The organism is Antrihabitans spumae, assembly GCF_043944905.1.
GTDB classification, from domain to species: domain Bacteria; phylum Actinomycetota; class Actinomycetes; order Mycobacteriales; family Mycobacteriaceae; genus Antrihabitans; species Antrihabitans spumae.
Map to the genome: position 1 here is coordinate 1 of NZ_JBIMSN010000034.1, position 56,850 is coordinate 56,850.

Annotated in this window: 54 protein-coding genes and 2 pseudogenes (1 of these 56 only partly in view); 31 read left to right on the plus strand and 25 right to left on the minus strand. The window is 64.1% G+C overall.

Annotated elements, in window-relative coordinates; all coding sequences use genetic code 11:
* Positions 1-62 precede the first annotated feature (62 nt).
* Positions 63-746: a TetR family transcriptional regulator gene (locus ACHIRB_RS08750; RefSeq protein WP_395116246.1), complete on the minus strand. Its 684-nt coding sequence runs from the start codon at positions 744-746 to the stop codon at positions 63-65.
* Between the two features lie 249 nt (positions 747-995).
* On the opposite strand from ACHIRB_RS08750, the gene ACHIRB_RS08755 reads away from it, so the two are divergent.
* The 3 genes from ACHIRB_RS08755 to ACHIRB_RS08765 are packed head-to-tail and all read left to right on the plus strand — an operon-like array spanning position 996 to position 3,981.
* Positions 996-1,961, plus strand: a complete 966-nt coding sequence (locus ACHIRB_RS08755; protein WP_395116244.1) for an alpha/beta fold hydrolase — start codon at positions 996-998, stop codon at positions 1,959-1,961.
* Positions 1,958-2,875, plus strand: coding sequence for a metal-dependent hydrolase (locus ACHIRB_RS08760; RefSeq protein ID WP_395116242.1), 918 nt, complete (start codon positions 1,958-1,960; stop codon positions 2,873-2,875). The genes ACHIRB_RS08755 and ACHIRB_RS08760 overlap by 4 nt, the downstream gene beginning before the upstream one ends.
* Positions 2,872-3,981, plus strand: a complete 1,110-nt coding sequence (locus ACHIRB_RS08765) for a PDR/VanB family oxidoreductase (RefSeq protein ID WP_395124568.1) — start codon at positions 2,872-2,874, stop codon at positions 3,979-3,981. The genes ACHIRB_RS08760 and ACHIRB_RS08765 overlap by 4 nt, the downstream gene beginning before the upstream one ends.
* Here ACHIRB_RS08765 and ACHIRB_RS08770 read toward each other — a convergent pair whose 3' ends face one another.
* Positions 3,982-4,647, minus strand: a complete 666-nt coding sequence (locus ACHIRB_RS08770) for a TetR/AcrR family transcriptional regulator (RefSeq protein ID WP_395116238.1) — start codon at positions 4,645-4,647, stop codon at positions 3,982-3,984.
* Positions 4,648-4,735: 88 nt separating this feature from the next.
* Between ACHIRB_RS08770 and ACHIRB_RS08775 the strand changes: the two genes are divergently transcribed.
* Complete coding sequence (locus ACHIRB_RS08775) at positions 4,736-5,152, plus strand: nuclear transport factor 2 family protein (RefSeq protein WP_395124569.1); 417 nt, start codon at positions 4,736-4,738, stop codon at positions 5,150-5,152.
* On the plus strand, positions 5,149-6,033 hold the full coding sequence (locus tag ACHIRB_RS08780) for an SDR family oxidoreductase (RefSeq protein WP_395124570.1): 885 nt from the start codon (positions 5,149-5,151) through the stop codon (positions 6,031-6,033). Before ACHIRB_RS08775 ends, ACHIRB_RS08780 begins: the two co-directional genes overlap by 4 nt.
* Before the next feature lie 5 nt (positions 6,034-6,038).
* Here the strand turns inward: ACHIRB_RS08780 and ACHIRB_RS08785 are convergent, their stop codons facing one another.
* The 6 genes and pseudogenes from ACHIRB_RS08785 to ACHIRB_RS08810 form a co-directional block, all read right to left on the minus strand.
* Entirely contained in the window at positions 6,039-7,487 is a 1,449-nt protein-coding gene (locus ACHIRB_RS08785; protein ID WP_395124626.1) for a lipase family protein, read from the minus strand.
* Positions 7,488-7,517: 30 nt separating this feature from the next.
* Positions 7,518-8,309 (minus strand): annotated as a pseudogene (locus ACHIRB_RS08790) (DUF1295 domain-containing protein); the annotation flags it as partial.
* The gene (locus tag ACHIRB_RS08795; protein WP_395116232.1) at positions 8,306-9,610 is read right to left on the minus strand and encodes a class I SAM-dependent methyltransferase; all 1,305 of its coding nucleotides are present in this window, start codon (positions 9,608-9,610) and stop codon (positions 8,306-8,308) included. The gene ACHIRB_RS08795 and the pseudogene ACHIRB_RS08790, both read right to left, overlap by 4 nt.
* Positions 9,607-10,884, minus strand: coding sequence for a class I SAM-dependent methyltransferase (locus ACHIRB_RS08800; RefSeq protein WP_395124627.1), 1,278 nt, complete (start codon positions 10,882-10,884; stop codon positions 9,607-9,609). Before ACHIRB_RS08800 ends, ACHIRB_RS08795 begins: the two co-directional genes overlap by 4 nt.
* A 68-nt stretch (positions 10,885-10,952) precedes the next feature.
* The gene (locus ACHIRB_RS08805; protein ID WP_395116230.1) at positions 10,953-11,714 is read right to left on the minus strand and encodes a DUF1365 domain-containing protein; all 762 of its coding nucleotides are present in this window, start codon (positions 11,712-11,714) and stop codon (positions 10,953-10,955) included.
* Positions 11,711-13,060: an NAD(P)/FAD-dependent oxidoreductase gene (locus tag ACHIRB_RS08810; RefSeq protein WP_395124571.1), complete on the minus strand. Its 1,350-nt coding sequence runs from the start codon at positions 13,058-13,060 to the stop codon at positions 11,711-11,713. Before ACHIRB_RS08810 ends, ACHIRB_RS08805 begins: the two co-directional genes overlap by 4 nt.
* 200 nt (positions 13,061-13,260) lie before the next feature.
* On the opposite strand from ACHIRB_RS08810, the gene ACHIRB_RS08815 reads away from it, so the two are divergent.
* Both ACHIRB_RS08815 and ACHIRB_RS08820 read left to right on the plus strand, forming a co-directional pair.
* Positions 13,261-13,815 carry a lipocalin family protein gene (locus ACHIRB_RS08815; protein WP_395116274.1) on the plus strand — a complete coding sequence of 185 codons (555 nt, stop codon included), beginning with the start codon at positions 13,261-13,263 and terminating at the stop codon, positions 13,813-13,815.
* Positions 13,816-13,843: 28 nt separating this feature from the next.
* A complete protein-coding gene (locus ACHIRB_RS08820) occupies positions 13,844-15,205 on the plus strand; it encodes a TIGR01777 family oxidoreductase (protein ID WP_395116226.1) in 1,362 nt (453 codons plus the stop codon).
* Here ACHIRB_RS08820 and ACHIRB_RS08825 read toward each other — a convergent pair.
* Positions 15,175-15,792, minus strand: coding sequence for a sigma-70 family RNA polymerase sigma factor (locus ACHIRB_RS08825; RefSeq protein ID WP_395116224.1), 618 nt, complete (start codon positions 15,790-15,792; stop codon positions 15,175-15,177). The genes ACHIRB_RS08820 and ACHIRB_RS08825 overlap by 31 nt on opposite strands.
* Positions 15,793-15,948: 156 nt before the next feature.
* Here ACHIRB_RS08825 and ACHIRB_RS08830 point away from each other — a divergent pair, with 156 nt between their 5' ends.
* Positions 15,949-16,806, plus strand: a complete 858-nt coding sequence (locus ACHIRB_RS08830; RefSeq protein ID WP_199704051.1) for a MerR family transcriptional regulator — start codon at positions 15,949-15,951, stop codon at positions 16,804-16,806.
* 24 nt (positions 16,807-16,830) lie between these two features.
* Here ACHIRB_RS08830 and ACHIRB_RS08835 read toward each other — a convergent pair whose 3' ends face one another.
* Positions 16,831-18,186: a cryptochrome/photolyase family protein gene (locus ACHIRB_RS08835; protein WP_395124573.1), complete on the minus strand. Its 1,356-nt coding sequence runs from the start codon at positions 18,184-18,186 to the stop codon at positions 16,831-16,833.
* A gap of 74 nt (positions 18,187-18,260) precedes the next feature.
* On the opposite strand from ACHIRB_RS08835, the gene ACHIRB_RS08840 reads away from it, so the two are divergent.
* Positions 18,261-18,584, plus strand: coding sequence for an FHA domain-containing protein (locus ACHIRB_RS08840; protein ID WP_395124574.1), 324 nt, complete (start codon positions 18,261-18,263; stop codon positions 18,582-18,584).
* 61 nt (positions 18,585-18,645) lie between these two features.
* Complete coding sequence (locus ACHIRB_RS08845; protein WP_395124575.1) at positions 18,646-19,056, plus strand: hypothetical protein; 411 nt, start codon at positions 18,646-18,648, stop codon at positions 19,054-19,056.
* 17 nt (positions 19,057-19,073) lie between these two features.
* On the opposite strand, the gene ACHIRB_RS08850 is transcribed toward ACHIRB_RS08845, so the two are convergent.
* A complete protein-coding gene (locus tag ACHIRB_RS08850) occupies positions 19,074-19,607 on the minus strand; it encodes a DM13 domain-containing protein (protein ID WP_395114464.1) in 534 nt (177 codons plus the stop codon).
* Between the two features lie 44 nt (positions 19,608-19,651).
* On the minus strand, positions 19,652-19,795 hold the full coding sequence (locus ACHIRB_RS08855) for a hypothetical protein (protein ID WP_199704046.1): 144 nt from the start codon (positions 19,793-19,795) through the stop codon (positions 19,652-19,654).
* A gap of 139 nt (positions 19,796-19,934) precedes the next feature.
* On the opposite strand from ACHIRB_RS08855, the gene ACHIRB_RS08860 reads away from it, so the two are divergent.
* From ACHIRB_RS08860 to ACHIRB_RS08885, 6 genes are all read left to right on the plus strand, one after another.
* Positions 19,935-20,234 carry a hypothetical protein gene (locus ACHIRB_RS08860; protein WP_395114463.1) on the plus strand — a complete coding sequence of 100 codons (300 nt, stop codon included), beginning with the start codon at positions 19,935-19,937 and terminating at the stop codon, positions 20,232-20,234.
* Positions 20,235-20,381: 147 nt separating this feature from the next.
* Complete coding sequence (locus ACHIRB_RS08865) at positions 20,382-20,597, plus strand: hypothetical protein (RefSeq protein ID WP_395114461.1); 216 nt, start codon at positions 20,382-20,384, stop codon at positions 20,595-20,597.
* An 88-nt stretch (positions 20,598-20,685) separates the two neighbouring features.
* Positions 20,686-21,180 (plus strand): hypothetical protein, encoded by a 495-nt coding sequence (locus ACHIRB_RS08870; protein WP_395124576.1) that lies wholly within the window; start codon positions 20,686-20,688, stop codon positions 21,178-21,180.
* 42 nt (positions 21,181-21,222) lie between these two features.
* On the plus strand, positions 21,223-21,843 hold the full coding sequence (locus ACHIRB_RS08875) for a TetR/AcrR family transcriptional regulator (RefSeq protein ID WP_395124577.1): 621 nt from the start codon (positions 21,223-21,225) through the stop codon (positions 21,841-21,843).
* A gap of 384 nt (positions 21,844-22,227) precedes the next feature.
* Positions 22,228-23,337 (plus strand): DUF4185 domain-containing protein, encoded by a 1,110-nt coding sequence (locus tag ACHIRB_RS08880; RefSeq protein ID WP_395124578.1) that lies wholly within the window; start codon positions 22,228-22,230, stop codon positions 23,335-23,337.
* On the plus strand, positions 23,338-23,934 hold the full coding sequence (locus tag ACHIRB_RS08885) for a class I SAM-dependent methyltransferase (RefSeq protein ID WP_395124579.1): 597 nt from the start codon (positions 23,338-23,340) through the stop codon (positions 23,932-23,934).
* 5 nt (positions 23,935-23,939) lie between these two features.
* Here ACHIRB_RS08885 and ACHIRB_RS08890 read toward each other — a convergent pair whose 3' ends face one another.
* Positions 23,940-24,563, minus strand: coding sequence for an alpha/beta hydrolase family protein (locus ACHIRB_RS08890; RefSeq protein ID WP_395124580.1), 624 nt, complete (start codon positions 24,561-24,563; stop codon positions 23,940-23,942).
* A 271-nt stretch (positions 24,564-24,834) separates the two neighbouring features.
* Between ACHIRB_RS08890 and ACHIRB_RS08895 the strand changes: the two genes are divergently transcribed.
* The gene (locus ACHIRB_RS08895; RefSeq protein ID WP_199704039.1) at positions 24,835-26,673 is read left to right on the plus strand and encodes an acyl-CoA dehydrogenase; all 1,839 of its coding nucleotides are present in this window, start codon (positions 24,835-24,837) and stop codon (positions 26,671-26,673) included.
* A gap of 39 nt (positions 26,674-26,712) precedes the next feature.
* Here ACHIRB_RS08895 and ACHIRB_RS08900 read toward each other — a convergent pair whose 3' ends face one another.
* Positions 26,713-27,903: an MFS transporter gene (locus tag ACHIRB_RS08900; RefSeq protein ID WP_395114457.1), complete on the minus strand. Its 1,191-nt coding sequence runs from the start codon at positions 27,901-27,903 to the stop codon at positions 26,713-26,715.
* Between the two features lie 127 nt (positions 27,904-28,030).
* On the opposite strand from ACHIRB_RS08900, the gene ACHIRB_RS08905 reads away from it, so the two are divergent.
* Genes ACHIRB_RS08905 through ACHIRB_RS08915 form a run of 3 tightly spaced genes read left to right on the plus strand, consistent with a single transcriptional unit; the run spans position 28,031 to position 30,901 of the window.
* Positions 28,031-28,783 (plus strand): hypothetical protein, encoded by a 753-nt coding sequence (locus ACHIRB_RS08905; protein WP_395114454.1) that lies wholly within the window; start codon positions 28,031-28,033, stop codon positions 28,781-28,783.
* Entirely contained in the window at positions 28,780-29,847 is a 1,068-nt protein-coding gene (locus ACHIRB_RS08910) for a class I SAM-dependent methyltransferase (protein WP_395114452.1), read from the plus strand. Before ACHIRB_RS08905 ends, ACHIRB_RS08910 begins: the two co-directional genes overlap by 4 nt.
* Before the next feature lie 10 nt (positions 29,848-29,857).
* On the plus strand, positions 29,858-30,901 hold the full coding sequence (locus ACHIRB_RS08915) for an alpha/beta fold hydrolase (protein WP_395124581.1): 1,044 nt from the start codon (positions 29,858-29,860) through the stop codon (positions 30,899-30,901).
* 51 nt (positions 30,902-30,952) lie between these two features.
* Here ACHIRB_RS08915 and ACHIRB_RS08920 read toward each other — a convergent pair whose 3' ends face one another.
* Entirely contained in the window at positions 30,953-31,504 is a 552-nt protein-coding gene (locus ACHIRB_RS08920; protein WP_395124582.1) for a CGNR zinc finger domain-containing protein, read from the minus strand.
* 83 nt (positions 31,505-31,587) lie between these two features.
* On the opposite strand from ACHIRB_RS08920, the gene ACHIRB_RS08925 reads away from it, so the two are divergent.
* Positions 31,588-32,607 (plus strand): EamA family transporter, encoded by a 1,020-nt coding sequence (locus ACHIRB_RS08925; protein ID WP_395114449.1) that lies wholly within the window; start codon positions 31,588-31,590, stop codon positions 32,605-32,607.
* On the opposite strand, the gene ACHIRB_RS08930 is transcribed toward ACHIRB_RS08925, so the two are convergent.
* The 5 genes from ACHIRB_RS08930 to ACHIRB_RS08950 all read right to left on the minus strand — a co-directional run bounded on the left by ACHIRB_RS08930 (position 32,541) and on the right by ACHIRB_RS08950 (position 39,688).
* Positions 32,541-33,704, minus strand: a complete 1,164-nt coding sequence (locus tag ACHIRB_RS08930; RefSeq protein ID WP_395124583.1) for an LLM class flavin-dependent oxidoreductase — start codon at positions 33,702-33,704, stop codon at positions 32,541-32,543. The genes ACHIRB_RS08925 and ACHIRB_RS08930 overlap by 67 nt on opposite strands.
* Positions 33,705-33,749: 45 nt before the next feature.
* A complete protein-coding gene (locus ACHIRB_RS08935) occupies positions 33,750-34,970 on the minus strand; it encodes an SfnB family sulfur acquisition oxidoreductase (protein ID WP_395124584.1) in 1,221 nt (406 codons plus the stop codon).
* Positions 34,967-36,088 (minus strand): dimethylsulfone monooxygenase SfnG, encoded by a 1,122-nt coding sequence (gene sfnG / locus ACHIRB_RS08940; RefSeq protein ID WP_395124585.1) that lies wholly within the window; start codon positions 36,086-36,088, stop codon positions 34,967-34,969. Before sfnG ends, ACHIRB_RS08935 begins: the two co-directional genes overlap by 4 nt.
* 151 nt (positions 36,089-36,239) lie before the next feature.
* The gene (locus ACHIRB_RS08945) at positions 36,240-38,156 is read right to left on the minus strand and encodes a VanW family protein (protein WP_395124586.1); all 1,917 of its coding nucleotides are present in this window, start codon (positions 38,154-38,156) and stop codon (positions 36,240-36,242) included.
* A 245-nt stretch (positions 38,157-38,401) separates the two neighbouring features.
* Complete coding sequence (locus ACHIRB_RS08950; protein WP_395124587.1) at positions 38,402-39,688, minus strand: acetyl-CoA C-acetyltransferase; 1,287 nt, start codon at positions 39,686-39,688, stop codon at positions 38,402-38,404.
* 129 nt (positions 39,689-39,817) lie between these two features.
* Here ACHIRB_RS08950 and ACHIRB_RS08955 point away from each other — a divergent pair, with 129 nt between their 5' ends.
* On the plus strand, positions 39,818-41,170 hold the full coding sequence (locus tag ACHIRB_RS08955; protein ID WP_395124588.1) for a 3-oxoacyl-ACP reductase: 1,353 nt from the start codon (positions 39,818-39,820) through the stop codon (positions 41,168-41,170).
* A 2-nt stretch (positions 41,171-41,172) separates the two neighbouring features.
* Entirely contained in the window at positions 41,173-42,039 is an 867-nt protein-coding gene (locus ACHIRB_RS08960; protein WP_395124589.1) for a MaoC/PaaZ C-terminal domain-containing protein, read from the plus strand.
* Between the two features lie 69 nt (positions 42,040-42,108).
* Here the strand turns inward: ACHIRB_RS08960 and ACHIRB_RS08965 are convergent, their stop codons facing one another.
* Together ACHIRB_RS08965 and ACHIRB_RS08970 are read right to left on the minus strand one after the other, a co-directional pair.
* Positions 42,109-42,711, minus strand: coding sequence for a TetR/AcrR family transcriptional regulator (locus ACHIRB_RS08965; RefSeq protein WP_395124590.1), 603 nt, complete (start codon positions 42,709-42,711; stop codon positions 42,109-42,111).
* A gap of 82 nt (positions 42,712-42,793) precedes the next feature.
* The gene (locus ACHIRB_RS08970) at positions 42,794-43,978 is read right to left on the minus strand and encodes a glycoside hydrolase family 3 N-terminal domain-containing protein (RefSeq protein ID WP_395124591.1); all 1,185 of its coding nucleotides are present in this window, start codon (positions 43,976-43,978) and stop codon (positions 42,794-42,796) included.
* A gap of 112 nt (positions 43,979-44,090) precedes the next feature.
* Between ACHIRB_RS08970 and ACHIRB_RS08975 the strand changes: the two genes are divergently transcribed.
* From ACHIRB_RS08975 to ACHIRB_RS08995, 5 genes are read left to right on the plus strand one after another with little or no spacing between them, the layout of a single operon-like run.
* Positions 44,091-44,576 (plus strand): universal stress protein, encoded by a 486-nt coding sequence (locus ACHIRB_RS08975; protein ID WP_395114433.1) that lies wholly within the window; start codon positions 44,091-44,093, stop codon positions 44,574-44,576.
* A complete protein-coding gene (locus ACHIRB_RS08980) occupies positions 44,573-46,099 on the plus strand; it encodes an alkaline phosphatase family protein (RefSeq protein WP_395124592.1) in 1,527 nt (508 codons plus the stop codon). Before ACHIRB_RS08975 ends, ACHIRB_RS08980 begins: the two co-directional genes overlap by 4 nt.
* A gap of 18 nt (positions 46,100-46,117) precedes the next feature.
* A complete protein-coding gene (locus tag ACHIRB_RS08985) occupies positions 46,118-47,284 on the plus strand; it encodes an isochorismate synthase (protein WP_395124593.1) in 1,167 nt (388 codons plus the stop codon).
* Positions 47,281-47,451 carry a DUF2613 domain-containing protein gene (locus ACHIRB_RS08990; protein ID WP_395114428.1) on the plus strand — a complete coding sequence of 57 codons (171 nt, stop codon included), beginning with the start codon at positions 47,281-47,283 and terminating at the stop codon, positions 47,449-47,451. Before ACHIRB_RS08985 ends, ACHIRB_RS08990 begins: the two co-directional genes overlap by 4 nt.
* The gene (locus ACHIRB_RS08995) at positions 47,448-51,740 is read left to right on the plus strand and encodes an alpha-(1->3)-arabinofuranosyltransferase (protein ID WP_395124628.1); all 4,293 of its coding nucleotides are present in this window, start codon (positions 47,448-47,450) and stop codon (positions 51,738-51,740) included. Before ACHIRB_RS08990 ends, ACHIRB_RS08995 begins: the two co-directional genes overlap by 4 nt.
* On the opposite strand, the pseudogene ACHIRB_RS09000 reads toward ACHIRB_RS08995, so the two are convergent.
* Both ACHIRB_RS09000 and ACHIRB_RS09005 read right to left on the minus strand, forming a co-directional pair.
* A pseudogene (locus tag ACHIRB_RS09000) lies at positions 51,632-52,789 on the minus strand (acyltransferase family protein); the annotation flags it as partial. The gene ACHIRB_RS08995 and the pseudogene ACHIRB_RS09000 overlap by 109 nt on opposite strands.
* On the minus strand, positions 52,789-53,949 hold the full coding sequence (locus ACHIRB_RS09005; RefSeq protein ID WP_395124594.1) for a zinc-binding dehydrogenase: 1,161 nt from the start codon (positions 53,947-53,949) through the stop codon (positions 52,789-52,791). The pseudogene ACHIRB_RS09000 and the gene ACHIRB_RS09005, both read right to left, overlap by 1 nt.
* 307 nt (positions 53,950-54,256) lie before the next feature.
* On the opposite strand from ACHIRB_RS09005, the gene pgfA reads away from it, so the two are divergent.
* The 3 genes from pgfA (at position 54,257) to ACHIRB_RS09020 (ending at position 56,465) form a co-directional block, all read left to right on the plus strand.
* Positions 54,257-55,420 (plus strand): cell envelope lipid trafficking protein PgfA, encoded by a 1,164-nt coding sequence (pgfA, locus tag ACHIRB_RS09010; RefSeq protein ID WP_395124595.1) that lies wholly within the window; start codon positions 54,257-54,259, stop codon positions 55,418-55,420.
* Between the two features lie 244 nt (positions 55,421-55,664).
* Positions 55,665-55,877 carry a hypothetical protein gene (locus tag ACHIRB_RS09015; RefSeq protein WP_395114482.1) on the plus strand — a complete coding sequence of 71 codons (213 nt, stop codon included), beginning with the start codon at positions 55,665-55,667 and terminating at the stop codon, positions 55,875-55,877.
* Positions 55,878-55,931: 54 nt separating this feature from the next.
* On the plus strand, positions 55,932-56,465 hold the full coding sequence (locus ACHIRB_RS09020) for a PRC-barrel domain-containing protein (RefSeq protein ID WP_395114481.1): 534 nt from the start codon (positions 55,932-55,934) through the stop codon (positions 56,463-56,465).
* On the opposite strand, the gene ACHIRB_RS09025 is transcribed toward ACHIRB_RS09020, so the two are convergent.
* Positions 56,436-56,850, minus strand: partial view of a polysaccharide biosynthesis protein gene (locus tag ACHIRB_RS09025; protein WP_395114480.1) — the 3' end only. The gene runs 752 nt beyond the window's last position; only the last 415 of its 1,167 coding nucleotides appear in the window; its start codon lies beyond the right edge, outside the window; its stop codon occupies positions 56,436-56,438. The genes ACHIRB_RS09020 and ACHIRB_RS09025 overlap by 30 nt on opposite strands.

The window sequence follows — 56,850 nt, forward strand, 5'->3', positions numbered from 1 at the left end:
CCCCATTTTCACCCCAGCAGCGCGTCCGGAGGGCACCTTTAACTCACGAGCGGCGTAGCCGCCTATCCTTCACGGATCTTGGCGAGGCTGACGAAGATCGGCTGATCTGCATCGATGACGACGCCGAGTCGCTTCAGATGCGAGTCGATGATTCCCCAGATCAAGGGCGTCACCACAACGACGAAATTGTCCTTGTCCAGCGGATCCCCGGCCGGTGTCGACTCCAACCAATAGTCGGCCGACGCGAGCATCGCCCCAACCGCGGCGTAAATCGCCAATTCCATTCCGGACGTCTCGACCTCGACGGACTTCAATACCGCTTCGGCGATGCTGACCATCTTGCGTGCGACATCCCGCCCGATGTCGAGCGGAAACCCGGTGCCCTCGCCGCCGTACTGCGACCGACCACGGGCGAGAAATCGAAAGACCCCAGGATGTTCGGCGACCACGTCGGTGAATGCGCGAATCGTTTCCCCGAGCGTCGTCTCCGGAGAGCTCAGTACAAAGTTGAAGTCGGGCCGAATCCGCCGAAATATGTCGTCAGCCATCCGCTGCGCGACGGCGCGGTAGAGGTCGTCCTTGTCCGCGAAGTAGCGATACAACCGCGGTTTGCTCGTATTCGCCTCGCGCGCAATGTCGTCCATGCTCGGATCCGGACCTTGCGCGTCGATCAGACGATATGCCGCGTCGACGAACTCGTCTCGAACGCTCGTTTGGCCGTCCTCGGCCGACCTCGACTCGGTCACTACAGTTCGCCTCCGCGTCTTCTCATTTGAGGTCGATACTTTGCGACCGATACTGCCACGCTCTGCACGGGTGAGTGTTACCGCGGCATAAAGCCTGACGCGAGGCGCGCGTTGCCTCCGTCCCACTTGACACAGCGCCAAGAAGGCGCGATTCTCAGGTTGGTTGTACCGCAAGTAACGCTTATTGTTTCCGAAGGTACGGCGTCCTGCCTCACCGCCGAGGTTGGAATCGATCCCGACAGGATGACAATGAAGTTGATCCGTCTCGCTCCCGATGCGCGCGACCGCACCGCACCCCGCCGATCGACCGTCCGCAGCGGTCCGATCGAGCTGGCTGTCTTCGAGTACGGACCTCGCGACCCGAGCACCGAAACAGTCGTCCTGATTCCTGGCTGGCCCGACACCCATCACCTGTGGAACGCCGTCGCGCCACTGCTCGCCGACCGTTTTCACGTCGTTGCCTACGACGTCCGCGGCCACGGTGAATCGACCGACCCAGCCGACGTAGCCGACTTCGCGCTTGCCGAACTCGCCAAGGATCTGTTCGCTGTCATCGACGCGGTCAGCCCGGCTCGTCCCGTCCATGTAGTCGCCCACGACTGGGGTTCGGTGACCGCATGGGACGCAGTGTGCGAACCCGACGCCGAGAGCAGGATCGCTTCCTTCACCTCGATCTCCGGACCGAACCTCGATCACCTTGGCAAATGGGTCCGCGATCGGCTGTCCAATCCGACGCTGCGCAATCTGTGGGGCCCGATCAGCCAGTTGCTCTCGTCCGCCTACACGGGGTTCTTCAAGTTGCCCGTCGTTCCCGACGCTTTCTTCCGAGTTGCAGGCACCGAGCGCGTATGGACCCAGGCCCTGCGAATCATGGAAGCCATGCCGAACGAGCATCTCGAATTCTCCGAGACGCTGCGCGCGGACATGATCAGCGGTCTGCGGTACTACCGCGCCAACATCGTCGAGCGCCTGCTGCACCCGCGCGACCGCCACACCGAGGTTCCCGTCCAGCTGATCGTCAACACAAGAGACGTCGCAGTCCGTCCCGCAGGTTACGACGACACCGGCAAGTGGGTCGCTGACCTCCGCCGCGTCGACGTGGCAGCCGGGCACTGGTTGCCCTACTCCCGACCCGAGCTGGTCGCGGAGCTAGCAACGACGTTCATCGACTCGCTCACCGCATCCGGTACAGACGCCACGAAGGAGTCCCTGTGAAACTGCTCGGTCGCGATACCGTCGCCACACCAGACAAGTCCATCACCGACCCCGGCAAGGTCGACCTGCATGCCCGCAACGTCACGTTCGACTGGGCGGACACCCCGTTGCACTGGATGCCGGACGAGCCGACCGCATCGCATCTGATCAGCGCACTCACCCTGCTGCTCCCCGAGGGCGAGCGGATGTTCTGCGCAACGTTCACCGAGGCGTTGCCGCTGATCAAGGACCAGAAGCTGCGTGAGGATGTGCTCGGCTTCATCGGCCAGGAGTCGATGCACGCCGAAACGCACGACAAGGTGATCTGGGAGTTCCTCGCCGCGCACGACATCGACGCCCGCAGCTTCGTCGACCACGTCGAGTACCTGTTCCGCAGAATCATCGGGCCTCGTCCCGGCATCCGTCCTGCAGCGCAGCAGCAGTACCTCGTCGAGCGGCTTGCCGTCATATCCGGCCTCGAGCACATGTTCGCCTTCCTCGGCGACTGGATCATCAATGCCGACCTGGAGAAGTTCGGCGGCGAACCCCGCATGCTCGACCTCTACCGGTGGCACGGCGCCGAGGAAGTCGAGCATCGCCACGTTGCCCATGACGTCGCCGAATACTTCGAGGTCGGCTACTTCCGTCGCAACACGACAATGGTCCTCGGTGTGGCAAGCCTGCTCATCTTCGTGGTCAGGGGCACGAAATACCTGACCAACGAAGATCCGTCGATGGACAACCCCGGCTACGCAAAGACGCTGGCGCGTGTGTTCGGTGCGATGTACCGCGGCGCGCTTCCCACGCTTCCGATGATCGGCAAGAGCCTTCTCCTCTGCCTCAAGCCCGGCTACTCACCCGAGTCGGTCGGCAACACGGCACAGGCCCTTGCCTACCTGGCCAAATCGCCCGCCGCACGGGCTGCGGCGTCTTGACCGGTTATCGACCGGCACCCAAGGTCGTGCCGCCCAATCTGTACGGGCGGCGCGACCGTGACCTGACGATCCGGTTCTACGACAAGTTCATCGGCGGCTACGTAGGCTGGTCGATGTTGATCCATCGGCGCGCGGTCAAATCTCGCGTCGACGACAACACGACGACCATGGTGATCCTCGAAAAGCGAGTCGAGGCGCAGGACGAGAACGTCATAAGCCTGATTCTCGCTGCACCGGACGATCGCGAACTGCTGCCATGGCACCCCGGCGCACATCTCGATCTGCGGCTGCCCTCGGGTCGACAACGGCAGTACTCGCTGTGCGGTGATCCCGCGGATCGGCGGCGCTATCGATTTGCTGTGCGTCGCATACCCGACGGCAACGGCGGCTCGATAGAGATACACGACGAACTGCAGGTCGGATCCGAGATCAAGGTTCGTGGACCCCACAACGGATTCGGTTTCGTCGCACCCGGTTACGGGTCACCGGCCAAGCATCTGCATTTCGTCGCAGGCGGTATCGGGATCACGCCGATTCTGCCGATGGCTCGACTGGCACAACGACTGCAACTCGACTGGACGATGACCTACACGGGTCGCAGTCGTGATTCGCTGCCGTTTCTCGACGAGTTCGCCGAATTCGGGGACCGGGTAACCATCCGGACCGACGACGAGCACGGTCTGCCTGACCCCAAAGAGCTGCTGAACGACGTCCGACCGAACACCGCGATCTACACCTGCGGTCCGGTCCCGATGATCGGCGGGATGCTCGACGTCCTACGCAACAACCCTGAGGTCGAGTTCCACTACGAACGCTTCTCGGCGCCACCGGTCGTCGACGGCACCGCTTTCGAAGTGGAGTTGGCGCGAACCGGCGAAACCTTAGAGGTGCCCGCCGATCGAACCGTACTCGAGGTGGTCCGACAGAAGCGGCCCAACATCGCGTACTCGTGCCAGCAGGGGTTCTGCCGTACGTGCATCGTTCGGGTGTTGAAGGGCACGGTCGATCACCGCGACACCGCGCTCATCGACGAGGACCGCGATCGCGGCGACATGCTTGTCTGTGTTTCCCGTGCGGCAGGCGATCGACTCGTGCTCGATCTCTGATCAGTGCGTGTTGGCGTTCTGCACTTGTGTGACAAGCCCCTGTGCAACAACCGAATTCACGATCGCCGGATCCGCGCCCAACCCCGTCATCAGATTGATCAGTGCCGGGACCAGGATGCGCTCGGCGGCCTCGCGCCCTGACCCGAAGTAGCCCGCGGTGTGCAGCATCAGGACGCCGTGCAGCGTGCTCCACAGCTGCGCGGCTACGTTCGTCGCGTCGTCGGCGACGATCTGGCCTGCAGCAATCGCTCGTCCGGTCGCCTCGATGATCTCGTCGAAGGTGTACTTGCCCGCGCTGAGTTCGTCGGGCGTGTTCGGTCGGTAGCCGCCGAGCGAGGCGCTGCCGAACATCACCGCGTAGAGATGCGGATTCGCCAGTGCATTGGTTACGTATGCGCGCGACAGCCCCGCGAGGTCGGCGACTGGGTTGTCGGTCCGCTCGACATCGTCGAAGAGGTCGGACAACCGGGCGAAACCCTCGTCGACAACGGCATCGACGAGGTCGCCTATCGAGCCGAAATGTGTGTAGACGGCCATGGTCGTCGCACCTGCCTCGGCGGCGGTCCGCCGCGTGGTCAGCGCGCTCGGACCCTCCACTGCCAGCAGTTTTGCCGCAGCTTCGAGTAGCCGAGAACGCATCTCGGGGTCGGCTCGGCGCTTGCTCATATCGGTCGCTCTCGTGTTGTAGACGCTGCAATAACGCAATGGTATAACAGTTGTTATACGTTTGCCGTCGAACCGACAGGACCACCCTATGCACCCGTTCCGCGCCGCAGTCGAAGCCAAGCAGTGGGACGCGCTTCCGCAACTCCTCGCCGAGGACGTCGTCTTCCGCAGCCCCATCGCGCACAAGCCGTACCACGGCCGGGACACGGTCGGAGCGATTCTCAGCGCTGTCTCCAATGTCTTCGAGGACCTCACCTACGCCAAGGAAATCGGCGGCGAGGGCGACGCTGATCACGCGCTTGTCTTCAACGCGAAGGTCGGCGTACTGGACATCCAGGGCTGCGACTTCCTGCACACCCGCGAAGACGGACAGATCGACGAATTCACCGTTATGCTCCGGCCGCTCAAGGCCGTCACCCTCTTCGCCGAGAAGATGTCCATACAGTTCGCCGCGGCGATGGAACAGATGGCGCAGGCACACGCAGCTGCAGAGGCAGCAAAGTGACCGATGTGCTTGCCGGCAAAACGGCCTTCATCAGCGGCGGTAGTCGTGGCATCGGTCTGGAGATTGCACGCACGCTCGCACGTGCGGGCGCGAACATCGCCATGATCGCCAAGACCGACACCCCGAACCCCAAGCTGCCCGGCACAATTCACGACGCCGCAGACGAGCTGCGAGCGTTGGGCGCCGACGTCCTTCCGATCGTCGGCGACATTCGCGACGACGATCGCGTAGCCGAAGCCGTTGCCCAGACCGTGCAGAAATTCGGTGGCCTCGACCTGTGCATCAACAATGCGAGCGCGCTCAATCTGGCTGATATCGGTTCGCTGCCCATGAAGCGGTTCGACCTGATCCAGTCGGTGAATGTACGTGGGACCTTCGTCGTCACGCAGGCGTGCCTGCCGCACCTTCGCAAATCCGAGCACGCACGTGTGCTGACGCTGTCGCCGCCGCTGAACCTCGACCCCACCTGGTTCGCGCCGTCGGCGTACACCGTCTCCAAGTACGGCATGAGCATCGTCACGCTCGGCGTCGCGCAGACCGAACGTGCGAACGGCGTTGCGGCGAACTGCCTTTGGCCGCTGACCGCCATCGCGACCGCTGCGGTCCAGAACCTGCTCGGCGGCGACGAAGGAGTCGCGCATTCGCGCACACCGCAGATCGTCGCCGACGCGGCAGCCATCATGTTGGGCCGCGACGTCGATTACACAGGCAACACCGCGATCGTCGAAGACGTCCTCGCCGAAGAAGGCATCACCGACCTGTCTGCATACAGCCACAAGCCGGGGCAGACCTCGTTCGCACCGGACTTCTTCATCGATCCGAAGCGCCTGTCCGACGACGACAGCTCAGCCGAAGCCCTGAAGATGCTGTACGACCTGTAGCGGTATCAGCGCCCGCTGCCGATCGGCAGACCGATGATCATCGAAAGTGCGGTTGCAACGAACGGCGGCAACTCCGCTGCGACACCAGGCTCGAGAAGTGTGCTCGGCACCGTCCGGATGTCGCAACCGGACGGTGTCGGCGCACCGGGAGCCAGCCGCTCCTTCAGCCACTTGAACGCTGCCGGTCCGCCGGTGGCAACCACGGTGCCGTGGGTGGTGAAGATCTGCGGCGCAGGGTTGGGTGGCAACTCTTCACGGCGATAGGTCACCGCGGCACCTCGTGCGCAGTAGCCGTTGACCAGCTTGTCCGTCCCGACGATCGGCGCGACTTCTTCGGTGACGCCGTTGTAGACATATACCGGCGCTGTCGGGGTCCGATCGGTGACACCGCGGGCATCGATCTCTCGACGCAACACCGGGTTGGCGAGGACGACGTCGATCGGGGCAGTCAGGAAGTTCTCGTAACGAATCCAGATGTTGCTCAACACATTCTGCGAAGCGCAGTGATTGCGAGTCTCGTCGATGACTGCCTTGCCCTGCGGGGTCAGATATTTCGCAAGTTCGGTTTCGAACTCCGGAGAATCCTTGCCGATCGCCGACAGTGCGAGCGGAATGAGTCCGCCGAGCAGCGCTCCGTTCACCGACCTGAGCGACGCTTCGAGATCGCGCTCCGGCGCACCGAAGGCCGCGCCCTTGATGTTCAGCTCGGGAGCGTAGGTCGGCTGCTCTTCGACTGCCAAACTGCTGGCGATCGCACCACCGGAGTAGCCCCAGAGTGCGGTCGGCGTCGCGGCGCCCGATAACCCGAGCGGACCGAAATTCTCCGCTGCCCGAATCCCGTCCAGCACGGCGAACCCGGGCTGCCGCGGCGTGAGGAAGCGGTTGTCGATGCCACCGTGGTCCGGCATGGCGACGGCCCAGCCCTCGGCCAAACCACCTGCGGCAAAGGCAATCTCCGCGGCAGGGACGGGCAGGGTGATCGGACCGGCCGGGCTGCTGAAATCGATCGGCAGACCGTTGACAAGGCCGTACGACGGGTTGCAAATTCGCAGCGTCGAGTCGGTCGCGCCCTGATAGGACAGCAGTGGCCGCGGCTTGGCAGGACCTTCGGGGATCATCACGGTGGTGACTGCGGCATCGGGCGCGCCGTTCGCATCGGCCGTTCGGTACAGCAGCTGCCAGGCTTGCACCCTGATCGGGAACAACTGGAACGCTTTGACCGGGACAGGCCTGCTTCTGATGATGTCGCCTGCCGCAAACGACGCGAGGTCGGACGGCCGATCGTAGAACGCATCTGCGGGCGGCGCAGGTTCTGCCGCCGCGCGTGGAACCTGGGCCACCGACAGCATCGTCGCTGCCGCTACGAAGGCGACGACAATTGCGATAACACGCGCCGCCCAACGCCGCTGATCGTCGATGACTAGAGCTGCACCCCACTGTGACATGGACAACATCCAATCACACGTGAACTTCTGCTCGGCCCCTTTCGGTGGCAGCGGAAAGAAGTAGCTGGTTCGTTCCTGATACTCCGGATATCCCGGGCGTTTCGACATCGATTTCTCCAAAAGCCGCGCACCCGTCGCAAAGATCAGGAAATACGTCATAACGATGGGCGACAGAATCGTCAGCACACCCGGCCACGCGCTGGCCGCGATCAGCCACACGCCCCACCACACGCAGGCGTCGCCGAAGTAGTTGGGGTGCCGGGTCCAGGACCAGAGGCCACGATCCATGATCGTGCCCTTGTTCGCCGGATCGGCTTTGAAGCGATTGAGCTGCTCGTCGCCGATGGCCTCGAACAGCAAGCCGACGAACCACACGACCAGACCCGCGACGAAGACGAACCGCCAAGGTCCCGTCGTCGGACCCGCGGCCGCCGATACCTGCAACGGCAACGACACGAACCACTGCGCAGCAGCCTGGGTGAGGAAGATCTTGCGAACGATTGTGCCGGGTCCGCCGCCTGGTCGGTCCAACAGGTCGCGATAGCGCGGATCCTCGCCTTTGCCAACGGATTTGCGATGGACGTGCCAGGCCAGCCGGAGTCCCCAGATCGCGGCTAGGACCAACAACAACCAGCGCCGGGACGAATCACCGTCGCCGAGTATCGCCGCAACGGCCGCGACGACGACGAAACCGATGCCCCAGGTGACGTCGACGACGTTGTAACGCCCGATCTTTCGGCCGATCGCGAAGGTGACCGCCTGAAGGACCGCCAATGCCAGCAGTGAGACCAGAGCGATCAGCCCGAAACAGGCAGGCGAGAAGTTGTTCACACCGCACCGACGCCGATGTTGTCGCGGCGGACCGCCGGCCACGAAAGCTCGTCATCGGCAGCCGGTTTCACGGACAGAATTTGATCGACGCCCATCCGACCCTGCCGGAAGCTCAGGCCGCCGCCGACCAGATAAAGTCGCCACACTCGCGCCATTTCCACGCCGACCATGTCGACGACCTCGTCGAAATGCGATTCGAACGTCTTCAGCCATTCCTCGACCGTCCACACGTAGTGCTCGCGTAGGGCATGGACGTCGCGGACCTCGAGGCCGGCTCGTTCGATGTAGCCGACCGTCTCGCCGACAGGACGCATAGTCATGTCGGGAGCGATGAACGATTCGATGAAAGGTCCGCCGCCCGGATGGGGTCCGCTGCGCGACATCTGCTGCACGAGTACACGCGCACCCGGCGCGGCGTTGTCGTACAACACTTTTGCGTAGACGGCGTAATTCTTCTCCCCGACGTGCTCGCCCATTTCCAACGACGCGACGGCATCGAACTGCTCGCCGGTGATCTCGCGGTAGTCCTGTAACCGAATCTCGACCCGATCACCGAGTCCGCGTTCAGCAATTCGTTTGTCGATGAACGCCTTCTGCTCACGGGAGATGGTGATTCCGACAACCTTGGCGTCGTAGTGCTGCGCGGCATGCAGACTCAGCGAGCCCCAGCCACAGCCGACGTCGAGCATCGTCATCCCAGGCCGACCCAAACCGATCTTGTTGCATACAAGATCGAGCTTGTCGAGCTGCGCCTCCGCTATCCCGTACGCCGGATCTTGCGGCGCCCCAGGCGCATTACGGGTGAAGTACGCACACGAGTACGCCATCGCCGGATCGAGTATCAAGGCATAGAAGTCGTTGGACAGGTCGTAGTGATGACTGATGGCTGCGCGGTCGCGAAGCGCACTGTGCAGTCGACCTTTGACGTGGGCTTGCGTCGCGGGCGGGGCCGGCCTTGCGCCGAACGATCCGAGCTTCACGGCGACCCGCAGCAGCCTCGCATACGTAGCTAGCGACGGCCGGATGCCGGTGAGGTCGCGTTCGGCAACGACGTTCCATACATGTCGCAGTGCCGCATCCAGATCACCGTCGACGTCGAGCGCTCCGGTGACATACGCCTGCGATGCACCCAATTCTCCTGGGCTCCATAGCATTGCGCGCAGCGCCTCGGGTCCACGCAACACCACGTGCGGTGCGTCGAGCGGGCCGGCCGTACTACCGTCCCAGCCGGTCAGCCGTACCGGAAGTTCACCACGGACGATCGGCCGTAACGCTCGTTCGAGTTCGGCGGCAACAGTCATCGGACAACCTCGTCACGATGCAGGACGATCTGCTGCACGTCGAGATACCCCGACCTGAAACCGGCTTCGGAATACGCGAGATAGAACTTCCACATTCGCCGGAAGGTTTCGTCGAAGCCGAGCGCCTCGGCGTCCGCGGTCGCCGAACCGAATCGCTCCTGCCACAGTCGCAACGTCTCCGCGTAGTGCGCGCCCATACGTAATCGCTCGGCGACTCGCAGCGAGGTGTGTTCCGACGCAACCGTTTCGATCGCCTCGACCGACGGGAGGAAGCCGCCGGGGAAAATGTACTTCTGCACCCACGTGTACGTCTTCTTGGTTGCAAGCATCCGGTCGTGCGGCATGGTGATGGCCTGCAGCGCGACACGGCCACCGGGAGCGAGCAACTCGTCGAGCGCCCCGAAGTACGTCTGCCAATGCTGGTGCCCCACAGCCTCGATCATCTCGACCGAGACGATCGCATCGTAGGAGCCTTCGATCTCGCGATAGTCCATCAGGTCGATGTGCACCGAATCGCCGTGTCCCGCAGAGTCGACGCGCTTGCGTGCCAACTCCTGCTGCTCGCGCGACAACGTGACCGACCTGACGATCGCACCCCGTGCGGCAGCCCTGATGCACAACTCGCCCCAGCCGGTGCCGATTTCCAGTAGGCGCGTACCCCGCTGCACACCAACTGCATCGAGGAGACGGTCGATCTTGTTGTGCTGCGCCTGCTCCAACTGTTCCCACGTCGCCGGTGGGCACGGCTGGTCGACTCGCAACAGCTCGACGCCGCGCTCCACGCCGTCCGCGACGGGTTCGCTGAACAGCGCCGCCGAGTAGGTCATCGTAGGATCGAGAAACAGTCCGAACAGCTCGTTGGACAGGTCGTAGTGGCGCGAAATGTTCGATCGGGCATTCTCTTCCGAGCCGTGCTCGGTCGCGGGTGGGTTCGCGACGAACAGTCCACGCAGCCGTTGCAACGGGCGCGGAACGAGCCTGGCCATTTTCGTCGCAAACGCGGTGAGTACCGCCGCAGGATCGGGTGAGGTCCAGTCACCGACCATGTAGGCCTCGCCGAAGCCGATCAAACCGCGCGTGCCCATTCGCTCGGCGAAGGCGTCGGGGCGCCGAATGATCATGCGTGGCAATATGTCCGAGCCGCCCTGTGCGCCGACCACGGTGCCGTCCGGATACTCGACACGGACCGGAAGCTTCTTTGCGGCCCTGCGGAACAATCGGTCCGCCCCACGGGTGTAGAGCCGACCGCGCAGGCCGGGCGGTCTGCGAACCAGATCGCCCCACGGCGGGGTACCTGCCGACGGTGTATTGCGGGAGGTTCCGTCGTCGACACTCTGACTACTCACTGCCCTACCTCCTGCGACTCCTTGGCACCGCGCGAGACGGCAACACGCGGAACAACGGGTAAACCGCGGGCCCACAACCAAATTCCTTGCTTCCGAATCCTGGCCGACACGACGAGCGGCGCCAGCGGTGTTCGCAATTGCGCACGGACCACAGTCCGCGTCGTGGCTGGTAGACGCCGACCGCGCATCGTGGCGACGAACGGTGCTCGACCGTCACGCCGCAGCGTGATGCGAACCGCGAGTTCAGCTTCCGGCTCGGGCACCGACATATCGTAGCGACCGTCGACCTCGTTGAATGGCGAGACATAAAACTGCTTGTCGGTCTGCGCCCGACCTGCCCCGTCGAGTTCGAGCAGATACGGGTGCCGCTCCCCATAGGTGTTGTGCACCTCGGCGATCACCCAGCGCAACACGCCGTCGTCGTCGCGACACCAGAACACACTCAGCGGATTGAACACATGGCCGAGTACGCGGGCGTTGAGTAGGGCCGTGATCCGGCCGCCACGGAAGGCGACGCCTTCGCTCGCGAGGAACGCCTCCACTCGGCCGCGGAGCGTGTCAGGCCCGAGGTAGTCGTCGCCGACAGGCGCTTCGAAATGATCGACGGCGCGGAACTTCGCGAACGGACGCAACCAGAGCGGCAGCCGTGGCAACTCGTCGAGGTCGACGAACCAACTGTAACTACGGTATTCGAAAGAATGGCGGATCGGATCGAGGCGCGCGTGCCGAATCTGCGTCTCGAACAGCGCGGGCTTCATGACCGCACCACACGAAGAGACCTGGCGGGTGCCACGTCGGCACCGTCCTCCCATGACCCACCTAGGCGCTCGGCCGCGCGCAGTCCGGAAAGCGCGCCGTCCTCGTGAAACCCCCAGCCGTGGTACGCACCGGCGAAGGCCAGCGCATCCGAGGCGATCTCAGGCAGCCGCTGTTGTGCTACAACAGATTCCGGTGTGTAGATCGGGTGTCCGTACGTCATCTCGGAGATCACCGTCGCCGGATCGACGATACCTTCGCCACCGAGTGTGACGAGAAACCTTCGGCTGCTGCCGGTTTCGATTCTCATCAGCCTGGTCAGGTCGTAGGTGACGACAACACCGTCTGTCGGCTGGGCCGGAATCAGATAGTTCCAGGAAGCGCGAGCGCGAGGCGCGTCCGGTAGCACCGCTGTATCTGTATGCAGTAGTGCGCGATTCACCGAATACGGCATGGCTCCGAGCACACTCGATTGCAGCTCCGTCGGCTCGGCAAGCATTGCCAGGGCGTCGCGCGGATGTACCGCGACCACAACGGCATCGAAACTACGCACGGCTCCGGACCGGTCGGTGAGGTGCACGCCGTCAGGGCGCGAGTCGATCCGCTCGATGGCAACGCCGGTGCGGACCTCGTCGAGCCCAGCGGCGACCTTCTCGACGTAGTGCACCGAACCACCCGTCACAGTCCGCCAGGTCGGCGAGCCGAACACGGTCAGCATGCCGTGATGAGACAGAAAGCGGAACAGGTATCTCGCCGGGTAGTCGGCGGCGATCGCCGGATCGCACGACCACACCGCGGCAACCAGCGGCTTCACGAAATGCTCTAGGAAATAGTCGCTGAACCTGTGCGCCAGCAAGAAGTCTGCGAGCGTTTCGTCGGGATCGGTGTCGGCAGCGCCGTCGAGCAGCGCACGTGCGGCTCGGTGGAAGCGGGTGACCTCCCACAGCATCCGAAGATAACGACCGTTCGTTGCCAGCCGCGCCCGTGGGAACAATCCGCCGAGGCCTCTTGCGCCCGCATATTCGAGTCCGTCGATATCGGATCGCACGGACATCGACATGTCCGATTCCTGTGTCGCCACGTCCAGTTCGGCGAACAGCCGAAGCAGCGTCGGATACGTGCGATCGTTGTGGACGATGAAGCCGGTATCGATGTTCACATGAGTACCGTCGCCGAGTGGCGCTCGCTGGGTGTGTGCGTGTCCGCCGAGACGGTCGTCCGCTTCGAAAAGCGTCACGCGATCGCGTTTCGCGAGTACGTGCGCAGCAGTCAATCCTGCGACCCCGCTGCCGACGACGGCAACGTTGCGCCGCAGGCCGCTACCGGTCGCAGTCGATCCATTATGCATATCAACCTTTCGGAGCCGAACCACGTCGAGGACTGGTCCTCGAAAATCGTGTGGTCCGGAACACACCTATCCCGCGCCCGATCTGTTCCGAAGACATCCGATCGGTTTGGCACACTACTCTGGAGGTACCGGTGACGGCGTTCGGAAGACGACTTGTGTTCGGTCCCATCGCAATTGCTGCCCTCGTCCTCGGTTCAGGCATGTTCGGATCCGGTGTTGCGACCGCAGAGCCGGCACCGATCTGGCAGCCGCTCGCACCGATCGCCTCCCTCGATGTCAACCGTTACATGGGCACGTGGAATCAGATTGCGGCCGTTCCGCAACCGTTCAACCTGGAGTGCGCCCGCGACACCCAGGCCACGTACACCCTTCTCGACCCCGCGAACGTCAAAGTGGAGAACAGATGTACTACATGGACCGGCGGGGCGAGCGGCATAACCGGTAACGCGCGAGTGAACGATCCGGTAACCAATGCCCAACTGCACGTGAGCTTTCCGAATGTGCCGACACAGGGATCACCCGATGGCCCTACCAACTACATCGTCACCTACATCGCCGACGATTATTCGTGGGCGCTCGTCGGGGACCCCTTCCGCATCTCGGGGTTCGTGCTGTCCCGCGAACCCGTCGTGACGGACAGCGAATGGCGCAACATCCGGTTCGTCGTCGAGTCACGTGGGTACAACTCGTGTGTACTGCTGACGTCGCCGACGACAGCCGCGAACAACGACATCCGCCCGCTGTGCACGGTGTGACCGCGCAGGTAGCTACAGGAGATCTCTGATGGGTATCGAATTCGAGAGCACCATCGACTTCCCGCAATCCGTTGTTTTCGAATGGTTCTCGCGTCCGGGAGCGATGCCTCGCCTGATTCCCCCGTGGCAGCCCATGCGTGCGGTCACCGAGGCCACCTCCCTCGCCGACGGTCGCGCGGTGCTCGGCTTTCCCGGCGGTCTCCGTTGGATCGCCCAGCACGAGGCAGCAAGTTACGACCCTCCGAACCGCTTCGTCGACGTGCTGAGTTCGGATGGCATCGCGACCCTGCCGCCACGGGTGATCGGCAAGTGGCGCCACACCCACGAGTTCGCGCACGCAGGCCACGGTTCGACGCGCGTCATCGACCGCGTCGATACGCCGGTGCCGGCCTTTGCGCTGCGTTCGACCTTCGAATACCGGCATCGTCAACTCGTCGACGACCTCACCGCACACCAGCGTGCGACCGATCAAGGTGCGGTGCCGCTCACCGTCGCAATCACCGGGTCGTCCGGTCTGGTCGGTTCGGCTTTGGCCGCCTTTCTCACCACGGGTGGCCATCGCGTCGTTCGCCTGGTCAGGCGCTCGCCGACAGGTCCGGACGAACGTTTGTGGGACCCCGCAAATCCAGCGGCGGACCTCTTCGCCGACGTCGATGCGGTAGTTCATCTCGCTGGGGAGTCGATTGCCGGGCGATTCACAGAAGCGCACAAACGGACGCTTCGCGAGAGCCGCATCGACCCGACTCGCAAACTTGCCGCCGTTGCAGCGAAGTCGTCGAGCAAGCCGGTCTTCGTGACGGCGTCGGCGATCGGGTTCTACGGTCCCGACCGCGGTGACGAAGAACTGACCGAAGACAGCGAACGCGGTGACGGCTTCCTCGCCGATCTCGTCGAGGATTGGGAAAACGCAACGGCGCCCGCATCGGACGCCGGCCTGCGGGTAGTGCAGGTCCGTACCGGAATCGTGCAGACCCCTGCCGGCGGCACCTTGGCCCTGCTGCGGCCGCTGTTCGCGGCCGGCCTCGGCGGTCGTCTCGGGTCGGGTTCGCAGTGGTTGTCCTGGATCGGTCTCGACGACCTGCTCGACGTCTACTACCGCGCACTGTTCGACGAGCGGCTGCGTGGGGCGGTCAATGCCGTTGCGCCGCAGCCAGTTCGAAACACCGAGTACACGAAGGTGCTCGCGGGTGTACTACGCCGTCCTGCGGTACTCCCCGTGCCCGGTTTCGGCCCACGCCTGTTGCTCGGCAGACAGGGTGCCGAAGAACTTGCCGAGGCCGACCAGCGGGTGCTGCCGAGGAAGCTTGCGCAACTCGGCCACGAATTCCGGTACGCGGGGCTGGAAGAGACCCTGCGCCATCAGCTCGGCAAGAGCCGTTCGAGCGTCTGAGAGGTTTCGTTCTCGGATTCGATCAGCCGTTTGAGTTTGAGTAGGGCATCCCTTTTTCTCGCCTTGATCGCAGGCAGACCGACACCGAGTAGACGCGCGGTTTCGTGCTGGGTGAAGCCGTCGTAGTACGTGGCAACAAGCGCTTGGCGTTGCAGGGCGGTAAGTTCGTCGAGCCGATTTTCGAAGGCGTCGCTCGACATCCGTGAGATGACGGTGCACACCACCGGATCGTCGTAGTCGCGGCGATGATCCAGTCGCGCTGCAAGACTTTCCCGGTCGGTCCTCGATTGTTCTGAGCGAACACGGTCGATCGCCCGGCGATGGGCGAGGGTGAGCAGCCACGCAAGCGGTGAGCCACGCAGCGGATCGAACGTGTCTGCCTTGTTCCAGACTTCGAGAAAAACCTCTTGGGTGATCTCCTCGGCGTGGCTGCCGTCGCGCAGCACCCTGACAGCCATTCCGTACACGCGGCCTGCCGTCGCACGATAGAGGTCTGCGAAGTTTCCGCAATCGCCGACAGCGATTCGTCGGAGCCATTCGGACAGACGCTGCGTTTCGTCGGCGCCGGTTGCCGCAACAGTTGCCATCTATGTCGTCTCCGAAATGGGTCGTCTCCGAAATGTGAAGTTTGGTGCGCACGGTGCGTCGCTACGTCCGATTCTGGCACTATTTTCGACATTGTGCATCGCTCGTGCATCGTTTTGGTATCTCATCTTGGTATCGCCTTCCGCCGAGCGGTGATCATGAGTCAAGATGGAGGTATCGAAACGAAACCGACAGCAACGGAGTCACCCGCGTACACGGTGCGCGCAGTGGCGGAGCGGATCGGCGTGCCAACGCCGACCCTGCGAAGTTGGAGTCAGCGATACGGAGTCGGTCCGCAGGGTCATCAGAGCGGGCGGCACCGCTACTACACCGAGGCCGACATCGCGATACTCGAGCAGATGGTTGCCCTCATGCGAGCGGGTGCCAGTCCGGGTAGTGCCGCGCGCGCAGCAACCGGCGGGCAAGCCCCCGCGCCTGATCTCGGCGACACCGGCGCGCTCATCGAGGCCGCTTTCCGTCTCGACACAGTTCGTCTGCTTCGGATGCTCGAGGAGCACGTTCGCCACTACGGCATCGTCGCTACCTGGGACCACCTGTGCAGGCCCGCGTTCGGCATCATTTCCGAACGGCAGTACAACGAGGGCGGCTGCATCGACGTCGAGCACCTGCTGTCTTGGACGATCGTGTCGACACTGCATCGAATGCCACAGCCGACGAAGCCCGATTCGGTTGTTCTGGTGTGCGCCGACGTGGAGTCGCACACGATGCCGCTCGAAGTACTTCGCGCGGCACTGTCAGAAGCAAACGTCAGCGCTCGCATGCTCGGATCGCTCCCCTCGTCGGCGCTTGCCGACGCACTCACTCGAACCGAGCTGCCGACAACGGTCGTAGTGTGGTCGATGAGCAGCACTCCCGAAGCGATCGAGATGGTGAACATCGGCCTGCGCAACGCTGCGAAAGTGTGGGTTGCCGGGCCAGGTTGGGACGATGTGGACCTGCGGTCCGACGTTTCCGTGCTCGGCAGTCTCGGCGAAGCCGTCGCGTTCATCCGCTAGGCCGCTCGAGTTCCACGTTGACGATCAGCGAGCCTTGATCTGCTCGTAGCGCGCCAGTGCCTCGAGCCTTTCCTCTTTGTGGTCCACGATCGGCTCCGGGTAACCGTTCGGACGCCCCGCCTTCAGCGTGTGCACCGCTTTGCCGTCGACCTCGCGCAGCTCGGGTATCCAGCGCCGCACGTATTCGCCGTCGGGGTCGAACTTCTCGCCCTGCGTAGTCGGATTGAAAACCCGGAAATAGGGTGCCGCATCCGTACCCGTTCCTGCAGTCCACTGCCAGCCGTGCTGATTCGATGCCAGATCCCCGTCGACAAGAAGGTCCATGAAGTGCTGCGCACCACGCCACCAGGGCAGGTGTAAATCCTTCGTCAAAAACGACGCCGTGATCATGCGAACACGGTTGTGCATCCACCCCTGCGCGCGCAGCTGCCGCATGCCCGCATCGACGATCGGAAATCCGGTTCGACCTTCGCGCCAGGCTTCGAACGCCTCGTCCGCCGCTGCACCGGTGTTGTAATCGATCCTGTCGAACTTCTTGTCGAGATTGTGTCGTGCCGACCGCGGATTGTGATGCAGCACGTCGGCGTAGAAATCCCGCCACGCGAGTTCACTTCGCAGCGTCGCCGAGCTCGCATCCTCACCCCGAACGTCGGCAAGCAGCGTGCGCGGATGCACGCAGCCGTACTTCAGGTACACCGACATCCGGCTCGTCGAATCGAGATCCGCGCGATTGCGCTCGCCGTCGTAGCGGGTCAGGTCGTTCGCCACAAACGACTGCCACTGCTCCAACGCGGCGGCCTCACCTGCTGCCGGCAACTCGGTGGTCCCCAGATCTTCGTCGTCCGGCACCTGGATTCGACCCTCGATGTCGTCCGGAGCGAGCCACTTCAGCGTCGACGCGTCGGTCTTCGCAGGCGCACGCCAGCCGTGGTCGTACCACGCCCGCCGAAAAGGTGTGAACACCTTGTAGGGCGTCCCGTCGTCCTTGCGGACTCTGCCAGGAGCTACCGCGTACGGCGATCCGGTCTCGACCAGGTCGACGTCACCGAGGCCTTTGCGGACCGCAGCATCGCGTCGGGCACCGTACGGTCCGAAGTCGGCACTGACATGGACGCTGTTCGCACCGACCGCCGACGCAACCTTCGGCACCAAGTCCGCCGGATCGCCCTCGACAACGACCAACGAGCCGTTCAACGCGTCGTCGAGCTCGCGCAGGCAGCGATAGAGAAAGGTCCGTCTGACAGCCCCCGCCGACCGCAGCAATCGATCGTCGAGGACGAACAACGCGACCGCACGCGCCGACATATCCGCCGCGCTCAGGAGCGTTGGCAGGTCGGTCAGCCGCAGATCTCGCCGGAACCAGACGATCGATGTCTCCATACGTCCGAGAGTAGGTGCCCATCCCTTAAGCCCGCTTTAAGTCGGGGGCAAGTCCGGTCGAGGAATCTCGTCCCATGCACATCGCCACCTACCCGGCATACGCGCCGGGTCACATCGCCGCACTTCTTCCCGACGACGGCAGTGGCCGCGCGTTCCAGCTGCTGGTTGGCACGAACGTGGTTGGCCGCGGCCTCGATACCGCCTTTCGCCTCGCCGATCCGGGGGTCTCTCGACTGCACTTCGACATTCGCTGGGATGGCCACAACGCGGTGCTCGTCGACCTCGGATCCTCCAACGGAACCACAGTCAACGGCATCCGCATCGACACCAGCTGGCAGCTGGTGCACGGCGATCAGATCAGGGTCGGCAGCACACTCGTCTACTTCAACGTGGGCTGACGCACGGGGGTCCTGATGCACCGACCGGTGCGCACCTCCATGGACATGATTCGATGACCTGATGACGCTCTCACCGCAGACGTCCGGACGCCTCGCCGCCGCCGTCCTGGTCGGCATCGCCGGCTTCCAGGCTGCTCTTGCCGCTGGGGCGCCGCTCGGGGCGGCGGCCTACGGAGGTGCTCACCCTGGAACTGTGCCCAACCGACTCCGGGCGGTCAGCGCCGCGGCAGTCCCGATTTACCTCGGCCTGGCAGCGGTTGCGGTCGGCGCGGTCGGAACGCCCCGCGTCCGCGACGTGGTGACGCGGGTCGGCGCGGTGGGGCTTGCCCTCGGCGTTCCGATCAACCTGGCCTCGCCTTCGCTGCCGGAGCGCACGATTTGGCCGCCGGTCGCCGCCGCCGGTGCAGTCCTCCTTTGGCGCGCTGCGCCGCGGGCGAGCCTCGAAGGCAAGGCCGCGCCGGCCTCCAGCTGACATCGCGAGCGAGGTGATCAGCCGAGGGTGGCAGCACCGAAGGAGACATCGAAGCGGTCACACCAGATACTGACGCTGGTGAGGCCGTCGATATCGACGCCGGCGGGTACGACGTAGTTGGAACTGCCGATATTGCCTTTGAGCTCGCCGAGATCTTCGTAGCGGCCGTCATCGAACACACGCCAGCCCGCGGTGCCGTCGACGACGGGGGCGTCGGTGAGGAACACCTTCAGCAGTGGGCCGTTGCTCGTATCGAGGTTTTCGATCCGTAGCACGCGGGTGCCGTCGGACAGCTCGAGCAACTCGACCGAACCGGTCGTCGTGTGTTCGTGACTGATGAACGATCCCGCTGCGAGCACCACGGGCTCTGCGCTCGGTCGGCCGTCGGTCTGCGAAACGGTCGGCAAGGCCTCGTCGACGGTCTGATCGACGACGAGTTTCCACGGTTCCAGCCAAAACGCGGCTACCGCGATCGCGACGGCCACAACTCCAAGCACAGAGAGGATGATGGGCCGCTTCAGAAATGGGCGGCGTGCGGTTCGAGTGTTCATAGGAAGTCCAGTGTGTGAGTGCGCCGAATTCGTTACAGCCGTCCCTACATTCGATCCGTCGGGAACAGCGCGATGAAGGCGAACGCGAATCCGAGCATCCCGATCGCAATGAGTGCAAGCACCAACGAGAAGTCGGTGACCCCCTCGGTCCGTGTGGTGGTCGGGCTTTTGTCGTCGAAGTTCGTCATGAGACAAAGAATCGGCCGACCCCCTTAGCGACCCCTTATCGTCGGCTTAACCCACCTCTCGCAGCGGTTCGCGCAGGTAGCGGTCGCCATTACCTCTCGGGTAATCGCCGTGCTACCGCATCGGTTCTAGCGTCGCCTCATGAGAAATCGACAGCCGAAGAAGACGACCACACATCCGCATCGAATGCTGCGTGCGGTGCTCCGAGCCGACCGGTCCGGCTCCGCGTGGGCGATCGGCCTCGCACTCGCCATTGCTCCGGCGATGATCCTGTTCGATCCGCTACGCGACATGGTGTGGTTGGTTCGCATCGGAGTCATCGGACTCGCGCTGTGGCTTGCTGCGCTCGGGGTGCTGATGGCGTGGGGACTGACACGCTCGGTGGTACGCGGTGAGGAGCTTCCGAACGACTGGTGGATGTCGATGATCGATCCCCGCTGACCTCTGATTTGAACCGGTCCGGGCCAGGTCGGACCCATTCGGGGTGCCGCATCGGCTGCTATCGTTGCAGGACGTTTCGTTGGGGGGTCGTCGCGCGGGTTTGCGACTCCAACTCTGGAGTACGACGCAAACAGGGAGGAAGATGCGATGATCAACGGTATGAGTGACGTGTCCGAGGCCGGGGCCGACGACGGCCTGCGCGCCAAAGAAATGGTCGTCGGGTCGGTAACCCACGACGCCATCGAACGTTGGATCACCGAGCGCGAGAACGCCGGCCGAACGATCGATCTGTACGAGCGCGACGCCGTCAAAGACCTCGCTCGATTCATTCGCAATCAGCTTCTTGCCGAGGGCCTCGCCTGATCCCTTCACCGGGACAGGTTCACCGCTGCAACTATCTGGGTACGCCTGTAAGAAGCCCCGGACAGGGCGCTTCGAGGAGGCAAAACGTATGGATACCTGGGTCATTGTTGCAATAGTTGCGGTTGTACTCATCGCACTGATCGTCGCGGTTGCGGTAGTCGCGGCACGGAAACGTCCCGCTCGGCGACGCGCGGAAGCCGAAGAGATCAGGCAGCGCGCGTTCGAGGAAAGCTCTGCGATCGAGCAGCAGCGCGCCGAGGCTGCCGAGAAGCATGCCGGTGCAGTCCGGATGCGTGCCGAAGCCGAGCAGCGTGCGGCGGAGGCAGCACGGCTGGAGCGCGAAGCTCGCGAGCAGTCAGCAGCGACAGCCGACGCGCGTCAGAAGGTCGACAAGCAGTGGCAGCGCGCCGACAAGCTCGACCCGCGTACCGACCGCGATTCGGTCGCGCAGGGTCCGATCAACGCGCAGGGTCCGATCAACGCGCAGGGTCCGATCGATCAGCCGGTTGCACATCCGAACGACCAGCCAGGCGTCCGCCCGAACGACCAGTCGGGCATGGGCAGGACCAACCGCAACAACTGATCGAGGGAGAATCCGCTGGGGTCGGCCAACTAAGCTGAGGCCATGACCACCAGCGGTTTTCTGTCGCAGATCCTCGGTGCGTCGTCCGACGACGGCGATCCCGCGATCCTCGATGGCGCATTGGCAGCTTTTCTCGACTTCGGCATAAAGCGAACGAGCATGGGCGAAATCGCAAAGCGGTCGGGGGTAAGCCCGGCGACGTTGTATCGCCGGTACGCCAGTAAGACAGCGGTCGTCGAGGCCGTCGGTCTACGCGAGGCGCAACGGTTCGTCACCGCTGTGGACAGTCGCGTAGACCGAAGCGCACCCGTCGAGGTTCAGGTGGCCGCCGGATTTTCGTCGTTCGTGGCAATACTGTCCGGCAATCTGCTGCTGCGACGGTTGTTGATCACCGAGCCCGACGTGCTGCTGCCCTATCTGACGACCAACGGCGGACCGCTGCTCGCGCTCGGTCGCGCCTACCTGGCGGACTACATCGGCGAATTGCAGGGCAATGCCAAGCTGCGCGAGTTCGACACCGAGCAGGTCGCCGAGATCCTTGCCCGATTGGCCTTGTCGCTTGCTCTGACACCGGACGGAATCATTCCAGTCGAGGACGAAAAAGCAGCCCAAGAGTTTGCTCTGGCCCACATCGCCACGCTTTTGCGCATACCGTCCACATAACAATTTCGCGCAGCCTTTCGTTATCGTTCCGCAACCAGTCGCGGCGAGGTGCGTCGCAGGCGCTGGCACACTGAGGCACATGGTCATAGCTGCGGCAACACTCGGCTGGGCGGCTGTTTCCGTCCCTGTCGCACTGCTGCTCGGGCGCCTTTTCGGCAACGACGGTCGGCAAGACTCGCGCCCGATTTGAGTTGCTACGGGGGTTTTCGACCACACCGACGACCCCATCGTTAGCTGCGCTATCAAAACTTTCGCCTCTCCCCGACCCCACAATCTTGCTAATATTCCGGCGTTTTGTGCTGTCGTCGCACCGGTCGCGGCCGAAAAGGCAGGGCTCCTTACGCGCAGACTTCGTACGCGCAGACTTCGAGATGAGGCACCGAGGTGAAGAAGACCAGTTCGATCGTGTTAACCGCTCTCGTGAGCGTCACTGCGTCGCTGGTGGTTCTCGCACCTCATGCGGCCGCAAATCCCAACGCGATCAATCCCATTCCCGTCATCAACGGCACCAACGGTCTGCCGCAATTGCACGGCAGAACCCGAGCGGTGTTCCAGGCGACAGGTCTGGCGAGTCCTAACAACACGGCGAGCTACAACGTTCTCGGTACCGACCTCGGCATCATGTGGGACAACGGCGGCGGCGAGATGCTCACAGCCTTCGGAGACACCGCCGGCCTCGGCTTTCCGAACCTGCTGGCAGGCAGCATCTGGGCGTGGCGAAGCAACATCCTCGTCCGCAGCCACGATCGGAATCCAGCTGACGGCATCTTCTACGACAGTGTCGCGCGCGACATCTTCGGCCAAGCCAAAGATCTCGTGCCGAGCCCCAAGATCCCGTTCATCGAAATCAGTCGCATCCCGACCGCAGGCGTTTCCGTCAACGGTGTCCAGTACCTGAGCCTGATGTCGGTCAAGACCTGGGATCAACCCGGACAATGGACCACCAATTTCGCCGGCCTAGCCGCATCCGGCGACAATGGCGAGAACCGGGGCGATCTGCCGCAGACGCATCGTCCGGCCGAAGCAGGCAACCGGAACTTCCAGATGAACGCGTTTTTGAAGGACGGCGGTTTCGTCTACGTCTACGGCACACCGCCCGGACGAAACAATCTTGCCCACGTAGCCCGTGTTCGCGAGAACGACATCGCCAATCTCGCCGAGTACGAATATTGGACCGGCAGCGAATGGAAAAAGGACGACGTCAACGCAGCCGCCCCGATCACGGGTGGGGTCGGCGAGCTGTCCGTTCAGTACAACCAGTTCCTCGGCCAATACATCATGTTGTCGACCGATCCCTGGAACTCGGTGGTCATGATGCGTGCACCGTCACCGCAGGGGCCGTGGAGTCCGCCCGAAGTCCTGATCGACACCCGGGAGCTGCCGACCGCCTACGCCCCGTCGCTCTACCCGTACCAAACCGGGTCCGATCTCTATTTCCTCACCACCATTCACAACCAGTACAACGTGGTGTTGATGAAGACATCGCTCGGCTGAGTGGACGCCAAGGACTGGGACGATCGGTACGCGCAGGCCGATCTTGTCTGGGGTGCACCGCCGAACTCGCTGGTCGTCCAGCAGGTATGGCCGCTGCAGCGTGGTCGGGCACTCGATCTGGCGTGCGGAGAGGGTCGCAACGCTATTTGGTTGGCCGTCACGGGGTGGCGTGTCACTGCCGTCGACTTCTCCCGCGTCGCGCTCGACAAGGGTGCGACGGTTGCGGCGCGGTCGCCACGGTCGGTTCGTGAGCGGATCGAGTGGGTAAGAGCCGATGTCACCGATGCGCAGTTCGACAGCGACTACGACCTGGTCCTGCTCGTCTTTCTGCACCTGCCCGCCGACGAGCGCGCGGCAGTTCTGACGGCGTCGATCGACGCTTTGACGCCTGGCGGGACACTGATCGTCCTCGGCCACGACTCGAACAACATCACCTCCGGCGTCGGCGGACCGCAGGATCCGGCGATTCTGTTCAGCCCGGACGACGTCGTCGCAGAGTTGGGCAATCGAGCCGACATTCGCGTCGCCGAACGACGCCTACGCGAAACTCCTGCGGGCGACGCCATCGATGCGCTGGTCGTCGCAACGAAGCTCTGAACGACCTACTCGCTCCAGCGCAGCAGCCAAGGCTCGACCACCTCGCCGATGACGGCTGCACTCTTCTTCAACGCGTGCGTCTCACCTGCGAGTACGTGGACAAGGGCGGCGTCGGCGGGATCGGGAACGCCGAACGGATCGCGATCTCCGTTGAGGACGACGACGTCGGTCCCAGCTCCGCGTAGTTCCTCGACCCGCGACTTTTCGGGTTGCCCAGGCGGATGCAGCGGAAATGCCAGTGCGATGACGCCGACCGCACCCAGCGCGGGTGCGGTCCGACACGCGACGCGGGCACCGTTGCTGCGCCCGCCGAGTATCAGCGGGACCTTCTTGAAGCGCCTGCGCAGATCGGCGACGATTTCGAGCCATGCCGCGTCCTGCCGAACGGCAGATCCGGGTGCCCGGCCACCCGCCACGCGGTACGGCTGCAACACGCGGGCGACCGACCCGCCGAGTTCGACTGCCTTCCGTCGGACTGCGAGCAGGTCCGGCGCATCGACTCCACCCGCCGCGCCATGGGTCAGGACGACCAGAAATCGGGGATTCGTACGGCCGTCGATCCAGACCTGGGCTTCGCCCGCTGCCGTCGGGATAGCCAACTGCCGCAATCTCGTTCGCCCGGGTTCCATGTTTCGACGGTATGTCATTGCGCCGCCAAACGTGAGGGTTCCTCACGATCTGAGGCCGGGATCCGTTGTTCGCCTTTGGATTTCACACGATCGCGGCGTGTGTGCAACGCATCACACAATGGACTCGAACTCTTGGTCGTTGTCCGTATCCGGGCGTATCATCGACTCTAAGTTACTGGTGAGTACACCGCCATGGTGTAGGAGCTGGAGCCACACGGGCGGGACTGGGTTGACCAGACCGCACCCCTGACTCAATGGAGAGCGAAGAACGATGGGCCACTACAAGAGCAACGTACGGGACCTCGAATTCAACCTGTTCGAGGTACTTGGACTCGGCGAGACCCTCGAAACGGGCGCGTACGGGGACTTGGACGCAGATACCGCTCGCGAAATGCTGAGCGAAGTTCGCAAGCTTGCCGAAGGACCGATCGCTGCGTCCTTCGCCGAGGCCGACCGCAATCCTCCGGTGTTCGATCCCGAGACGCATACGGTCAAGATTCCCGAAGCATTCAAGAAGTCGTACCGGGCCTACGCCGACGGCGGCTGGGATCGCCTCGGCATCGACGAAGAGCTCGGCGGCACGAACGTTCCTCGCATCCTGTACTGGGCGATCGCAGAAATGATCCTCGGCGCCAACCCGGCCGTGTTCATGTACTCCGCAGGCCCCGGCTTCGCCAACATCTTCTACGACAATGCGACCGACGAGCAGAAGGGCTGGGCCAAGATCGCGGCCGAGCGCAACTGGGGCGCGACGATGGTCCTCACCGAGCCCGACGCCGGTTCCGACGTCGGCGCAGGCCGCACGAAGGCCATCAAGCAGGACGACGGCTCGTGGCACATCGAAGGTGTCAAGCGCTTCATCACCTCTGCTGATGCCGACGACATGTTCGAGAACACCTTCCACCTGGTGCTCGCTCGCCCCGAAGGCGCCGGACCCGGCACCAAGGGCCTGAGCCTGTACTTCGTTCCGAAGTTCCACTTCGATTTCGAGACCGGCGAACTCGGCGAGCGCAACGGCGCCTTCGTCACCAACGTCGAACACAAGATGGGCCTCAAGGTCTCGACTACGTGTGAGCTCACCTTCGGTGGCCACGGCATTCCTGCGAAGGGCTGGTTGGTCGGCGAGACCCCCAACGGCATCGCGCAGATGTTCGACGTCATCGAGCACGCTCGCATGATGGTCGGCACGAAGGCCATTGCGACGCTCTCGACCGGTTACCTCAACGCTCTCGACTACGCCAAGGAGCGCGTCCAGGGTGCCGATCTGACGCAGATGACCGACAAGGCAGCACCGCGCGTCACCATCACACATCACCCCGACGTTCGTCGCAGCCTGATGACGCAGAAGGCATACGCCGAGGGCCTGCGCGCGATCTACCTCTACACGGCAGCTCACCAGAACGAAGACACCGCTCTGCTGGTGTCGGGTGCCGACAAGGACACCGCGTTCCGCGTCAACGATCTGCTGCTCCCGATCGTCAAGGGTGTCGGCTCCGAGCAGGCCTACGGCAAGCTCACCGAGTCGCTGCAGACCTTCGGCGGGTCCGGCTTCCTGCAGGACTACCCGATCGAGCAGTACATCCGCGACGCGAAGATCGACAGCCTCTACGAAGGCACCACCGCGATCCAGGCGCAGGACTTCTTCTTCCGCAAGATCGCGCGTGACCGCGGCGTCGCTCTCGCGCACGTTGCCGGCCAGATCCAGAAGTTCATCGACAGCGAGGCAGGCAACGGTCGTCTCAAGGCGGAGCGTGCGCTGCTCGCCACCGCGCTCGAAGACGTTCAGGGTATGGCCGCGACGCTGACCGGACACCTCATGGGTGCCCAGCAGACCCCGTCGGAGCTGTACAAGGTCGGTCTCGGTTCGGTCCGCTTCCTGATGGCCGTCGGCGACCTCTTCATCGGCTGGCAGCTGCTTCGCCACGCCGAGGTTGCATTGAAGGCCCTCGACAACGGAGCCGATGCAGGCAAGGACAAGGCGTTCTACGAAGGCAAGATCGCAGTGGCTTCGTTCTTCGCGAAGAACATGCTGCCCGAGCTGACCGCAACGCGTAACGTCCTCAGCAACATCGAGAACGACATCATGGAGCTCGACGAAGCTGCGTTCTGATTCATTGCAGCAGCCCGAAGAAACCGCACTCTCGGATACCTATCCGGGGGTGCGGTTTTTTGCGATCACGAGCTGGGCGACTAGGGAAGCGACAGCCAACAATGCCACCGCAGCACTGAATGCGATCGCCGCGTCACGCAATCCCATCGGTCCTGCAGCCAGGCCGACCAGCACCACGGGGAACGAGATGCCGACGTAGGCGACCAGGAAGAAGCTCGTCACGGTCTGCGCCCTCTTCGCGGGTGGGCTCTGCGAGCTGATCTCTGCGATGCCTGCGCGGAAGCACAGGGCTTGGCCTATGCCGATCACAACGAGGGCAACAACCAGGAGCACGAGAGATTTGGCAGGTAAAGAGGCACCGAGCAGCGTTGCCCCGACAGCGAGGACGACACAACCCAGCCGTAGTGCGGTCCGCGTCGGTACGCCGCGCAAAGCCACCTGACCGAAGGTGGACGCTGCGAAGATTGTGAACACGACTACTCCGGTCAGTGCGCGGTCGTGCCGATCGAGCACGGTGGTAAGAATTCCCGCCGACACCGAGGTGACGAGACCGAGCGCTGCGAAGCCTGCAAACGCGGCGATGGCAACTGGCACGAAGACTGCACGCGCTTCCGGTGCGACAGCGGGCCGCGTCGGCCGCAGAGATCCACCCTTCGGTTCGACTGTTTCAGGAGCACGCAGAACTGCTGCAAGCGCAAGGGCCAACAGACCGAGGTGGACGGCGTAGGGCGTGATCAACGGCGCGCCGAATACCTCGGAGAGCACGCCCGCGACCAGCGGACCGAGCCCGAGACCCAGCATGTTTGCCGCAGTGGCCACAAGTGCCGCGCGCGTGGCCTTGCCCGCGCCACCTTTGCCTGCGAGCTCGACGAGGTAGACCGTCGCCGTCGTCGTGACCAATCCAGCGCTGATGCCGGACAGCACCCGACCCACGTAGAGCCAACCGAGCGCGGGCGAGGTCACGAACACCAGCGTGCTGAGCGCGGACACCGCAATCGCTATGAACAGCACCCGCCGCCGACCCAGTACGTCCGAAGCCGTGCCGAGCAGCAGCAGTGCGGCGATCACGCCGACGGCGTAGGCCGCGAAGACCACCGTCACCGTGAGCTGGCCGAAGCCGAGCTCCTGCTCGTAGAACGGATACAGCGGCGTCGGGAGCGTCGTGCCGACCATCACGACAACGAAAGCGAAGGTGACTCCGACAAAGCCTGCCGTCCTGAGCACTGACATACGACGAGTCTGTCAGCCCCGACAGTGGCCCGATTCGGCCATTCGCAGTTGGCCTGTTCGCGCGATGCGGCGCAATCACTCCCAGCGGTTGACTTGTAGTCACAACCCGCTGAACGGAGCCAAGGACATGATCGACCGAATCGCCACCCAGACAACCGAATTGCTCGGCCAGCTCACCATCGACAGCCGTTTCAACGGCCCGCCCGCCAGTGCCAACGGCGGCTACGCGTGTGGGCGCATTGCGGCGTTCGTCGACGGTCCCTCGCGAGTTACGCTACGGAAACCGCCACCGCTCGAAACGGAACTCTCGGTCCACCGCGACGACGACGGCATCGTGCGTGTTGTCGCCGACGGCGTCGTCTACGCCGAAGTGCGTTCGATCGATCCCGGCATCCTCATCGCGCCGGCTCGGCCGACGATTGCCGAAGCCGAAGCTGCTCGTAATCGCCATCCTGGCAACGGCATTCGGCACCTGCTGTCGGATTGCTTCGTGTGTGGACCCGAACGCAGCAACGGCTTACACGTGAGCCCCGGCATTCTGGTCGGGCACGACGACGTCACCGCCTCGCCGTTCGTTCCCGACGCAACGGTCGGCGACGCCGACGGCGTTGTCCCGTCCGAAATCGTCTGGGCCGCAGTGGACTGCTCGAGCTATCCAGCCGTCGCCCTGCAGAGCGGGCCGATCTGCCTGCTCGGCCAATTGAGCGTCGTCCAGCGTCGCCCGATTCACGTCGGCGATCAACTCGTCGCAGTCGGCTGGACGCTCGCCGTGTCGGGCCGCAAATATCGCACAGCAGCAGCCCTCGTGGACACAGACGGCGTTACAGTTGCTCAGTCGGAAGCAGTGTGGATTGCGCTCACATCCGGAGATGCGTCGTGACCGATCTTGCAGACAGAATCTTCGAATCCCTCGTTGCCGGTATGGAGTTGTTGACGATCGACCTCGGTCGACGTCTCGGCCTCTATCAGGCCGTCCACCGTCTCGGCACCGTGAACTCGGCCGAGCTTGCCGCCGAAGCAGGCATCGCCGAGCGGTATGCGCGCGAGTGGCTCGAGCAGCAGGCTGCGGCAGGCTTCATCGCGGTTGCCGAAGCCGGGGACGAACTGCAGCGGCGTTACGAGATCCCGAGCGAACACGAACCCGTCCTGCTCGACGAGGAAAGTCCGCTGCACATGATGGGCGCTGCGCCGATGATGGTCGGCTGCGGGCTCGCGTTGCCCGCGTTGCCTGCCGTCTATCGGTCCGGCGGCGGCGTCGCATACGAGGAGTACGGCGAGGAGATCCGGCACGGTATCGGCACGTTCAACCGGCCGGGATTCATCCACGACCTGCCCGAATGGATCGGCTCGATGACCGATGTCACGAGCCGCCTGCGTGACGGTGCCGTTGTCCTCGACGCCGGCTGCGGAACGGGCTGGTCGAGCATTGCCATCGCCGAGGCCTTCCCCAACGTCGAGGTTGTGGGTGTCGACATGGACACGGCGTCGATCGAAGATGCTCGCCGCAACGTCAGCGAGCGTGGGTTGGAGGATCGGGTCCATTTCGAAGTCGCCAACGCCACCGCGATCGGCGAACTCGCGAAGCAGCGCAAGGTGCAATTCGACTTCGCTCTGATCTTCGAGGCGCTGCACGACATGGGCGACCCGGTCGGGGTGCTTGCTGCGATTCGTGGCGCCTTGACCAGCGACGGTGTCATTCTGATCGGGGACGAACACAGTGGTGACGAGTTCACCGCCAACGCAGGCGAGATCGAACGGCTGCAGTACGCATTCAGTGTGCTGCATTGCCTTCCGGCGACTATGGCTGAATCGACGCACATCGCCAATGGCACGGTGCTCCGCCCCGGAACGGTCCGCGGTTGGGCCGAAGCGGCCGGGTGCACGTTCGAGGAGTTGCCACTCGGGCACGACTTCTGGCGGTTCTATCGGCTGGACAAGTCCTAAGATTTCTTTCGTGGGTACACCCGGGCAGCGGTTCTTCCGGACCGACGTCGGCGGGCGCGCGGTCGCGTGGTCGGCTGTCGGTACGGGTCCGCCGCTGATCTTCGGCGGTTGGTGGTGCTCGCACCTCGAATTGGATTGGCAGAACGGTCTTTTCCGAGATTTCATCGCCAAGATTGCCACGCACCGAACCGTGATCCGCTACGACCGGCCGGGAATGGGACTATCCGAACCCTCCCCGGATTCGGCCGTGACGTTGCTCGGCGAGGTCGCGACACTTGCCGCGATTGCCGACGCTGTTTCCGACGAATTCGCTAGCACGGCAGTAGATATGCTCGGCGCGTCGTCCGGCGGTACGGTTGTTGCGTGTTACGCGACGCAGCGGCCGGAGCGGGTCCGCAGTCTGGCGCTGTACGGATCCTACGTTCGCGGCGCCGAGATCGCGGACGCCGCGGCACGCGATGCGATCGTTGCACTCGTCGCCGAGCACTGGGGTGTCGCATCGAAGTTCCTAGCCGACGTGTTTCTGCCGGACGCGACAGCTGACGAACGACGCGATTTCGTCGAGTTCCAGCGTGCGGCGGCAACCGCGGAAACCGCGTCGGCAGCATTGAACGGCGTGTATCGATTCGATGCGACGCACCATCTTTCGCACGTCACGGCTCCGACGCTCGTCCTGCACCGTCGGCAGGACCGCGCCGTGCCGTTTGCGCTCGGTCGCAAACTTGCCGCTGCGATATCGGGTGCGCGCTTCGTTGCGCTGAACGGTCTCGATCACTATCCGTGGCGCGGAGATTCGGACGCAGTCGCGTCGGCGCTTCTGGATTTTCTCGGTGTCGATGCGCGTCCGGCCACTCCGGTGAGGTCGGAACTGTCGGGTCGTGAACGTGAGGTCGTTGCCTTGATCGCCCAGGGCATGACCGACCAGGAAATCGCCGACCGACTGGTCCTCAGCGCACATACGGTGCACCGCCACGTGGCGAACATCCGCTCGAAGCTGGGTGTCACGTCCCGAGCAGCGGCAGCAGCGGCGGCAATTCGCGCAGGATTAGCGTAGGCGGCTCCGCCGCTCGTGCGTCCTTTCGGAGGGCAGGACCTCCGAAAGGACTCACGACCCGCTTGCGGCCTTTCGTGCCCGATACGCGGCGACATTTGCCCGATTGCCGCAGTTTCCGGTGTCGCAGTAACGCCGAGACCTGTTGCGCGACAGATCGATCAGTACGGCATCGCAATCGGGCGCTGCGCAGTGTTTCAACCGGTCCAGGTCGCCGACGCGGATCACGTCGACCAACGCCATCGCGGCTTCGGCGGCGATCCGGTCGACAAGTGCGTCGTCGGCTTCGGTGACGTGCAGATGCCAGTCCCAGCGGTCGTGCCGCGTCAGCCGTGGCCGAGCATTCGAGTCGAGCAGCATTCGATTCACGATGTCGACGGCAACGGTCTCGTCCGCGGCATCCCACACGCTGCGGAGGCTGCGGCGTAGCCCGCGCACCTGCTGCAATTCGACGTCACTCAGATCGCGTCTGCCCGTGAACTCGTACTCGTCCAGAAAATCGTTCAGCGCGGCAGGATCGCTCAGCGAGTCGTCCTCACCGAGCAGTGTGTTCACCAAAGCCGTCGTTGTCACGAGCGCATGATCGGTGTCATGAGCAAAATACATTTTGACTCCTGACGTGTGCTGTCGTTAGTGTCATTAGCGTAATCGAAATTGGTCCTGACACGAAAGCCCGAGGAGGTGGACCCATGAGCGTGGACGCACACCGGATGCGCACCGGAATCTGGTTGATGATCCTCTCCGGGATCACCTTCGGACTGTCGGGATCGTTTGCGACCGCCCTGATGGACAACGGGTGGTCACCCGGCGGCACGCTGGTCGTCAGACTCACGGGCGCAGCCGTGATCACGCTGGCCATCGCCGCGATCGTCGATCGGCGCGGCCTACTCGACGCGCCGAGACATTTTCGGACCGTCAGCGTTTACGGAATCGTCGCAGTGGCAGGCGTGCAAGCCACGTTCTTCCTGTCGATGCAACACCTTTCGGTCGGCGTCACGTTGATGATCCAATTTCTTGCACCCATCGTCGTCATCGCCTGGGAGTGGCTGGTCCGTAAAAGGCCCGCAAGCACCCTCACGATCATCGGCACCGTCGTTGCCCTCGTCGGTGCCGCAGCGGTCATCGACGTCTTCGGCGGCCTGCGACTCAGCCTGGTCGGCCTCGGTTGGGCTGCTTTGTCGATGCTCGGCAACGCGTGCTTTTTCCTGCTGTCCGAACGGACGTCCGATTCGCTCGCACCCATCGTCCTGCTTGCGAGCGGTTTGACGGTTGCTGCTGCTACCGCAGGCATCCTGATCGCAACGCGGATCATGTCGGCGACGTTCGCCACCGACTCCGTCGACCTCGCGGGTCAGCAGCTGCCCTGGTACGTACCCCTGTTTCTGCTGATCACCGTAAGCACGGTCCTGGCTTACGTTTTCGGCGTCGCAGGCGGTTCGCGGATCGGCTCGACGCTGATGTCACTTGTGCTGCTCTCGGAAGTCCTCTTCGCGTCCGTCTTCGCCTGGTTGCTGATCGACCAGTCGATCACCGTCGTGCAAATGCTCGGCGGCGCAGCCATTGTCGGCGGCGTGGCTATCGCGAGACTCGGCGGCGCAGGTGCGGCCATACAAGCTGACCTGCCAGTCGTTCGCGACGAGAATCAGCTCGACGCCGCCGCAGCGAACGGGACGGACGAGTGCGACAGGTCGGCCGACCGAGTCGGGTGAGTCCACAGACCGCGACGCTCGAGGATCGGCAGCACACCTTCGCCGAACCAGTACGCCTCCTCCAGGTGCGGATACCCGGACAGGATGAAGTGCGAGATACCGAGGTTCGCGTACTCCGCGAGACGGTCCGCAACTTCCTCGTGTGAACCGACCAGTGCCGTACCCGCACCACCGCGGACCAACCCGACACCTGCCCAGAGGTTCTGTCCGATCTCGAGACGATCCGTACTGCCGCCGTGCAATTCGCGCATCCGACGTTGCCCCTCGGACTCACTGCGGGCGAGATTGGCCTGCACACGTTCGACGGCGGCCGGATCGATCGCGGCAAGCAGGCGGTCTGCCTCGGCCCACGCCTGCTCCGCGGTGTCGCGACTGATTACGTGAATACGTAACCCGTACGAAAGGATTCGGCCCTCGTCGACAGCTAGCGCCCGAATCCATTCGAGCTTCTTCGACACCGCAGCAGGCGGTTCACCCCACGTCAGATAGGTGTCCGCATACTTTGCCGCGACCGGTCCGGCCGGACCCGACGACCCACCGAAGAACACCGGCGGCAGTGGGTCCGGCTGCCGACCGAGTGCTGCCTTCTCGACGTGAATGTGCTTGCCCTCGAACGTCACCGGGCGCGGCGACGTCCACAGTTGACGGACCACATCGAGAAATTCGCCGCACCGTTCGTATCGTTCGTCCTTGCTGAGGAAGTCGCCGTAAGCTTCCTGCTCGTGCTTCTCGCCGCCGGTGACGACGTTGAGCAGGAGTCGTCCGCGGGACTGCCACTGGAAGGTCGCTGCCATCTGCGCGGCGAGGGTCGGACTGATCAGACCCGGCCGAAAGGCAACCAGAAACTTCAGCACGTCGGTGGTCTCGACCATCATCGCCGTGGTGAGCCACGCGTCCTCGCACCAGGCGCCCGTCGGCGTCAGCACCGCCTCGAAGCCGTTGTCCTCTGCGGCAGCGCCGATTTGGTTGAGGTAGCGCAGGTTCGCGGTCCTGTCGCCGGACATCGACGTCCCGTGTCCGCCTGCAACGAGATTGCGCGAATCGCCGTAGGTCGGCAGGAACCAGTGGAAGGACAGTGAATTGGACGAGCGTGTCATCGAGTAACTCCAAAATTGTTACAACACATAATGTTTTCGGTTCCGTCAGATCAAGCCGTGCCGCGGCGGCGCCTCGTTGTGCAGGAGAACGCGGCCGATGTGCTGATACTTCCATCGGACCGGATCGTGCAACGTGTGCGTTCGAGCGTTACGCCAATGCCGGTCGAGATCGAGATCCGCTGCAGCCGACCGTGTCCCGGACACCTCGAACAGTGCCGCCGACACTTCGACCGCACTCTTCTCGGCGACGATCTTCGCCACGGCGACCGCAACGGACGCAGCCGCTGCACTCTGTTCGGTCGGCTCGTCGAACGCCGCATCCACGGCACGGCCCGCCGCAACAAGTGTGGCCTCGGCAGTCGCGACGGATACGGCGAGCTCACCGAAGCGCTGCACAAGCAGCGGGTCGTCCACGGCACGGTCGACCTTCGCCTCGAACCACGGTCGACTCTTCGTCCGCGCAAACAGCGCCGCCTCGTCGAGTGCGGCACGCGCGATGCCGACATCGATTGCCGTGTGCAGCAGTTGAGCGAAGGCGCCGTAGCTGGTAGGACCATCGAAGGCCGGCGACCGTCGAACCACCCATTCCGGCTGGACAGCAACACCTTCCAACGTCACAGTACCACTGCCCGTCAGGCGCTGACCGAAGCCGTTCCAGTCGTCGACGACGGTGAGCCCGGCCGAATCGGCAGGCACATACAGTACGTAGTCCCCTGGCGGCAGCGCCGAAAGCTGTTCGGGGTCGTGCAACCGAGCCAACACCGGAATCCACTGCGCGAAAAGCGTTCCCGTGCAGTAGTACTTCGTGCCGTCGAGCCGGAATCCACCCGACTGCGCCGGTGTGAACGTCGTCGCGATGTCGGTGATCGTCTTGCCGCCGCGTTCGGACTGAGCGTTGGCAAACCGTTTGCCACGCAGCACTTCTCCGAAGAAGTAGCGTTGCTGCTCCGGGTTCGCCGCTACCTTCAGCAGCTGTACGTATACGAAGTGGCTCTGCGGTATCTGCGCGATGTTCGGGTCCGCGGTCGCCAGGATCCGCAACACCTCGGCCAGCACGGACGGTGCAATATCAGCTCCGCCGAACGTCGCTGGAACGGTCGCGCCGTACAACCCCGACCGAGAGAGCTCGGCTATCTCGTCGACGGGCAACCGCCGCGCACGATCTCGATCGGCGGCACCGACCGCGAACCGCGTCGCGAGCTCGCTCGCCACCGACACCGCCTCTGCCGCAGTGGAAACCAGTGCGGCGTCGAGGGACGCGGTCATGCGAGCAACGGCTCCAGTTCGCGTTCTTCGTTCGCCTCGAGTTCACGGACCAGCGGCAACACACGTGCGCCGAAGTACTCGATTTCCTCTTGGAAGTGCAGAAAGCCACCGAGGATCAGGTCGACGCCGCGGCGACGGTATTCGACGATGCGCTCCGCGATCTGCTCGGGTGTGCCGATGAGCTGCGTCCGGAAGCCGTCGTTGTACTGCACGAGATCCTCGAACGACGAGTCGGCCCACATGCCCTTCTTGTCGGCGGTCGACGCGCCGGCTTGCTGCACTGCGCCGCGGAAGCCCTCTACCGCAGGCTTGTTCGCCTTTTCGATGATCTCGCGCAAGGTGTCCCTCGCCTCGGCCTCGGTGTCGCGGGCGATGATGAAACCGTTGAGCCCGAACTTCACCTCACGCTTGTGCGCGCGGGCAACATCGCGTACATCGACGAGTTGCTCGGTGACGCCGTCGAAGTCCTTGCCGTTGCTGAAGTACCAGTCCGAGTACTTGCCCGCGTTCTGGCGTGCGGCTTGGGAGTTGCCGCCCTGGAACAGTTCCGGGTTCGGACGCTCGGGGGTGTTGAGCGGCTTCGGCTTCAACGTGAAGTCGTGGATCCGGTAGAAGTCGCCTCGGAAGTCGACGACGTCCTCGGTCCAGATCTTGCGGAGCACCTGCAGGAATTCGGCGCTGCGACGGTATCTTTCGTCGTGCTCGAGCCACGGCTCACCGAGGTGGGTGAACTCGTCCTTGAACCAACCGCTGACGACGTTGACCGCGAACCGACCGTTGGACAGGTGATCCGCGGTCGCACCGAGCTTCGCGAGCACAGCAGGCTGCCACAAACCCGGGTGCACGGCCGCGATGACCTTGAGTCGCTCGGTCGCGAGCAGCAGAGCCAGACTGAAGCTCGTGGACTCGTGCTGGAACTCGGCACCGTAGCTCGCCTCATAGCGGACCTGGCTCAGCGCGTATCCGAAGCCGTTGTTCTCTGCCGTCTGCGCGAGCTTCTTGTTGTATTCGTAATCCCAGCTGGTGCGCTGCTCGATCGTCGAGGTGACGAGGCCGCCACTGACGTTCGGCACCCAGTAGGCGAACTTGATCTCGTCTGCGATGCGTTCGGTGCTCATGGGTGTCGAGTCTCGCGATCGAACCGGCCGCACCCAACCCATGCGCGTTTCACGAGCGAAACCCTTGACAGCGGCGGCCAACGGCGGCTACGCCACTCGTGCGTCCTTTTGGCGCGCCGGACCACCGAAAGGACTCACGAGGCCGGAGGCCCTACTCGCACTTCACGATCGGCACCGGGTCGTATTTCACCGTGCGAGTGTGGCGATAGACCTCGTTGCCGCTCGCGCGGTCGGAGATGATTCTCGTGTTGCTCGTCGTGAAGCCGGGCGCACCTTTCGATGCGACGCAGTCGTCGCCCTTTGGCAGCGTGACCGATTCCGGTTGCGTCTGGGCGTACCGATCTCCGGTGACGGATTCGACGTCGACGGTCTTGGTTCCCCAAATGCGAACTGTCACATTCGAACTGTTGCCGAACGACTCGATCAGAATGCCGCTGTTCGTGTTGTTGCGGAACTGCAGGTCGATCGCACCCTCGTACACCGTCGCTTCACGTGCTTCGGGATACCGCGAGATGTAGTAGCTGTGTTCGGTGTGCGTGACGTCTTCGAGACCGGCGAAGTAGGTTGCGTTGTAGAGCGTCGTAGCGAACTGACTGATCCCGCCGCCGACCGCTTTGGCAGGACGACCGTGATCGATGACGCCGGACTCGACGTAACCCTGCTCGAGGCCGCGTGGACCGGTGAAGCCGTTGAGCGAGAAGGTGTCCCCAGGCTTCACGATCGCACCGTTCACAACCTCCGCCACCTTGCGAATGTTGACTCCCGACGCGGATTCGAACCCGCCCGTCGAGTATTCGCCGATCACTTCCTTGATTCCGAGTCCGGTCGCGCCCTCGGTCGTCAATGCGGGCTGTACAGGCTCGTAGATTGCGGCCGCGGTCCGCGCACCGCTCGCGTCGAGCAACGCGGGCAATTGGTCGAGCGTCTTCTGCCACGACACCATGTCACCGACGACCGCTGGAACGATCCTGGGGAATCCCGAATCGACCGCGATGACAGCATCTTTCGGCTTGACGTCGGTGACGGCGAGTTGCGGGGCAAGGATTGCCGTCGCGGCCTCGCGGTTGTACTCGGGAGCGAGCCCGCCGCGACCGTCAGGCACAAACGTGAGCACTGCCCCGACCAACTCGGGCCGCAGCACGGCGGATTTGTTGTCGCGGCCGGTGAACACAACCTCGCTCGACACCGCCGGCCTCGCCACCTCCTCGATCGCCCGGTCGACGGCAGTCGCGTCCACGGCAACTCCCCCGACCACGACGGGAAGCTCGACGGGATTTTCGTCGGCCCATCCGGCAATCAGCGCTGCCTTCGCACCCTCGACATCGAGTGTCTGGCCGACCGCGGGTTCGACCGGTATCGGCTCGGCGCCCTCGAAGACGACATTCCCCTCGACGGGTTTGCGGTCGGTCGACGCAGCGAGATCGGTGACGGCCGCTGTGAGGGCGGCGTCGTCGACGATCGACGTCACGTCGGTCTCGCGGGTCGTGAAGAACGACGTCAGCCTGGTGATCGGGTTGAGCGGTTGCGAACCGACGGCGTCCATCGTCGTGGCCACGTCGACCTGCAGACCTGCGGCGACCGGAACGACCTCGGATCTGAGGTCGCCGATCGCTACGGCGACAGGTTGCTCGGACCGCTCACCCAACCGGTCACGCAGTATTGCTTCCGCCTCGCCCTTGTCTTTGCCGCCCAGATCGATTCCCGCGACTGTGACACCTCGTGGGACCGAGCCGGACGAGACGAACAGATCGATGCCATAGGCGATTGCGAGCACAGCGAACAGACCACCGACGAGCAGCCCGACACGTGGACGACGCCGCAGCCGACGCTTGGCTGCGAGGCGCGTCTCGCCGGGTGGCCCCGCTGGTGCCGCAGCCGCTGGTGCCGCAGATGCCGATGCTGCAGGCTCGTCGGCCGCAGCGACCGGCGCCTGGACCACGACCGGAATAACCTCGGTGACCGCATCGTCGGGTTGCTCGACCGAGTGCCGACCGGCGCCGTTGTTGCGTTCCGGAAGCGATCCAGGACCGGCAGCGTGGCGTCCCGACTTCCCTGACACTTCGGTCACGCACATCTCCCGCCAGGTTCGGAAAAAATCGTCGCACCGTCGAATGGGCACGACAATCCATGGGCACAGCACTGTGCGGATGCCTCGAGCCTACGTGGCGCAAACCTCGACTTCTTGTCGAGCGAAACGGCTGCAGACATGGAAGGCCCCGCGCGGCTGCCGGGTCGGGGGTCGGGCAGCAGCGCGGGGCCGCCTATGACATCGCTAGGTTCGGACGGGCGTTACACCCGCGGCGAATCTTTTTTTCAGCGTTCGATGATCGCGGTGACGCCCTGGCCACCGGCTGCACATATGGAGATCAGGCCACGGCCCGAACCCTTCTCTGCCAGCATCTTTGCGAGCGAAGCGACGATGCGTCCGCCGGTCGCGGCGAACGGGTGTCCGGCCGCGAGCGACGAACCGTTGACGTTGAGCTTGCTGCGGTCGATCGAGCCGAGCGCGCTGTCGAGGCCGAGACGCTCCTTGCAGTACGCGTCGCTCTCCCAGGCCTGCAGGGTCGCGAGAACGACCGATGCGAACGCTTCGTGGATCTCGTAGTAGTCGAAGTCCTGCAGTGTGAGGCCGTTGCGGGCCAGCAGACGCGGCACCGCGTAGGTCGGCGCCATCAGCAGACCGTCCTTGCCGTGCACGTAATCGACGGCGGCCGTCTCGGAGTCGACGAGATGGGCGAGGACAGGGAGCTTGCGCTCGGCGGCCCATTCGTCGGTGGACAGCAGCGCGGCGGAGGCACCGTCGGTGAGCGGCGTGGAGTTACCTGCCGTCATCGTGGCGTCGCCGAGCTTCACACCGAAGACGGGGTTCAGCGTGGCGAGCTTCTCGACCGAGGAGTTCGGACGCAGGTTGTCGTCGCGGGTCAGGCCGAGGAACGGCGTGACGAGGTCGTCGAAGAAGCCACGGTCGTACGCTGCGGCCATGTTCTTGTGGCTCGCGGCGGCCAGTTCGTCCTGATCTTCGCGGCGGACGCCGAATTCCTTCGACGTGATCGCGGCGTGCTCACCCATCGACTTGCCGGTGCGCGGCTCGCCGTTCTTCGGGATCTCGAGGCCGAGCATTCCCGGGCGCACGTGGCCGAGCAGCTTGAGGCGCTGACCTGTGGTCTTCGCGCGGTTGAGCGAGAGCATGAACTCGCGCAGGTCTTCGCCGACGCTTATCGGGGCATCGGAGGTGGTGTCGACGCCGCCGCCGACACCCGCGTCGATGCGACCGGCTGCGATCGCATCGCCGACGGCGATGATCGACTGCAGGCCGGTGCCGCAGGCCTGACCGAGGTCGTAGGCCGGGGTGTACGGGCTCAGCGCGCTGCCGAGGACGGATTCACGCATGAGGTTGAAGTCGCGGCTGTGCTTGAGTACCGCGCCACCGACGACCATGCCGAGCCGCTCACCCTGCAGATTGAACCGGCTGACCAGTCCATCGAGGGTGGCAGTGAACATGTCCTGATTAGACGCGTGTGCGTAGGCCTTGTCCGACCTGGCGAACGGAATTCGGTTGCCGCCTACGATCGCGACCGGGCGCAGCTGCTTGCTTGTCACTTGACGTCTCCAAGATGGGTGTTGGGGTCTGCTCGACATTGAACTTACTCCGGAGTAAGTTCAATGTCGACTCCGCATACTGAGAAATTGTGCGGTCTTCACTCGTGTCAACTCAGAGAAGGTAGGAAAGTGGCAGCAACAAAGGGAGCTCCCGACCTGTATTCGTCGTTCCTGTCCACGGGGGCAGGTGCGTTCATCGCGAAACAAGCTGGCCTTCCCCAGCCCGAGAAGCTCCGCCGGTACAAGGCCGGCGAGCCGCCCCTGGCCGGTCCTGTGCTTCTCGGTGGCGACGGCCGTCTCGTCGAGCCGATCCGCGAAATGCTCTCGGACTACGACTTCGCAGCAGAAGGTTCCGAAGGCACCAAGTTCGGTGCGCTGGTATTCGACGCCACCGGCATCGAGAACGTGAGCCAGCTCGACGAGCTGTACAAGTTCTTCCAGCCGGTCATCCGCAACCTGGCACCGTCGGCTCGCGTCGTCGTACTCGGTACGACGCCGGACGAAACATCGACGGTCGACTCTCACATCGCGCAGCGTGCGCTCGAAGGCTTCACACGCAGCGTCGCCAAAGAGGTCCAGCGCGGCGCTACGGCTCAGCTCGTCTACGTCTCCCCCGACGCGGCGACCGGCCTGTCGGGCCTCGAATCCACCCTGCGCTTCCTGCTCTCGGCAAAGTCCGCATTCGTCGACGCTCAGGTCATTCGGGTCGGCGCAGCCGAGTCGACTGCTCCCGCGAGCTGGGATCGCCCGCTCGAAGGCAAGGTCGCAGTCGTCACCGGCGCGGCCCGCGGCATCGGCGCAACCATCGCCGAGGTCCTCTCGCGTGACGGCGCGCACGTGATCTGCGCGGATATTCCGCAGGCAGGCGAGGCCCTCTCGCAGACCGCGAACAAGGTCGGCGGCACCTCGCTCGCGCTCGACGTCACAGCAGCCGACGCTGCCGACGTTCTCGCGGAGCACATCCTCTCCCGTCACGGCGGCGCGGACATCATCGTCCACAACGCAGGCATCACGCGTGACAAGACGCTCGCAAATATGGACGACGGTCGCTGGAACTCGGTCATCAACGTGAACCTGCTTGCGCCGCAGCGCATCACCGACGTGCTCATCGAAAAGGGTGCGCTCAAGGACGGTGGCCGCGTCGTCGACGTTTCCTCCATCGCAGGCATCGCGGGCAACCGTGGCCAGACCAACTACGGCACCTCGAAGGCGGGCGTCATCGGCCTCGTCAACGCCAGTGCGCCGGTTCTCGCGAAGAAGGGCATCACGATCAACGCTGTTGCCCCCGGCTTCATCGAGACCGCGATGACGGCAGCCATCCCCTTCGCAACCCGCGAAGCCGGCCGTCGCCTCAGCTCGTTGCTGCAAGGTGGCGAGACGATCGACGTCGCCGAGACGATCGCCTACTTCGCGAGCCCAGCTTCGAATGCCGTCACCGGCAACGTTGTTCGGGTCTGCGGACAGAGCCTGTTGGGCGCATGACGATGGCCAAGACAGAGACGCTCACAGAGCAGCCGAAGATTCGCGACCTGTACTTCAAGGCCGCACTCGGTGCACTGCCCATCCCGGGGCTCAGTGCACGTAGCGAGTCACTGCCCGAACGGACGTTGGAGCTCAAGGGTCTTCGCGTCGATCCGGATCACCTCGCTGCCTACGCCAAGGCGTGCGGGCTGCGGTTCAGCGACACCCTGCCGCTGACCTACCCGTTCGTCCTGACGTTCCCGACCGTGATGAAACTTGTTACGGCCAAGGACTTTCCGTTCCCCGCGATCGGATCGGTCCACGCCGAGAACGTCATTCGTCAGGCCCGACCCATCTCGGTCAGCGAACCGCTGGACATCCGCACCCACGCGGAGAACCTGCGCGAGCACCCGAAGGGTCTGCTCGTCGACATCGTGACCGTCGTCAGCGTCGGCCGTGAACAGGTGTGGCATCAGACGACGACGTTCCTGCATCAGCAGAAGACGTCGCTGTCCGGTGGTCCGAAGCCCGAGCCCAAGCCGGACGAGGTCCCACCTACGCCGATGAGCACGCTGCGCATCGATCAGAAGACGATCAGCAAGTACGCGGCGGTATCGGGCGACCGAAATCCCATTCACATCTCGGGACTCGGCGCGAAGGCATTCGGGTTCCCGAGCACGATCGCGCACGGAATGTACACTGCGGCAGCAACATTGCAGACCGTCGAAGGTCGGATTCCTGATGCCGTCACCTACACCGTGAAGTTCGGCAAGCCTGCACTGCTACCGGCGACCGTGAACGTCTACGCAGACGAGGTCACCGACGGCTGGGACATCTCGTTGAAGCATCCCAAGAAGGGTTATCCGCACCTCACCGCAACACTGCGTTAGCTTCCAATAGCCAACGCGCCACGGGTTTCTCGTACGCGGCAGACCGGTCCGTGAGTCTCTACGGACCGGTCAGTCGCGTACGGGGCCCGATGCCCGCAGACCGTGCCACGCCAGGTTCTCGAGTAGGTCGGCAGCCTCGCCGACAGCGATCTCGCCGCCCGCGATGCGGTCCGCCACAGCTTCGCCCGCACCGATGAGTGCGACGGCCATAACACTGAAGTTCCAGGTTGGATCAGGGTTCTTCGTGCTGGATTCCAGCAGCTTGGCGACCAGGTTGATCAACATTTCGCGGCTCGACTGCACCTGCCCTGTAAAGGCCTGCTCCGTCATCGCCTGGCGGTAGAGCACCATCCACGATTGCCGGTTCTTGTCGACGAAATCGAGGAACGAGAACAGCGCGGTGCGCACCTGCTCACGTGGGGTCAGGTTCGGATTGCCCGCAGGGGACACAGCTTCGACGAAGCGGACGCCTTCGCGATGTATGCAGGCAGCGAAGAGTTCTTCCTTCGAGCCGTAGTAGAGGTAGAGCATCGGCTTGGAAATGTCCGCCTCGGCGGCGATCGCGTCCATAGAGGTCGCGTGATAACCGTTGCGCGCGAACACTTCTACCGCTGCATCCAGCATCTGCTGCTCACGAACGGCGCGTGGGAGTCGTTTGGTACCGCCGGCCACTGCACCGTCCTCTCGCCGCGTTGTATCGCTATCTTACTCTACGGTAAGAAAGGCCGTCGTAAGAAAAGCAGCGGGACCACGATCAGCAGGACAACACACCCTTGAAACGGGCGACTCGAAGAACTGATTCGTCCACTTGTTTCTGTAGCAGTCGACCGGCCGCAACCGCCTGCTCCAGGTTGTCGAGCACGGCCTTCACAGAGTCGGTCGAGATCCACAACGCCACATCGGCGCCTGCGACAAGCGCTGCTTCCACCGCTGTCTCGATGCTGTACTTCGCCGTGATCGCGGCCATCCCGCTGAGGTCGTCGGTGAAGATGACGCCGTTGAAAGGCTGCGCGCCGTAACCGGTGCCGGTACGCAGCAGGTTCATCGCCGCAGGGCTGATGCTCGTCGGCACGTTCGGCTCGGTGAGACCAGGGACGTCCAGGTGGCCGACCATGACAGCAATTCCGGGCTCGGACACGAGGTCCGCGAACGGCAGCAGGTCGTTGCGCTTCAGCTCGTCCAGCGGCGGTGTGGAGACAGCGCCGGTGTGCGAATCGCCCGAACCGCGCCCGTGGCCGGGGAAATGCTTGATCACCGCACCGAGACCGGCGTCGCGTAGCCCGTTGATGTACGCGCGCCCGTACTCGGTGACCTTCGCCGGATCGTCGGAGAACGACCGGTCACCTATGACGGAGTTCGCGGGCTGGCTGCTGACATCGACGTCCGGCGCGAAATCGACTGTGATGCCCAGTTTCTTCATCTCGGTCGCGCGTTTGTTCATCCGTTGCTGCGCCTCGGCGGCGGAATAGGTTGCCGCCACTTCACGCGCCGACGCCTCCTCGCCGATCAAGTCCGGTATCCGCGAGACCCGACCGCCCTCTTCGTCGATCGTCACCATCAGCGGGACATTCGTGTTCGCGCCTTTCACCCGAGCCATTTCGGACGCGGTGAGCAACGACTGATCGGTCCAGCCGCCGATGAAGATGCCACCGATGTGTTCGGTCGCCGCGACCTGCTCGGCATCGTCGGGGCCGGTAACGCCGACCGTAAGGAGTTGAGCAAGCTTCTCCCGCTGCGACAGGGACGCGAGAAACGGTTGCGCACCACAGGGGTCGGCAGGCGGACTCGGTTGCGCTGATGCACTCGACGATCCGACGGGCGGCGCACTGGTGGCAGGTCCGGGCGTCGAGGTACTTTCCGACGACGTCGACCCGCCGTTGGAGCATCCCCCCGCGACAACCGCGCACAACACGACAACCAGCCAGACCGTCTTCCGCATGGTGTCCGACGGTAACGGATCATTCTCACTCGACGCATTGCGCTGCCAGCCAAGTCGGTCGCCGGTAGTGTCGCCCGTAGCGAATTCGGCTGTCTGGACCAGGAGGTTCGCAATGCCCTGCGACCTGATGCTCATTGCTTACGACGGCTCCGACAACGCCAAGCGCGCAATCGAATACTCCGGCAGATTTCTCTCCGCGAACAAAGCGGTAGTTCTCACCGCCTGGGAACCGATGGTGCGCCAAGCGGCTCGGATGTCCGGCCTGTCAGGGGTGATGCAACCCGACTGGGTACCCGACGAAGACCTGGAGGACGTCGCGTTCACCGATGCGAAGGTAACCAACTCCGAGGGCGTCGAACTTGCCCGCGCCGCAGGCCTCAATGCCGAAGCTCGGACCGAGGAGTGCTCGACGACGATCTGGAACACGATCGTCGACATCGCCGACGAACTCGACGTGGACATCATCGTCGCGGGCACCCGCGGCGCGACGGGCATCAGGGCGTTGCTGCACAGCAGCGTTGCCGACCACGTGCTCAAGCACTGCCATCGACCCGTGCTGATGGTGCCGCCGTGCAAGAAGTCGGCGCCCGCTCGATGACTACCTGGTCGCGACGGCAGTTCCTACAGCGCGGCGCCGGCCTCGTCGGCGCGACTGCAGCTTTCGCTGCCATGTCCCCGTCCGCTCGGCTCAACCTCGCACACGCCGCACCGACGGGTTCGCGGCTGAACGACATCGAACACGTCGTCATCTTCATGCAGGAGAACCGCTCGTTCGACCACTACTTCGGAACCCTTTCCGGCGTAGCGGGTTTCGACGATCCGAACGTTCCACGCGACCCTCGGACGGGACTGTCGGCGTTCGAGCAATTCGACCCGACCGCGAACGGTTTCGCAGGCGGCGTCCTGCTCCCCTGGCGTCTCGACACCCGTGCCTCGTCGGCACAGCACCTCATCGATGTCGACCACACCTGGCAGACCCAGCACTGGTCCGTCGCGAACGGCACGAACGACAATTACGTACGCAGCCACATTCCCGTCGACGTCGGTCTCGCCGCAGCGAGCAGCCAGCCGGACGCGGTTCGAAACGGCGGCGGCAGGGTGATGAGCTACTTCACCCGCGACGAGTTGCCGATGCACTACGGGTTGGCGGACGCGTTCACGATCTGCGATCGCTACTTCTGCTCGGTGATCGGTCCGACGAATCCGAATCGGCTCTATCTCATGTCCGCGTCGATCGATGCCGAAGGCACCCACGGCGGACCCGATGTCGCGAACCTGCGATCGGGCTTCAGTTGGAGGACCTATCCGGAACAGCTGCAAGCCGCCGGCGTCGACTGGTATCTGTACCGCGAGCGCGACGACTTCGGCGACAACATGCTCGACCACTTCGTCGCCTATCAGGACGAATCGACCGAACTCTTCCGCAGGGGTCGGTCGACCATCCCGGACGGACAACTGATCCCGCAGCTACGCCGGGACGTTCAGAGCGGCAACCTGGCGCAGGTGTCGTGGATCTGCGGTCCGCAGTGGACGACCGAGCATGCCGACGAGCTACCGGCAGCCGGCGGGTTGTACCTGCAGGGCATCCTGGAGGCGTTGACCTCCAACAGCGAGGTGTGTCGAAAGACGTTGCTGATTCTCACCTACGACGAGAACGGCGGCTTCTTCGATCACGTTCCACCGCCGTTGGCACCGCCGGGCACGCCCGGCGAGTACTTGAGCCAGCGAGCCCTCATCCAGTCTCCGGAAGCGACCGGGATGGCAGGCCCGATCGGTCTCGGTCCACGGGTCCCCACGATCTTGATCTCACCGTTCACGCGCGGTGGTTATGTGTGTCACGACACGTTCGATCACACCTCGATCCTGCGGTTCCTGGAGACCCGGTTCGGACCGGAGGTGCCCAACCTCACCGCGTGGCGCCGCGAAACCTGCGGCGACCTCACCTCGGCATTGAACCTGGCAGGGACGCCGCAGCTGTCGGTTCCGGCCTTCCCCGACATGGGTCCGCTGTACCGGGAGGCGGTCGCTGAGATGCGGCTTCCTGCGCCGCAGGTGCCGCAGTTCCAGACGATGCCCCGCCAGGAGACGGGTTCTCGGCCGACCCCGAGCGGGGTTCGCTGACGCTACTGTCGTTTCACTATGGATGGGTTTCTGCTCGCCCGGACCGATCAGGTCGTCAGGACAACCGGCGCACGCGAACGGTTCACCGAGGTAGACGCGGCTGCGGCGAGTCTGCGCGCGGGTCGGGTCCCGCTGATTGTGGGAGCACTCGCGTTCGACCCGTCGCGCGGGGGCGTACTGACGGCACCTGAATCGGCCACCTTCACACCAGTCCGGTGGCAGACCGACGGAACACTCGCCGAGTTGCCACCGAGTCGGATCATCCGGGAGAACCCCTCCCCGGCAGCACACATGACGCGAGTGGCACGCCTGATCGGCTCGATCGATGCCGGGCGAATATCGAAAGTTGTTGCAGCGCGCTCGGTCACAGTCGAAGCAGACACCCCGATCGATCCGGAACTGCTCGTCTCCCATCTCGTCCGACGGCATCCGAATGCCAACGTTTTCGCCGTCGATCTTGACGACTCGGTCCTCGGCTCTTCGACTTTGATCGGTGCCAGCCCCGAGGTCCTCGTGAGCAGACACGGCAATGCGGTGCGGCTACGACCGCTTGCCGGCACCGCGCCGCGGCGCAAAGATCCGATCGCCGACCGCGCGGAAGCCGACGGACTGCTTTCCTCGACCAAGAACCAGCACGAGCATTCGTTTGTCATCGACTGGATTCGCGAGCGACTCGGTCCCGTGTGCGCCGAGCTGACGATTCCCGACCGGCCGATCTTGCTGAGCACACCCGAGGTGTGGCATTTGGAAACTCCGATCCACGGCGTCCTTCGCGAAAACGCGACGACCGCACTCGACGTAGCCGCGCTGCTGCATCCAACGCCCGCTGTGTGTGGCACACCGACCGACGTGGCTCTCGCGACGATCGCCGACGTCGAAGGCGACCGCAGGTTCTACGGCGGCGCAGTCGGCTGGTGTAACGCCGACGGTGACGGCGACTGGATCGTCGCGATCCGATGCGCCGAACTCGCCGGCGACAGTCGCACCCTCGAGGCCTATGCGGGCGGCGGAATCGTCGCAGGCTCCGATCCACAGTCCGAACTGGACGAGACGACGACCAAATTGGGCACACTTCTCGGCGCGCTGGGGGTTCGACTCGAAGACACAAGCAAGGCAGGGGCTGCGGAAGGTGATACCTTGACCGAGGCAATGCAGGAACGACGAAATGTGGGAGAACCGAGATGAATTTGACCGCAGCGGGTGCAGGTAGCGCAGTGGCTGGCGCCGTCTTGGGTGCACTCGTCATCATCGGAGTCACTTTCGCCATCCAGGACAACAGCCGTCCGGAGATCGATCGCAGCGGTAACGCCGATTCCTCGCTGCTCAACCAGGTCGAGTACGGCAGCCGCTGATCGTCGCGGATTCCCAACCGCCCGGGTCGACCACGCCGCTCGATCGTCGCTGGTTCGCCGGCGCAGCACTCGTCTGTCTCGTTCTTGCCTTCGTTCAATCACCTGGTCTGACCGCCGCCGACACCAAGTACGACCTCGCGCAGAATCCGTTGGGATTCCTCGCGCGTGCGTCACATCAGTGGAGTAGTCAAGCGCCCCTCGGCCAGGTGCAGAACCAGGCCTACGGTTACTTCTTTCCACATGGCCCGTTTTTTGCGCTAGGCGACCTGCTCGCCATACCGCCGTGGATCACCCAGCGAATCTGGTGGGCACTGCTCCTGCTTGCGGGCTTCTGGGGAATCGTTCGGCTCGCCGAGACCCTCGGCATCGGTAGTCGCGGCTCGCGCATCGTTGCGGGCATCGCCTTCGCGCTGTCCCCGCGGGTGCTCACGACCCTTGGTTCGATCTCGTCGGAAACGTTGCCGATGATGCTCGCGCCGTGGGTGTTGTTGGCGTCCGCTGCGATCGCTTCGGGGCGAATCGGCACCTACTCACCCGCCCGCCTCGCGGCACAGTCTGCGGTCGCGGTCGCGTTGATGGGGTCGGTGAACGCTGTCGCGACGGGTGCCGCGTGCCTGGTCGCAGGCGTGTGGTGGCTCTCGCACAAACCGAACAGAGCGTGGTGGATCTTCACGGCGTGGTGGATTCCCTGCCTCCTGCTCGCAACACTGTGGTGGATAGTTCCGTTATTGCTGCTCGGCAGCGTCAGTCCACCGTTCCTCGACTACATCGAGTCGGCAGGCGTGACCACGCAGTGGACGTCACTCGCGGAAGTGTTGCGCGGCACCGACAGCTGGACCCCGTTCGTTTCGCCTGAGCGCATCGCGGGTGCCGTCCTCGTCACGCAGCCTGCCGCCGTGATCGCGACGGGCGTTGTTGCAGCGGCGGGCATGGCTGGTCTCGGGATGCGGTCGATGCCTGCACGTGGGCGGCTGGCGCTGATTCTCTTCGTCGGATTGGCAGGCCTGAGCGCCGGTTACGTCGGCGAGCTGTCGTCGCCGATCGCCGAGTCGGTCCGTCATTTCCTCGACTCCGGCGGCGCACCCCTACGCAACGTGCACAAGTTGGAACCACTGATCCGGCTGCCGCTCGTGCTCGGGATCGCGCACCTGCTCGCGCGCGTCCCACTGCCTGCATCGGCATCGTTCGGACGGCTACGCACCGCCTACGCCCACCCGGAACGCAACCCGATGGTTGCTCTGACCGGCCTCGTCCTCGTCGCACTCACGTTGGCGACATCGTTGGCATGGACGGGAAAGCTTGCGCCACGCGGCGGCTACGACGAGGTGCCCGACTACTGGCACCAGACCGCCCAATGGCTGGAAGACAATTCCGACGGGCAACGCGCCCTCGTCGTTCCTGGTGCACCGTTCGCAAGTCAGGTGTGGGGTCTTACCCGTGACGAGCCACTGCAGGCATTGGCGAGTACACCGTGGGCCGTCCGCGACGCTGTGCCGTTGAATCCGCCGGGCGCGATCAGGGCGATGGATTCGGTCCAGCGTCTGATTGCCGACGGACGGCCGTCGGACGACATGGCAGCAGCGCTGCTGAGTCAGGGCATCGGCTACGTCGTGCTTCGCAACGACCTCGACTCCGAAAATTCGCGTTCGACACGGCCGATGCTGGTGCACCAAGCCATCGACGGTTCCCCGGGCCTGGCGAAGGTCGCGCAATTCGGGGACGACATCGGTCCGGCGAAGTCGGACGGACTCGTCGCGGACGGCGACCTACGCCCCGACTACCCTGCGATCGAGATCTACTCGGTGTCCGTGCCGGGTGCACCCGACGCCTCAGCCCAGACCAAGCCATATACGACCGACCTCGCGGCGGTCCCGATAGTCCAGGGCGGACCGGAATCGCTACTGCGACTCGGCGCTACCGGTCCACGGCTGCTTGCGAGCGATGCGGGCCGAGCCGGCCTACCGATCGACGCCGTCACTGTCACCGACACACCGACCAACCGGGAGACCGACTTCGGTCAGGTCGACAACCACAGTTCCGCGCTTCGTACGCCCGACGAGGCAAGGCGTACCTACAACCTCGTTCCCGACTATCCCGTCTACGGCGCCGACCTCGTGAACGGCGAGTGGACCGGCGCGACGGTCAGCGTGTCCAGTGCGGCATCGGACGCAACGCAACTCGGCGGCGCTTCACCCGGCAGCGGTCCGGCAGCGACCGTCGACGGCGACAACGCGACGAGTTGGCTGAGCAACGGTCTGGATCCGGCGCTGGGTCAGTGGCTTCGCCTCGATCTCGATAGCCCGGTCGACAGCGCGCTACTTCGGGTGACGACCAGCCCTGCCGCGCTCGGCACACCGGTGACCTGGGTGGAGATCCAGACCGAGAACGGCAGCACCGCGGCGCGGGTCGAGAAACCGGGCACTCCGATCACCGTCTCGCTACCACCCGGGCGGACCTCGTGGATTCGAGTCGTCGCCATCGAGACCGAAAACGGTTCGGGTGGTAGCCAATTCGGGGTCAGCGAGGTCTCCGTCGAGGATTTCAGCAACGCGGCCGCACCGACGTTCGTACCCATTCGCCACCGGACGGTATTGCCGCCGACACCGCAGGGCGCAGCAGTCACAGGGTGGGATCTCGGCCAGGAACTACCCGGGCGAACCGGCTGCGCCGACGCTCCCGACCGAGTTCGCTGCAGCAAGGGCCTCGCCCTCGCACCCGAAGAGCCGACGACATTCGAACGGACGCTGAACGTTCCCGCTCCGACCACCGTCGTCCCCGAACTCACCGTTCGCTCGCGACAGGGCCCTGCGCTGGAGACCCTGCTCAGCGCACCCGGCCGACCCGTCGCGCGTGGCCAGGCCGACATCGGCGACATCCGTGGCTCCGCCTTCGCGGCTACGGACGGCGACCCGCGGACGTCGTGGACCGCTCCAGAGGACACGGTGCGGAAGTTGGGTGGAGCAAAACCGACGCTGACCATCGAACTCCCGTCGCCGCAGTTGGTCACCGGCCTGGACATCGCGGCGAGCCTCGGCGATCTGCCGACCCGTCCGACCGTCGTTTCGGTCAACCTCGGCGACGGACCCCAGGTTCGCGACCTGCGCGGCAACGAATCGACCATCGACCTGCACCCCCGCATCACCGACCGCATCGAACTGAGCATCGTCGATTGGCGGTCCGTCCTCGACCTGACAGCGATCGGGTTCGCGCTGCTGCAACCCGCCGGGCTGTCCGAGGTGACGGTGCTGGGTCCGGACTCGCAGCCGCTCTACCCTGCCTCCCTCGACCTGCAACGCCGTATCACCGTCGACTGCGCCGATGGGCCGGTGTTATCGGTTGCAGGACAACAACTTCGGATGTCCGTCACGGCAACGGTCGACGAGTTGCGCAGCGGCGCACCGGTTCGCGCGCAGCTCTGCGAGGGTCCGCAGTCGATCGATCTGCCCACCGGTCGGCAAGATGTGGCGGTCGGCCCGGGGCCGCTGTTCGTCGCCGACGGGCTCCGCTTGACAGCCGAATCGACGCAACCGCCTGCACCCGTCCGGGCCGTCCCCACCGGCGAGTGGACCGAAAATCACCGCGAGCTACAGGTGCCTGCCGAGCCGACGGATCAGTTGCTCGTTGTCCCGCAGAGCAACAACGTCGGGTGGATCGCGACGGGACCGGACGGAACCACACTGACGCCCGTCGTCGTCAACGGTTGGCAACAGGGCTGGATCGTTCCCGCCGGAACCGACGGCACCGTGACACTCGAATTCCCGACCGACCGCTGGTACCGCGTCGGCATCTTCGGCGGTTTGCTTCTGCTGTTGCCGCTGTTCGCGCTGGCCTTCCTCCCTGCAAGAAAAGGCCGACAAGCACCCGTTCCGCCCCGCCCGTGGCGCAGCCGAACCATCGGTTTCGCCGGGCTCCTCGCGTTGACCTGGGTGATCGCCGGAGTGGCTGGTCCGGTCCTCACCGTTGTGATCGCCGCGGGCGCGATGCTGATCGCCCGCACCGGCCGGGTCGTCGCAACGTTGCAGGCAGCCGTCGCGGTAGCCGGGCTAGGCACCGCTCTGTCGGTGGCCGCATTGTCGCGGGGACCGTGGCGCGCTCCCGACGGTTACGTCGGGCATTCGATGTGGGTTCAGTTGCCCGGGTTGATCGCGGTGATCGTCGTCGGGCTGTCTGTCCTGGCTGGACTCTCCGATGCGGGGCTGTCGGACGATCCGTCGTTGGGGCCGCCGATCCTGCGCCGACTTTCCCACCGCTTGACCGCGCGCCGAACAGGTTCCTCGACCAGCGCGTAACTAGCCGACGCCACCGGTATCGACAGCACGATCGTAAGGACGAGGACAAGCACGAAGCTGCCGCGGAACGGCACGATCCCGAACACCGGAAAGATGATCGACAAGATGGCTACGTGCCACATGAACAGTCCGAACGACCAACGTCCGATGGCAAGCATCAGCGGACTTTCCAAGATTCGGTGTCTGTGTGAAGCACCGAGCACCAGCGGTGCGAGCAACGCGAAGGCAAGGATCGCGCCGAGCAGCATCTTCACTGCGTGCTGCCATGGTTCGGCGCGCGTGAGGCCCGCCGGACCTGCCAGGTTGGTAGCGGCGAGGAGAAAAGCGGTGATCGCGACCGTGGCCATCAGCCCTCGGTTGGCGAAGAGGCGCTCCCACCGGACCGCAGGCCCGACCGCCAGCTCGGCGAGCAACATCCCGACCGCGAACCAGGGCAGGTAACCAGGCAGCCAATTATCGGCGTGGGTTCCCTCGGCGGTCGGGATCGGCAGAAACGACCAACCCAAGCAGATCACCGTCGACGCGAGCAGAACGGGAATGCGATACCTCGCACGCTCGCCGGACAGCCACGCCATGGCGAGCGCAAGCAACGGCAACACCAGGTAGAACGCTACTTCGACGGACAGACTCCACATCTGCGTCAAGCCGTCGGTCAGGGTCAGCGGTACGAACACCTGGACGAGCCCGAGATTGGCGAGCCAGACCCGCCAGCCGCCGCCCGCCTGGGGCAGGAACAGCAGCACGAGGATCACGACGACCCAGTAGGCGGGCAGGATGCGAGCCGCGCGATTGAGCAGGTAACGCTTGGCCGAAGGCTTCGGCGCCAGACCGCGAGCAGCGGCGGCGTGCGCGCGCCACAGCAGGAAGCCGGACAATCCGAAGAACAACGCGACGGCCATGTCGAAACGTCCCCAGATCCGGCCGATGACCGGCGAGCCTGCCGCGCCGGTCTGGAAGGCGACGTGGGTGACGAGCACGCCGAGAGCCGCGGCGCCGCGCATACCTTCCAGCGCGGGGACGAAACCACGGACCTGACTCGGCTGTTCCACTAGGGCGCGACCGCTGCACTCGACGGGTCGACGATGATCTTCGCGTGTTCCTCCGGCTTGCCGAGGGCTTCGAAAGCCGTTGCCACCCCGGCCAATCCGACTTTGCCCGTGATCAGCGGCGTCGGATCGACCTTGCCTTCGGCGAGCATGTACAGCGCGTCACGGAATTCACGTGGGTCGTAGCCGAATGCGAAGCGCAGCTCGATTTCCTTGTTGATCGCCATCGCAGGCCGGAACTTGTCGGTCTCCATACACACCCCGACGACGACAACGCGCGACAGCAGCGGGGCGGTGGCAACGATCTGATCGATGACGCCCGGCATGCCGACGCATTCGAAGATGACCGGCCCCTCGGGTGTCGCTCCGACGGTGTCTGCAAGCCGAAACACGTGCCACCACGGCACTTTCGGCGCCCATCGCAGTTTCTCCATGGTGTCCATTCCGAGTTCGAGCAGTCCCGTGATCTTGCGGATCTCGTTGCGCTCCGGATACGACGTCCACGGCGAGTGCTCGGCGGGATCGACGACGAGGTCGGCGCCGCACTGTTCGGCCAACTGGCGACGCCGCGGCGAGAAGTCGCTCGCGACGACATGGCGAACGCCCGACGCTTTGAGCATCGAGATGACAGCCAACCCGATCGGTCCACATCCGATCACGATCGCCGTCTGCCCCTTCCCGACCGCACCCTTGCGAACCGCGTGCCACGCGACGGCCATCGGCTCGGTCAGCGCAGCCTTCTCCGGTTCGAGACCGTTGGGCACGGTCATGGCCATGGCTTCCTGAACAACGACGCGTTCCGCGTAGCCGCCGGGTGCCAGCGCGGACAGTCCCGTCAGATGAATCTCGGAGCCGCGGCGAACGATCGGCAACGCAGCGACAGGTGCACCCAGCTTCCAGCGCTTGTGGGTTCCCGGACCGTATTCGAGAACGGAGCCGCAGAACTCGTGGCCCATGACGATGTCCTGGTCCGACCGCATGAAACCGGTGTAGCCGGTCTCGGCGGCCAACTCGGCCATGTCGTCGCAATGCACCCGGGAATGCAGGTCCGAGCCGCAGATCCCGCACGCGGTGACCTCCAGCAGCACCTGCCCCTTGCCAGGAGTGGGCGTCTCGACCTCACCGACGGTCAGCACGGTCTCCCGGCAGACGACAGCCTTCACGATGGACTCCTATCGACTCTGGTTCGAACGGCGACGGCTCCCACCGCCGACCTACAACCTCCGACCACCCTAAACGCGTCCAGGTCGGTCGTGAATCAGCCGCTGGTCGACCGAATAGTCCCGAATCGACCGCGCCGCCATTGCCTGAGGAGACAAGGCTGTTAGTGTCTTACTCGATGTCGGGCTGATCTGGCGACGGATGACGTCGACTCCATGAATTTTTCGCGGAGTCACACGTCGAGTCAGGCAAATTTCGGTTCGTGGATCTTTTCGTGATCTGTTGTTCGTGAATATAAGGAGCGTCAGCATGGCGGAGCGTTCAGGGCCGAAAAAGGCGCTGGTGTGCATTCTGTTTTTCTTCGGTGTCTTCCTACTCGTTGCCGCCATCTTGATTCCGACCTACACGTTGCCCAAGCTGGCCAAAACGCCGCTTGACCTCGAGGTCACCACGATCGCCGTGACGCCGCAGAACCAGGGCGGTGAGGTGCTCGACGCGAAGTCGCTGACCTCGCCGACAGGTGCTGCAGTCGTCGACAAGAACGTCCCGCTCGTGTCGCAGCGCTTCATCACGGTCGAAGAGCCGTCGGACTCCGACGTCGTCACCCTGCAGGGTGGCTCGACGTTGCGTCGCACCGACAAGAGCGCCGACACCGGCCTGCTCACCGCGAGCGTCGTCAAGGGCACGTTCGATCGCAAGACCGGCGATCCGATCGAATCGGACAAGGGCGCGATCCAGGTGCAGAACGACAAGCCTGCCGAAGAGGTCGACATCACCGGCCTGGTCTACCGCTTCCCGTTCAACACGGAGAAGAAGACCTACCAGTACTACGACACCAACTCGCGTGAGACACATCCGATCGATTTCGTCGAAGAGACCGAGATCAACGGCGAGAAGGTTTACCACTTCAACCAGAAGGTTCCGGCGACCGACCTCTCGAAGGTCGTCGATTCGCCGACCAACAAGCTGAAGTTGCCCGCAGCGAAGTGGGGCGTCACCGACACCACCGAAGACGTGACGATGACCCGCTGGTACAGCAACGAGCGTGACATCTGGGTCGACCCGATCACGGGCATCGTCATCAGCGGTCAAGAGAAGCCGTTCCAGTACTACGCCCGCGCGGCCGACAAGCCTGAGGTGACCGTTCTGAAGGCCACTCTCGCGTACGACGAGAACACGATCGAAAATCAGATCACCATTGCGAAGGACGGCGCGGACAAGATCTCGCTGTACGGCAAGGTGCTTCCGATCATCCTCGGCATCATCGGCATCGTTGCGCTGATCGCCGGCCTGATCCTGCTGTTCCTCGGCCGCGGTCAGCCGGGTCGCCGACGTGCGAACGGTGGCTCGACCGGTGTGCCGCCTGGTGCCGGCGCTCCGCAGTCCAACGAAGGCCGAGGCGGCCAGAGCTGGACCGGTACCAACGACCGAACCGAAGAGATTCCGGTGCAGAGACCGAATCTCAACAAGTAGGCCGAAACCGACAATCGGGCCCGCGACGCATACATTGCGTCGCGGGCCCGATTTTTTGTCGGTCGTGCCTGAACTCTACGAACCGCGCCGACGACGTCTACCGCATTTACCTAGGTTTACCAGCGGCGTTGATGGGGAACCCTCTACTTCACACACGAAGTACGGAGACCTCATGAATCGCAACCGTTCCTTCTTCGCTCGACGACAACGCACCACTCCCGTAGCGCGCCGGAGCAGGTCGAACATCAGCGGACTCCTCGGCGTCATCGTGCTGATCTGGCTGGTCGTCGGTGCCGTCGCAGCGTGGCAGCGCGACTACTTCGACAGCGCACCGACCAACTGCGCGGGCACCGGCACTATCGCCCTCACTGTCGTCGCCGGACCCCTCAACTACCTCGGACTCAATCCGAAGGTCACCGATTGCAACATGCCCGACATGCCGCAACCGAGCCAGTGATCCAGCCCGAGTGACCGAGAGCGATCCCAGACCGAACGGTAGACATTTGTGAACATGCAACAGGACCTCGTCGCAATCACCCAGGCGACGGCGTACGACCAGTCCGGAGCCAAGATCGGCAAAATCGATCAGCTCTGCGTCGACGACGAATCGTCCGATCCACTGTGGCTGACCATCCACGCGGGCTGGTTCGGTTCCACGAAGGCGATTCCGTACGAAGGCGCCGTTCTCGACGGCCGGGAACTGAAGGTCGTGCCGACCAAGGACGCGGTCAAACACTCCCCCGAGCTAGGCAAGAACGACATCGGCGAGGAATTCGAATCGGAACTGTGCCGCTACTACCAGCTGCCGCTACCGGAGGATCAGCTGCGCAAGCGTCGCGCCGATGTTGCTGCTGTCGTTGACAATCGCACCGACGAGCAGCACGAGCTGGCGAAAACGTCTCAGGAGTTGCAGGACAGGTATGCACCTGATGCTCGCTCGTGTGTGGTGCTGGAGGGCAGTGGCAGCGCAATCTCGGGCACCGCGTTCGGCGCCCCGATCGAGCAGGAGGCTTCGTCAGGGGCGCGGTTGCGCAGGTTTGCCTAGCAGCGCAAGCCAGGACACGATCACGGTCGTCACCGCGGCACACGCGACGGCGATCGCGATCAACTGCCCGATCGAGTCGGCAACCGTGAGCATCACGCTCATTTCGACCGCAAGGCCTGCCCAGGCAACGAGTGCGAGCCACGTTCGCTCACCGGCGATCGCGGACAGCAACGCCCCCTGCAGCAGCGCGAGACAGGCACCGTGCAGCGCGAAAGCCCATAGCGTGCCCTGAATCGGTGCGTAATCTTCGTCGACGACGATCGGCAGGAGCGGTGACGCAAGCGCTGCGCAGATAACCGTCACCGCACCGATGCCTGCCAAAACGGCCAACGCGGACCTGATCGCACGCGCCGAGTGCTCCGGATGGGCCATCCGCGGATAGAGC

Excerpts from the sequence above, each read along its gene's own strand:
- ACHIRB_RS08960 (WP_395124589.1), top strand. The coding sequence starts at position 41,173 with ATGGCCAAGACAGAGACGCTCACAGAGCAGCCGAAGATTCGCGACCTG.
- ACHIRB_RS08835 (WP_395124573.1), bottom strand. The coding sequence starts at position 18,186 with ATGGAGACATCGATCGTCTGGTTCCGGCGAGATCTGCGGCTGACCGAC.
- ACHIRB_RS08850 (WP_395114464.1), bottom strand. The coding sequence starts at position 19,607 with ATGAACACTCGAACCGCACGCCGCCCATTTCTGAAGCGGCCCATCATC.
- ACHIRB_RS08820 (WP_395116226.1), top strand. The coding sequence starts at position 13,844 with ATGGGTATCGAATTCGAGAGCACCATCGACTTCCCGCAATCCGTTGTT.
- ACHIRB_RS08755 (WP_395116244.1), top strand. The coding sequence starts at position 996 with ATGAAGTTGATCCGTCTCGCTCCCGATGCGCGCGACCGCACCGCACCC.
- ACHIRB_RS09020 (WP_395114481.1), top strand. The coding sequence starts at position 55,932 with ATGCAACAGGACCTCGTCGCAATCACCCAGGCGACGGCGTACGACCAG.
- ACHIRB_RS08920 (WP_395124582.1), bottom strand. The coding sequence starts at position 31,504 with ATGTATTTTGCTCATGACACCGATCATGCGCTCGTGACAACGACGGCT.
- ACHIRB_RS08985 (WP_395124593.1), top strand. The coding sequence starts at position 46,118 with ATGGATGGGTTTCTGCTCGCCCGGACCGATCAGGTCGTCAGGACAACC.
- sfnG (WP_395124585.1), bottom strand. The coding sequence starts at position 36,088 with ATGAGCACCGAACGCATCGCAGACGAGATCAAGTTCGCCTACTGGGTG.
- ACHIRB_RS08875 (WP_395124577.1), top strand. The coding sequence starts at position 21,223 with ATGACCACCAGCGGTTTTCTGTCGCAGATCCTCGGTGCGTCGTCCGAC.
- ACHIRB_RS08990 (WP_395114428.1), top strand. The coding sequence starts at position 47,281 with ATGAATTTGACCGCAGCGGGTGCAGGTAGCGCAGTGGCTGGCGCCGTC.
- ACHIRB_RS08905 (WP_395114454.1), top strand. The coding sequence starts at position 28,031 with ATGATCGACCGAATCGCCACCCAGACAACCGAATTGCTCGGCCAGCTC.
- ACHIRB_RS08860 (WP_395114463.1), top strand. The coding sequence starts at position 19,935 with ATGAGAAATCGACAGCCGAAGAAGACGACCACACATCCGCATCGAATG.
- pgfA (WP_395124595.1), top strand. The coding sequence starts at position 54,257 with ATGGCGGAGCGTTCAGGGCCGAAAAAGGCGCTGGTGTGCATTCTGTTT.
- ACHIRB_RS08980 (WP_395124592.1), top strand. The coding sequence starts at position 44,573 with ATGACTACCTGGTCGCGACGGCAGTTCCTACAGCGCGGCGCCGGCCTC.
- ACHIRB_RS08845 (WP_395124575.1), top strand. The coding sequence starts at position 18,646 with ATGACGCTCTCACCGCAGACGTCCGGACGCCTCGCCGCCGCCGTCCTG.
- ACHIRB_RS08795 (WP_395116232.1), bottom strand. The coding sequence starts at position 9,610 with ATGACTGTTGCCGCCGAACTCGAACGAGCGTTACGGCCGATCGTCCGT.
- ACHIRB_RS08900 (WP_395114457.1), bottom strand. The coding sequence starts at position 27,903 with ATGTCAGTGCTCAGGACGGCAGGCTTTGTCGGAGTCACCTTCGCTTTC.
- ACHIRB_RS08890 (WP_395124580.1), bottom strand. The coding sequence starts at position 24,563 with ATGGAACCCGGGCGAACGAGATTGCGGCAGTTGGCTATCCCGACGGCA.
- ACHIRB_RS08825 (WP_395116224.1), bottom strand. The coding sequence starts at position 15,792 with ATGGCAACTGTTGCGGCAACCGGCGCCGACGAAACGCAGCGTCTGTCC.
- ACHIRB_RS08930 (WP_395124583.1), bottom strand. The coding sequence starts at position 33,704 with ATGACACGCTCGTCCAATTCACTGTCCTTCCACTGGTTCCTGCCGACC.
- ACHIRB_RS08895 (WP_199704039.1), top strand. The coding sequence starts at position 24,835 with ATGGGCCACTACAAGAGCAACGTACGGGACCTCGAATTCAACCTGTTC.
- ACHIRB_RS08805 (WP_395116230.1), bottom strand. The coding sequence starts at position 11,714 with ATGAAGCCCGCGCTGTTCGAGACGCAGATTCGGCACGCGCGCCTCGAT.
- ACHIRB_RS08815 (WP_395116274.1), top strand. The coding sequence starts at position 13,261 with ATGTTCGGATCCGGTGTTGCGACCGCAGAGCCGGCACCGATCTGGCAG.
- ACHIRB_RS08770 (WP_395116238.1), bottom strand. The coding sequence starts at position 4,647 with ATGAGCAAGCGCCGAGCCGACCCCGAGATGCGTTCTCGGCTACTCGAA.
- ACHIRB_RS08810 (WP_395124571.1), bottom strand. The coding sequence starts at position 13,060 with ATGCATAATGGATCGACTGCGACCGGTAGCGGCCTGCGGCGCAACGTT.
- ACHIRB_RS08830 (WP_199704051.1), top strand. The coding sequence starts at position 15,949 with ATGAGTCAAGATGGAGGTATCGAAACGAAACCGACAGCAACGGAGTCA.
- ACHIRB_RS08865 (WP_395114461.1), top strand. The coding sequence starts at position 20,382 with ATGATCAACGGTATGAGTGACGTGTCCGAGGCCGGGGCCGACGACGGC.
- ACHIRB_RS08840 (WP_395124574.1), top strand. The coding sequence starts at position 18,261 with ATGCACATCGCCACCTACCCGGCATACGCGCCGGGTCACATCGCCGCA.
- ACHIRB_RS08855 (WP_199704046.1), bottom strand. The coding sequence starts at position 19,795 with ATGACGAACTTCGACGACAAAAGCCCGACCACCACACGGACCGAGGGG.
- ACHIRB_RS08970 (WP_395124591.1), bottom strand. The coding sequence starts at position 43,978 with ATGCGGAAGACGGTCTGGCTGGTTGTCGTGTTGTGCGCGGTTGTCGCG.
- ACHIRB_RS08925 (WP_395114449.1), top strand. The coding sequence starts at position 31,588 with ATGAGCGTGGACGCACACCGGATGCGCACCGGAATCTGGTTGATGATC.
- ACHIRB_RS08870 (WP_395124576.1), top strand. The coding sequence starts at position 20,686 with ATGGATACCTGGGTCATTGTTGCAATAGTTGCGGTTGTACTCATCGCA.
- ACHIRB_RS08785 (WP_395124626.1), bottom strand. The coding sequence starts at position 7,487 with ATGTTGTCCATGTCACAGTGGGGTGCAGCTCTAGTCATCGACGATCAG.
- ACHIRB_RS08975 (WP_395114433.1), top strand. The coding sequence starts at position 44,091 with ATGCCCTGCGACCTGATGCTCATTGCTTACGACGGCTCCGACAACGCC.
- ACHIRB_RS08935 (WP_395124584.1), bottom strand. The coding sequence starts at position 34,970 with ATGACCGCGTCCCTCGACGCCGCACTGGTTTCCACTGCGGCAGAGGCG.
- ACHIRB_RS08775 (WP_395124569.1), top strand. The coding sequence starts at position 4,736 with ATGCACCCGTTCCGCGCCGCAGTCGAAGCCAAGCAGTGGGACGCGCTT.